Annotated in this window: 54 protein-coding genes and 1 pseudogene (2 of these 55 running past the window's edge); 9 read left to right on the top strand and 46 right to left on the bottom strand. The window is 69.6% G+C overall.

Annotated elements, in window-relative coordinates:
• The 5 genes from uvrC to KXD97_RS21090 all read right to left on the bottom strand — a co-directional run.
• A protein-coding gene (uvrC, locus tag KXD97_RS21110) for an excinuclease ABC subunit UvrC (protein ID WP_260752158.1) crosses the window boundary here: on the bottom strand, positions 1-187 show its 5' end (the start). Its footprint begins 1,889 nt before the window's first position; 187 of the gene's 2,076 nt are visible here — the first part of the coding sequence; the start codon lies at positions 185-187; its stop codon lies off the left edge, out of view.
• Positions 188-297: 110 nt separating this feature from the next.
• On the bottom strand, positions 298-780 hold the full coding sequence (locus tag KXD97_RS21105) for a PH domain-containing protein (RefSeq protein WP_260752157.1): 483 nt from the start codon (positions 778-780) through the stop codon (positions 298-300).
• Entirely contained in the window at positions 777-1,259 is a 483-nt protein-coding gene (gene ribH, locus KXD97_RS21100) for a 6,7-dimethyl-8-ribityllumazine synthase (protein WP_260752155.1), read from the bottom strand. The genes KXD97_RS21105 and ribH overlap by 4 nt, the downstream gene beginning before the upstream one ends.
• Positions 1,256-2,527, bottom strand: a complete 1,272-nt coding sequence (locus tag KXD97_RS21095; protein ID WP_260752154.1) for a bifunctional 3,4-dihydroxy-2-butanone-4-phosphate synthase/GTP cyclohydrolase II — start codon at positions 2,525-2,527, stop codon at positions 1,256-1,258. Before KXD97_RS21095 ends, ribH begins: the two co-directional genes overlap by 4 nt.
• A gap of 110 nt (positions 2,528-2,637) precedes the next feature.
• Positions 2,638-3,249 (bottom strand): riboflavin synthase, encoded by a 612-nt coding sequence (locus tag KXD97_RS21090; protein ID WP_260752153.1) that lies wholly within the window; start codon positions 3,247-3,249, stop codon positions 2,638-2,640.
• Between the two features lie 309 nt (positions 3,250-3,558).
• On the opposite strand from KXD97_RS21090, the gene KXD97_RS21085 reads away from it, so the two are divergent.
• The gene (locus KXD97_RS21085; RefSeq protein WP_260752151.1) at positions 3,559-4,263 is read left to right on the top strand and encodes an LppX_LprAFG lipoprotein; all 705 of its coding nucleotides are present in this window, start codon (positions 3,559-3,561) and stop codon (positions 4,261-4,263) included.
• Positions 4,263-5,849, top strand: coding sequence for an MFS transporter (locus KXD97_RS21080; RefSeq protein WP_260752147.1), 1,587 nt, complete (start codon positions 4,263-4,265; stop codon positions 5,847-5,849). The genes KXD97_RS21085 and KXD97_RS21080 overlap by 1 nt, the downstream gene beginning before the upstream one ends.
• Here KXD97_RS21080 and KXD97_RS21075 read toward each other — a convergent pair.
• The 9 genes from KXD97_RS21075 to KXD97_RS21035 form a co-directional block, all read right to left on the bottom strand.
• On the bottom strand, positions 5,816-5,962 hold the full coding sequence (locus KXD97_RS21075; RefSeq protein WP_260752142.1) for a hypothetical protein: 147 nt from the start codon (positions 5,960-5,962) through the stop codon (positions 5,816-5,818). The two genes, KXD97_RS21080 and KXD97_RS21075, sit on opposite strands and share 34 nt — an antisense overlap.
• Positions 5,963-6,140: 178 nt before the next feature.
• Positions 6,141-7,142, bottom strand: a complete 1,002-nt coding sequence (gene ribD / locus KXD97_RS21070; RefSeq protein ID WP_260752139.1) for a bifunctional diaminohydroxyphosphoribosylaminopyrimidine deaminase/5-amino-6-(5-phosphoribosylamino)uracil reductase RibD — start codon at positions 7,140-7,142, stop codon at positions 6,141-6,143.
• Positions 7,139-7,843 carry a ribulose-phosphate 3-epimerase gene (gene rpe, locus KXD97_RS21065; RefSeq protein ID WP_260752138.1) on the bottom strand — a complete coding sequence of 235 codons (705 nt, stop codon included), beginning with the start codon at positions 7,841-7,843 and terminating at the stop codon, positions 7,139-7,141. The genes ribD and rpe overlap by 4 nt, the downstream gene beginning before the upstream one ends.
• A gap of 20 nt (positions 7,844-7,863) precedes the next feature.
• The gene (locus tag KXD97_RS21060; RefSeq protein WP_260752137.1) at positions 7,864-9,213 is read right to left on the bottom strand and encodes an RsmB/NOP family class I SAM-dependent RNA methyltransferase; all 1,350 of its coding nucleotides are present in this window, start codon (positions 9,211-9,213) and stop codon (positions 7,864-7,866) included.
• A complete protein-coding gene (fmt, locus tag KXD97_RS21055; protein ID WP_260752136.1) occupies positions 9,210-10,142 on the bottom strand; it encodes a methionyl-tRNA formyltransferase in 933 nt (310 codons plus the stop codon). Before fmt ends, KXD97_RS21060 begins: the two co-directional genes overlap by 4 nt.
• A gap of 19 nt (positions 10,143-10,161) precedes the next feature.
• Positions 10,162-10,704, bottom strand: coding sequence for a LemA family protein (locus tag KXD97_RS21050; RefSeq protein ID WP_260752135.1), 543 nt, complete (start codon positions 10,702-10,704; stop codon positions 10,162-10,164).
• Positions 10,698-12,521: a DUF2207 domain-containing protein gene (locus KXD97_RS21045; RefSeq protein ID WP_260752134.1), complete on the bottom strand. Its 1,824-nt coding sequence runs from the start codon at positions 12,519-12,521 to the stop codon at positions 10,698-10,700. The genes KXD97_RS21050 and KXD97_RS21045 overlap by 7 nt, the downstream gene beginning before the upstream one ends.
• 5 nt (positions 12,522-12,526) lie before the next feature.
• Complete coding sequence (locus KXD97_RS21040; protein WP_396885487.1) at positions 12,527-14,473, bottom strand: primosomal protein N'; 1,947 nt, start codon at positions 14,471-14,473, stop codon at positions 12,527-12,529.
• Positions 14,474-14,523: 50 nt separating this feature from the next.
• Positions 14,524-15,234 (bottom strand): lysoplasmalogenase, encoded by a 711-nt coding sequence (locus tag KXD97_RS21035; protein ID WP_260752130.1) that lies wholly within the window; start codon positions 15,232-15,234, stop codon positions 14,524-14,526.
• Between the two features lie 24 nt (positions 15,235-15,258).
• On the opposite strand from KXD97_RS21035, the gene KXD97_RS21030 reads away from it, so the two are divergent.
• Positions 15,259-16,506, top strand: a complete 1,248-nt coding sequence (locus KXD97_RS21030; RefSeq protein WP_260752128.1) for a hypothetical protein — start codon at positions 15,259-15,261, stop codon at positions 16,504-16,506.
• Between the two features lie 4 nt (positions 16,507-16,510).
• On the opposite strand, the gene KXD97_RS21025 is transcribed toward KXD97_RS21030, so the two are convergent.
• Genes KXD97_RS21025 through KXD97_RS21000 form a run of 6 tightly spaced genes read right to left on the bottom strand, consistent with a single transcriptional unit; the run spans position 16,511 to position 23,261 of the window.
• Entirely contained in the window at positions 16,511-18,685 is a 2,175-nt protein-coding gene (locus tag KXD97_RS21025; RefSeq protein ID WP_260752126.1) for a hypothetical protein, read from the bottom strand.
• 17 nt (positions 18,686-18,702) lie between these two features.
• On the bottom strand, positions 18,703-19,986 hold the full coding sequence (locus KXD97_RS21020) for a glycosyltransferase family 2 protein (protein ID WP_260752122.1): 1,284 nt from the start codon (positions 19,984-19,986) through the stop codon (positions 18,703-18,705).
• Complete coding sequence (locus KXD97_RS21015; RefSeq protein ID WP_260752120.1) at positions 19,983-20,780, bottom strand: glycoside hydrolase family 16 protein; 798 nt, start codon at positions 20,778-20,780, stop codon at positions 19,983-19,985. The genes KXD97_RS21020 and KXD97_RS21015 overlap by 4 nt, the downstream gene beginning before the upstream one ends.
• 23 nt (positions 20,781-20,803) lie before the next feature.
• Entirely contained in the window at positions 20,804-21,478 is a 675-nt protein-coding gene (locus tag KXD97_RS21010; RefSeq protein ID WP_260752119.1) for a hypothetical protein, read from the bottom strand.
• Positions 21,478-22,434: a glycosyltransferase family 2 protein gene (locus KXD97_RS21005; protein WP_260752118.1), complete on the bottom strand. Its 957-nt coding sequence runs from the start codon at positions 22,432-22,434 to the stop codon at positions 21,478-21,480. The genes KXD97_RS21010 and KXD97_RS21005 overlap by 1 nt, the downstream gene beginning before the upstream one ends.
• The gene (locus tag KXD97_RS21000) at positions 22,431-23,261 is read right to left on the bottom strand and encodes a glycosyltransferase family 2 protein (RefSeq protein ID WP_260752117.1); all 831 of its coding nucleotides are present in this window, start codon (positions 23,259-23,261) and stop codon (positions 22,431-22,433) included. The genes KXD97_RS21005 and KXD97_RS21000 overlap by 4 nt, the downstream gene beginning before the upstream one ends.
• 281 nt (positions 23,262-23,542) lie before the next feature.
• On the opposite strand from KXD97_RS21000, the gene KXD97_RS20995 reads away from it, so the two are divergent.
• Complete coding sequence (locus KXD97_RS20995; RefSeq protein WP_260752115.1) at positions 23,543-27,376, top strand: alpha/beta fold hydrolase; 3,834 nt, start codon at positions 23,543-23,545, stop codon at positions 27,374-27,376.
• 79 nt (positions 27,377-27,455) lie between these two features.
• Here the strand turns inward: KXD97_RS20995 and KXD97_RS20990 are convergent, their stop codons facing one another.
• The gene (locus KXD97_RS20990; RefSeq protein WP_260752114.1) at positions 27,456-28,322 is read right to left on the bottom strand and encodes a sugar phosphate isomerase/epimerase; all 867 of its coding nucleotides are present in this window, start codon (positions 28,320-28,322) and stop codon (positions 27,456-27,458) included.
• A gap of 94 nt (positions 28,323-28,416) precedes the next feature.
• Here KXD97_RS20990 and KXD97_RS20985 point away from each other — a divergent pair, with 94 nt between their 5' ends.
• Both KXD97_RS20985 and KXD97_RS20980 read left to right on the top strand, forming a co-directional pair.
• On the top strand, positions 28,417-29,334 hold the full coding sequence (locus KXD97_RS20985) for an alpha/beta hydrolase (RefSeq protein ID WP_260752113.1): 918 nt from the start codon (positions 28,417-28,419) through the stop codon (positions 29,332-29,334).
• A gap of 60 nt (positions 29,335-29,394) precedes the next feature.
• Positions 29,395-30,885, top strand: coding sequence for an NAD(P)/FAD-dependent oxidoreductase (locus KXD97_RS20980; RefSeq protein WP_260752112.1), 1,491 nt, complete (start codon positions 29,395-29,397; stop codon positions 30,883-30,885).
• Positions 30,886-30,961: 76 nt separating this feature from the next.
• Here KXD97_RS20980 and metK read toward each other — a convergent pair whose 3' ends face one another.
• From metK to pyrR, 12 genes are all read right to left on the bottom strand, one after another.
• Positions 30,962-32,170, bottom strand: a complete 1,209-nt coding sequence (gene metK, locus KXD97_RS20975; protein WP_260752111.1) for a methionine adenosyltransferase — start codon at positions 32,168-32,170, stop codon at positions 30,962-30,964.
• A 159-nt stretch (positions 32,171-32,329) separates the two neighbouring features.
• Positions 32,330-33,577 carry a bifunctional phosphopantothenoylcysteine decarboxylase/phosphopantothenate--cysteine ligase CoaBC gene (gene coaBC / locus KXD97_RS20970; RefSeq protein ID WP_260752110.1) on the bottom strand — a complete coding sequence of 416 codons (1,248 nt, stop codon included), beginning with the start codon at positions 33,575-33,577 and terminating at the stop codon, positions 32,330-32,332.
• A gap of 18 nt (positions 33,578-33,595) precedes the next feature.
• Complete coding sequence (gene rpoZ, locus KXD97_RS20965) at positions 33,596-33,907, bottom strand: DNA-directed RNA polymerase subunit omega (protein ID WP_396885485.1); 312 nt, start codon at positions 33,905-33,907, stop codon at positions 33,596-33,598.
• A 25-nt stretch (positions 33,908-33,932) separates the two neighbouring features.
• Positions 33,933-34,538 carry a guanylate kinase gene (gene gmk / locus KXD97_RS20960; RefSeq protein ID WP_260752108.1) on the bottom strand — a complete coding sequence of 202 codons (606 nt, stop codon included), beginning with the start codon at positions 34,536-34,538 and terminating at the stop codon, positions 33,933-33,935.
• Between the two features lie 6 nt (positions 34,539-34,544).
• Positions 34,545-34,862, bottom strand: coding sequence for an integration host factor, actinobacterial type (gene mihF / locus KXD97_RS20955; RefSeq protein WP_003932123.1), 318 nt, complete (start codon positions 34,860-34,862; stop codon positions 34,545-34,547).
• A 382-nt stretch (positions 34,863-35,244) separates the two neighbouring features.
• Entirely contained in the window at positions 35,245-36,066 is an 822-nt protein-coding gene (gene pyrF / locus KXD97_RS20950; protein ID WP_260752094.1) for an orotidine-5'-phosphate decarboxylase, read from the bottom strand.
• The gene (gene carB / locus KXD97_RS20945) at positions 36,063-39,401 is read right to left on the bottom strand and encodes a carbamoyl-phosphate synthase large subunit (RefSeq protein ID WP_260752093.1); all 3,339 of its coding nucleotides are present in this window, start codon (positions 39,399-39,401) and stop codon (positions 36,063-36,065) included. The genes pyrF and carB overlap by 4 nt, the downstream gene beginning before the upstream one ends.
• Positions 39,402-39,508: 107 nt before the next feature.
• Positions 39,509-40,633, bottom strand: coding sequence for a glutamine-hydrolyzing carbamoyl-phosphate synthase small subunit (gene carA / locus KXD97_RS20940; protein WP_260752090.1), 1,125 nt, complete (start codon positions 40,631-40,633; stop codon positions 39,509-39,511).
• Positions 40,630-41,172, bottom strand: a complete 543-nt coding sequence (locus KXD97_RS20935) for a transporter (protein WP_260752088.1) — start codon at positions 41,170-41,172, stop codon at positions 40,630-40,632. The genes carA and KXD97_RS20935 overlap by 4 nt, the downstream gene beginning before the upstream one ends.
• Positions 41,169-42,458 (bottom strand): dihydroorotase, encoded by a 1,290-nt coding sequence (locus KXD97_RS20930; RefSeq protein WP_260752087.1) that lies wholly within the window; start codon positions 42,456-42,458, stop codon positions 41,169-41,171. Before KXD97_RS20930 ends, KXD97_RS20935 begins: the two co-directional genes overlap by 4 nt.
• Positions 42,455-43,411, bottom strand: a complete 957-nt coding sequence (locus KXD97_RS20925) for an aspartate carbamoyltransferase catalytic subunit (protein ID WP_260752086.1) — start codon at positions 43,409-43,411, stop codon at positions 42,455-42,457. The genes KXD97_RS20930 and KXD97_RS20925 overlap by 4 nt, the downstream gene beginning before the upstream one ends.
• Entirely contained in the window at positions 43,408-43,989 is a 582-nt protein-coding gene (gene pyrR, locus KXD97_RS20920) for a bifunctional pyr operon transcriptional regulator/uracil phosphoribosyltransferase PyrR (RefSeq protein WP_396884537.1), read from the bottom strand. The genes KXD97_RS20925 and pyrR overlap by 4 nt, the downstream gene beginning before the upstream one ends.
• 117 nt (positions 43,990-44,106) lie before the next feature.
• Here pyrR and KXD97_RS20915 point away from each other — a divergent pair, with 117 nt between their 5' ends.
• Positions 44,107-45,312 carry a serine hydrolase gene (locus KXD97_RS20915; RefSeq protein WP_260752084.1) on the top strand — a complete coding sequence of 402 codons (1,206 nt, stop codon included), beginning with the start codon at positions 44,107-44,109 and terminating at the stop codon, positions 45,310-45,312.
• 50 nt (positions 45,313-45,362) lie between these two features.
• Positions 45,363-46,658 carry an HNH endonuclease signature motif containing protein gene (locus KXD97_RS20910; RefSeq protein ID WP_260752083.1) on the top strand — a complete coding sequence of 432 codons (1,296 nt, stop codon included), beginning with the start codon at positions 45,363-45,365 and terminating at the stop codon, positions 46,656-46,658.
• A 12-nt stretch (positions 46,659-46,670) separates the two neighbouring features.
• On the opposite strand, the gene KXD97_RS20905 is transcribed toward KXD97_RS20910, so the two are convergent.
• The 5 genes from KXD97_RS20905 to KXD97_RS20885 all read right to left on the bottom strand — a co-directional run bounded on the left by KXD97_RS20905 (position 46,671) and on the right by KXD97_RS20885 (position 50,218).
• Positions 46,671-47,417, bottom strand: a complete 747-nt coding sequence (locus KXD97_RS20905) for a CoA ester lyase (RefSeq protein ID WP_260752082.1) — start codon at positions 47,415-47,417, stop codon at positions 46,671-46,673.
• Positions 47,418-47,484: 67 nt separating this feature from the next.
• Complete coding sequence (locus tag KXD97_RS20900) at positions 47,485-48,030, bottom strand: hypothetical protein (RefSeq protein ID WP_260752081.1); 546 nt, start codon at positions 48,028-48,030, stop codon at positions 47,485-47,487.
• Complete coding sequence (gene nusB, locus KXD97_RS20895) at positions 48,031-48,522, bottom strand: transcription antitermination factor NusB (protein WP_260752080.1); 492 nt, start codon at positions 48,520-48,522, stop codon at positions 48,031-48,033.
• Positions 48,523-48,551: 29 nt separating this feature from the next.
• Complete coding sequence (efp, locus tag KXD97_RS20890; RefSeq protein ID WP_260752079.1) at positions 48,552-49,115, bottom strand: elongation factor P; 564 nt, start codon at positions 49,113-49,115, stop codon at positions 48,552-48,554.
• Between the two features lie 20 nt (positions 49,116-49,135).
• Positions 49,136-50,218 carry a Xaa-Pro peptidase family protein gene (locus KXD97_RS20885; protein WP_260752077.1) on the bottom strand — a complete coding sequence of 361 codons (1,083 nt, stop codon included), beginning with the start codon at positions 50,216-50,218 and terminating at the stop codon, positions 49,136-49,138.
• A gap of 33 nt (positions 50,219-50,251) precedes the next feature.
• Here KXD97_RS20885 and KXD97_RS20880 point away from each other — a divergent pair, with 33 nt between their 5' ends.
• Positions 50,252-50,848, top strand: coding sequence for a B-4DMT family transporter (locus tag KXD97_RS20880; RefSeq protein WP_260752076.1), 597 nt, complete (start codon positions 50,252-50,254; stop codon positions 50,846-50,848).
• Here KXD97_RS20880 and aroB read toward each other — a convergent pair.
• The 8 genes and pseudogenes from aroB to alaS all read right to left on the bottom strand — a co-directional run.
• On the bottom strand, positions 50,845-51,924 hold the full coding sequence (gene aroB / locus KXD97_RS20875) for a 3-dehydroquinate synthase (RefSeq protein ID WP_260752075.1): 1,080 nt from the start codon (positions 51,922-51,924) through the stop codon (positions 50,845-50,847). The two genes, KXD97_RS20880 and aroB, sit on opposite strands and share 4 nt — an antisense overlap.
• Before the next feature lie 149 nt (positions 51,925-52,073).
• Positions 52,074-52,583, bottom strand: a pseudogene (locus tag KXD97_RS20870) (shikimate kinase); the annotation flags it as partial.
• Positions 52,583-53,797, bottom strand: coding sequence for a chorismate synthase (aroC, locus tag KXD97_RS20865; protein WP_260752074.1), 1,215 nt, complete (start codon positions 53,795-53,797; stop codon positions 52,583-52,585). The gene aroC and the pseudogene KXD97_RS20870, both read right to left, overlap by 1 nt.
• A gap of 82 nt (positions 53,798-53,879) precedes the next feature.
• A complete protein-coding gene (locus KXD97_RS20860; RefSeq protein ID WP_260752073.1) occupies positions 53,880-54,332 on the bottom strand; it encodes an A24 family peptidase in 453 nt (150 codons plus the stop codon).
• Between the two features lie 9 nt (positions 54,333-54,341).
• Positions 54,342-55,151: a shikimate dehydrogenase gene (locus KXD97_RS20855; RefSeq protein ID WP_260752072.1), complete on the bottom strand. Its 810-nt coding sequence runs from the start codon at positions 55,149-55,151 to the stop codon at positions 54,342-54,344.
• Positions 55,152-55,155: 4 nt separating this feature from the next.
• On the bottom strand, positions 55,156-56,403 hold the full coding sequence (gene mltG / locus KXD97_RS20850) for an endolytic transglycosylase MltG (protein ID WP_260752070.1): 1,248 nt from the start codon (positions 56,401-56,403) through the stop codon (positions 55,156-55,158).
• Complete coding sequence (gene ruvX, locus KXD97_RS20845; protein ID WP_260752069.1) at positions 56,396-56,923, bottom strand: Holliday junction resolvase RuvX; 528 nt, start codon at positions 56,921-56,923, stop codon at positions 56,396-56,398. Before ruvX ends, mltG begins: the two co-directional genes overlap by 8 nt.
• Positions 56,924-56,927: 4 nt before the next feature.
• Positions 56,928-57,192 carry the end of an alanine--tRNA ligase gene (gene alaS, locus KXD97_RS20840; RefSeq protein ID WP_260752068.1) on the bottom strand. It continues 2,432 nt past the right edge of the window, so the window shows 265 of its 2,697 coding nt (coding positions 2,433-2,697); its start codon lies beyond the right edge, outside the window — the gene reads right to left on this strand; the stop codon is at positions 56,928-56,930.

Raw genomic sequence — 57,192 nt, 5'->3', positions numbered from 1 at the left:
TCATCACCATCTGCCGGGTCCGCGGAGCCAGGCTCGACAGATCGGCGAAGTAGGAGTTCAGGCGGCTGCGCAGGCTCTTGGCCTTGCCGACATAGATGACCCGGCCGCGCGGGTCGCGAAATCGGTAAACCCCCGGTTCGTCAGGTATCGACCCGGGAGCGGGTCGGTACGTCGCTGGATCGGGCACGCCCCCAGGTTACTGCCGGGCCCTGACGCGTCGACGCCACCACCATGGCCGGAACCGCGGCTGCCTGCCGCTGCCCTGCGGCACCGTGACCGACGGCACAGGCGGCGCCGTCACGCGCGGTGGGTGTCGATGCCGGGTTGCCGACTCTGGTAGCGCCGCAGCAGCGTGCGCACCCGGTCCATGGCCTCGACCGCCCGTCCCTTGTCCACCGCCTGGATCGCCATCACGGGCACGTACTCGTCGTCGGGCAGGTCCAGCCGTGCCCAGCGGGCTCCCTGGTGGAACGACACGTCGACCACCTGATCCCACGAAAACAGCCGATACCCGAACAGGTTTCGCACCGCCACGCCGGCCGGGCCGACGCGCAGCCGGGGTCGCGCGAACAGAGACACGAAGCAGGCGATGACGACGCCGACCATCGCGATCGCGACCTGGTCGTAGGTGCGGAAGAACACCCCCGTGGACCCGACCTTGAGCAGCGCGCCGACCACGATGTGCGCGGCGACGATCACCGCTGCCGCACCGTAGGCGAAATACGGGGTCAGATGGGGCTTGACGACCAGGTCCCAGCGATCGCCGCCGTGGGTGTTCATGAACCCGGTCTCAGCTGACGCAGCGTCAGCGCGGTCGACAATGCGGCGGCGGCCGCCTGGGCGCCCTTGTCCTCGGCAGAGTCCGGCAACCCGGCCCGGTCCAGCGCCTGGTGTTCGGTGTTGGTGGTGAGCACCCCGTTGGCGACGGGGGTGCAGGTGTCCAGCGAGACCCGGGTCAGGCCCTGGGTCACCGCATCACAGACGTAGTCGAAATGCGGTGTCTCGCCGCGGATCACCACACCCAGCGCGACCACCGCGTCGTGGTCGCGGGCCAGCGCCTGCGCTACCACCGGGATCTCGATCGCGCCGAGCACCCGGACCACGGTCGGGTTGTCGATCCCTGCGTCGGCGGCCACCTTGCGGGCGCCGTCGAGCAGCGCGTCGCAGATCGTCTCGTGCCAGGTGCTCGCGACGATGCCGAGCTTGACGTCCTTGGCGTCGAGCGCGGGCATGTCGGGGACGCCGTGGGCCGGACTCATACCGCGCCGCCGAACTCGCCGGGGACGGCCTCGTCGAAGTCCTCCAGGCCCACCAGGTCGTGACCCATCCGGTCACGTTTGGTCATCAGGTAGCGGATGTTCTCGGCATTCGCGCGGACCGGCAGCGGCACCCGCTCGATGATGTGCAGGCCGTACCCGTCCAGCCCGACGCGCTTGGCCGGGTTGTTGGTCAGCAACCGCATCGACCGGACGCCGAGATCGACCAGGATCTGCGCGCCGGTGCCGTAGTCGCGGGCGTCTGCGGGCAGACCGAGCTTGAGGTTGGCGTCGACCGTGTCGTCGCCGGCGTCCTGCAGCTGGTACGCCTGCAGCTTGTGCATCAGGCCGATGCCGCGGCCCTCGTGCCCGCGCATGTACAGCACCACGCCCCGGCCCTCACGGGCGACCATCGCCAGCGCGGCGTCGAGCTGCGGGCCGCAGTCGCACCGCCGGGACCCGAACACGTCACCGGTGAGGCACTCGGAGTGCACCCGCACCAGCACGTCGTGGCCGTCGCTGTGCGGGCCGGAGATCTCTCCCTTGACCAGCGCGACGTGTTCGACATCCTCGTAGATGCTGGTGTAGCCGACGGCGCGGAACTCACCGTGCCGGGTCGGGATTCGGGCCTCGGCGACGCGCTCGATGTGCTTCTCGTGCTTACGCCGCCACTCGATCAGGTCCGCGATGGAGATCAGCGCCAGGTCGTGCTCATCGGCGAAGATGCGCAACTCGTCGGTCTGCGCCATCGCGCCTTCGTCCTTCTGGCTGACGATCTCACAGATCGCGCCCGCGGGCTGCAGACCGGCCAGCCGGGCCAGGTCGACGGCGGCCTCGGTGTGTCCGGGCCTGCGCAGCACCCCACCGTCCTTGGCGCGCAGCGGGACGACGTGGCCGGGTTTGGTGAAATCCTCGGCGACGGCGTCCGGATCGGCCAGCAGGCGCATGGTCGTGGCCCGGTCCATCGCCGAGATGCCGGTCCCCACACCCTTTTTCGCATCGACGGTAACGGTGTAGGCGGTGCCGTGCTTGTCCTGGTTGACCGCGTACATGGGCAGCAGTCCGAGCCGATCGCAGATCTCGCCGTCGAGGGGAACGCACAGATAGCCGGACGTGTAGCGGACCATGAACGCCACCAGTTCCGGAGTCGCCTTCTCGGCGGCGAAGATCAGGTCACCTTCGTTCTCACGGTCCTCGTCGTCGATGACGACCACGGCCTTGCCCGCTGCGATGTCGGCCACCGCGCGCTCGACCGAATCCAGCCTCGTCATCCTCACCACCCTTGCCGGTTCCCAGGTCGGAACCACGTGCCGTTGCCTCTCAGTATGAACCACCGGGCGGCGCCGGTTATTGCCCGCCGGTCCACCGGGCGGGACACCCGTCATTCGCCGGTGGGCGCGTCCTTCTTCTCCAGCAGCCGCTCCACGTATTTGGCGATGACATCGACCTCGAGGTTCACGTGTGCGCCGACCTCGGCGTGACCCAGTGTGGTCATGCCGAGCGTGGTGGGGATCAGGGATACCTCGAACCAGTCGTGGCCCAGGCCGGACACCGTCAGCGACACCCCGTCGACGGTGATGGAACCCTTGTGCACGACATAGCGGGCCAGCGCGGCCGGCAGCGCGATCCGCACCACCGTCCAGTGTTCGGACGGTGTCCGGGAGATGATGTGGCCGGTGCCGTCGACGTGGCCCTGGACGATGTGGCCACCGAGCCTGCTACTCACCGCCGCGGCCCGCTCCAGGTTGACCTTCGCGCCCACGTCGGCGGCGCGCAGGCTCGACCGCTGCAGTGTCTCGTCCATCACATCGGCGGTGAACGAACCGTCGGCGAGCACGTCGACGACCGTCAGACACACCCCGTTGACCGCGATCGAGTCGCCGTGCCCGGCATCCGATGTCACGACGGGGCCGCGGATGACCAGGCGGGCGGAATCGCCCAGGTCTTCTTTACCGACGATCTCGCCCAGTTCTTCGACGATTCCGGTGAACATTCCGACCAGCCTAGACCCGGCCCGCAGGGGTGCTCCGCGGCGTGACCGACGGTCGGCCGTCCCTCGGGCTCCCGTCTGGTGGACCTGCTCGACGATCGCTGAGAGTTTCGCCCTCGATCACCGCGGACGTATCGAGATGCAGCTCGGCCCCTACGGATACCGGTGGCTGCAGGTACTACGCCCCGGTGAACCACCGATCATCTGAGCTTGCTCATTCTTTGCCGAAAACCCAGCTCAAGGACCAGTTTCGGCCAGTGCTCCCAGCAGCGGGTCGCGCGTTCGCATCGGCGGACCCTCTACGATGCAGGCATGCAGACCCGCCTGTTGGCGATCTTCGCCGCCCTTTTCGCCGCCGTCGCACTGCTCGCCGGGTGTTCCGGATCGTCCTCGCAGGACTCCGGTAAGGAACTGCCCGACGCGGCGACCCTGCTGGAACAGTCGAGCGAGACAACCAAGAGTCAGTCCAGCGCCCACCTGAAGCTGAGCGTGCAGGGTCAGATCCCCGATCTGCCGGTCGAGTCGCTCGACGGCGAGCTCACGCAGTCCCCCGCGGTCGCGGCGAAGGGCACGGCGAACATCATCTTCCTGGGCCAGCGGCTCAACGACGTCGAGTTCGTCGTCTCCGACGGTGACCTCTACGCCGCGATCACCGCCGGCGGGGCGCTGTCGAACTTCGGTCCGGCTTCCGACATCTACGACGTGGCCGCCATCCTGAACCCCGATGTCGGCCTGGCCAACGTGCTGAGCAACTTCTCCAACCCCACCTCCGACGGCCGCGAGACGGTCGAGGGCGTGCAGACCATCCGGGTCACCGGAGAGGTCAGCGCCGACGCGGTCAACAAGATCGCACCTCAGATCGCGGCCACCGGGCCCGTGCCGGGCACCGCGTGGATCACCGAGGACGGCGACCACGAGCTGATGCAGGCCCGGCTGGAGCCCAGTCCCGGCAACAGCGTCACGATGACGCTGTCGAACTGGGGTGAGCCGGTGACCGTCGACAAACCCGCGGTGTGATGCATCGCACCCCCGCCGCGGAGACCGATACGCGCCCGGCAGCCCCGGGAGCCACCAACCGCGGCATCGCGATCAGCGCGGGCAGCCTCGCGGTCGTCCTCGGTGCGCTCGACACCTATGTGGTCGTCACGATCATGGTCGACATCATGCGTGATGTCGGCATCGGCGTGAACGAGATCCAGCGCGTCACCCCGATCATCACCGGCTACCTGCTCGGTTACATCGCTGCCATGCCGCTGCTGGGCCGGGCCTCGGACCGGTTCGGCCGCAAGATCCTGATCCAGGCCAGCCTGGCCGGTTTCGCGCTGGGGTCGGTGGTCACCGCGATGTCGACCGATCTGGTGGTACTCGTGGTCGGTCGCGTGATCCAGGGCACCGCGAGCGGCGCGCTGCTGCCGGTCACCCTCGCGCTGGCCGCCGACCTGTGGGCCGCGCGCAACCGCGCGGCGGTGCTCGGCGGGGTCGGCGCGGCACAGGAACTCGGCAGTGTCCTGGGCCCGATCTACGGCATCTCGCTGGTGTGGCTGTTCAACCACTGGCAGGCGGTGTTCTGGGTCAATGTGCCGCTGGCGGCGGTCGCGATGGTGATGATCCACTTCAGCCTGCCGAGCCGGTCGGCGACCGAGGAACCGCAGAAAGTCGACGTGGTCGGCGGTCTGCTGCTGGCCGTCGCGCTGGGCCTGGCGGTGATCGGGCTCTACAACCCCAAGCCGGACGGCAAAGAGGTGCTTCCTAGCTGGGGCGCGCCGGTGCTGATCGCTGCGGCGTTGGCGGCCGTGGCCTTCTTCGTGTGGGAGAAGTTCGCCCGCACCCGGCTGCTGGATCCCCGTGGTGTCCGGTTCCGGCCGTTCCTCGCCGCGCTGGGCGCCTCGCTGGCCGCCGGGGCCGCGCTGATGGTGACGCTGGTCAACGTCGAGCTGTTCGGCCAGGGCGTGCTGGGGCAGGACCAGAACCAGGCCGCATTCCTGTTGTTGCGGTTCCTGATCGCGCTGCCCATCGGTGCGCTGCTGGGCGGATGGCTGGCCACCCGCATCGGCGACCGGATCATCGCGTTCGCCGGTCTGCTCATCGCCGCCGGTGGCTACCTGTTGATTTCGAAATGGCCCGCAAACCTGCTGGCCGCCCGACATGATCTCGGCTTCGTCGACCTGCCGGTGCTGGACACCGACCTGGCGATCGCCGGGCTTGGCCTCGGCCTGGTCATCGGGCCGCTGACCTCGGCGACCCTACGGGTGGTTCCGGCCGCCCAGCACGGCATCGCCTCGGCGGCCGTGGTGGTGGCCCGGATGATCGGCATGCTGATCGGGATCGCGGCACTGTCGGCGTGGGGCCTGTACCGCTTCAACCAGCACCTCGCCGGGCTGCCTGCCAGCACCGGCGGCAACTCGCTGGCCGAGCGGCTGGCCGCCGAGGCCAACCGGGTGCGGGAAGCCTACGTGCTGCAGTACGGCGAGATCTTCACCATCACCGCGGTGGTGTGCGTGGTTGGCGCCGTCCTGGGCTTACTCATCGCGGCCAAAGACGAACATGCCGTGGAGCCGGCGGACGAGGCTCAGCAGCGCTCGAGTCCGGGGCCCATCAGCTGAGGCTCGTCCGCCTGTTCGGCGTCACCGGAGGTCAGGCCCCGCCAGGCATCACGGAGGACGCAGGTGAGGGTGTCGACAGGGTTGGTGGTGAGCCAGTCCTGCAGTGCAGTCATGGTCGTTTCCTTTGCTCGTGCTTTCATGCGCAACTCATCGGTGAAAGCGCGAATTCCCGGCCCAGTCTACCGAGGCGCAGCGGATGCGGGCCGCTCCCGCACCCGCGCGGCGTGTGAGGCCGGGCACGGAAACACCGCGTGAACGAATGCACACGATCGGATAACGGGGCTTGCGGCGTTACACCGGGATGAGGCTCAGCAACACGTCGGGCCCCACCGCGGTCATCCCGTCGAACCGCCAGCGCTGCGCCTGGGCGATGCTCAGCACGCCGACGTCGTCGACCGCGGTGACCGGGCCGCCGAGCAGGATCGGCGCCACATACGCCAGGATCCGGTCGATCACGCCGGCGCGCAGGAACGCCCCGGCCAGCGTGGGGCCGCCCTCGACGAGCACGTCGGTGCGATCGGACAACGCCTTGATCACCTCGTGCGGGTCACGGGTACGGATCACCATCGTCCGCGAATCATCGTTGAGAACTGTTGCATCGGGCGATATCTCACGCTCCCCCACGACGACGCGCAGGGGCTGGTGGTCGGCCAGACTGCCATCGGGCAACCGGGCGGTCAGCGCCGGATCGTCGACGAACACCGTGCCGGTTCCGACCACGATCGCGTCGGCAGCGGCGCGGCGGCGGTGCACATCCGCGCGCGCGGCCTCGCTGGTGATCCACTGGCTGGTGCCATCGGCGGCAGCGCTGCGCCCGTCCACGCTGGTTGCGAACTTCCATGTCACATGGGGCAATCCGGTGCGCTGCTTGTGCAACCACTCCCGCAGCGGTCCACCGGCGACGGCGGCGGACGACACCCCCGCGCTGACCCGCACCCCGGCCTCGGCGAGGCGGGCCGCACCGCCGGCGGCCACCGGATTCGGGTCGGCGACGGCGAAGGCGACCTCGGCGACCCCGGCCTCCAGAAGCGCGTCGACGCACGGCGGGGTGCGGCCGAGGTGATTGCAGGGTTCCAGCGTGACCACTGCGACACCGCCCGCGGCCCGTTGCCCCGCCCTGCGCAGCGCGACCACCTCGGCGTGCGGGCCGCCCGGCGGCGCGGTCGCGCCGACTCCGGCGATCGCCCCGTCGCGATCCAGAATGACCGCTCCCACAGGAGGATTCGGGTAGGTCCGGCCCTTGACCCGCTCGGACTGCTCGATGGCCGCGGCCATCGCGGCGTCGAGGTTCACAGCGTCAGATGTTTGGACGCCGACGCGGCCTGCCTGCGCAGCGCCCGGACCGCGGCCGCGGGATCCTCGGCGCTGTAGACCGCCGACCCCGCCACGAAGCAGTCCACACCGGCCTCCGCGGCGGCCTCGATGGTGTCGGCGTTGATGCCGCCGTCGATCTCGACCAGGACGGTCAGCTCCCCCGCGTCGACCAGCCGTCGCGCGGTGCCGACCTTCGGCAGCACCTCGGCGATGAACTTCTGCCCACCGAAGCCCGGTTCGACCGACATCACCAGCAGCGTGTCGAAGTCACGCAGAATCTCCAGGTACGGTTCCAGCGACGTACCCGGCTTGATCGCCAGTCCCGCCTTGGCGCCCGCGGCGCGGATATCGCGGGCCACGGCGACCGGATCGTGAGTGGCCTCGGCGTGGATCGTGACGTTGTAGGCGCCGGCCTCGGCGTACGGCGGGGCCCAGCGCTGCGGGTTCTCGATCATCAAATGACAGTCCATCGGGATGCCGGTGACTTTGAGAAGGGACTCCACCACCGGCAGGCCGAGTGTCAGATTCGGCACGAAGTGGTTGTCCATCACGTCGACGTGCAGCCAGTCCGCGCCCTCGACGGCGGCGATCTCGTCGGCCAGCCGGGCGAAATCCGCGGAGAGGATCGACGGTGCGATGAGCGGCGACTTCGTGGCTTCTCGGGCGCGCGGTCCAGACATGAGGTGAAGCCTATCGGTGCTCAGTCGACCCGCAGCGCCGCGGCGAACATCGCGTCGGTGCCGTGCCGGTGCGGCCACAGCTGCACCGACTGACCGTCCCCGGTGTCGTCGGCGGGCTCGAACAGCTCCCGGGTGTTCAGCGCGCTCACCGGATGCCTGCGCAGCGCGTCGGCGACCACCCCGGCTGTCTCGGCCAGGTGCGGCGAGCAGGTCGCGTAGAGCACCACACCGCCTGGCCTGGTCAATCTGATCGCCGAGGCCAGCAGCTCGCGCTGCAGTTTGGCCAGCGGCGGAACGTCACCGGTCTTGCGCCGCCAGCGCGCCTCGGGCCTACGCCGCAGCGCGCCGAGACCGGTGCACGGGGCGTCGACCAGCACCCGGTCGAAACCCGGCGCCAGTCCCGGCTCACGACCGTCGGCGCGGACGACCTCCACCGGCAGGCCTGCGGTGTTCTGCTCGACCAGCTCGGCCCGTCGCGGCGCCGGCTCCACCGCGGTGACCGTCGCCCCGTCCGGCGCACCGAGTGCGGCCAGCAGCGCGGTCTTACCGCCCGGACCGGAACACAGGTCCAGCCAGCGTCCGCCGTCGGCGCCTTCCAGCGGCGCTATGGTCAGTGCCCGGGCCACCAGCTGGCTGCCCTCGTCCTGCACCAGTGCGCGGCCCTCGCGCATCGCCGCGATCTGGCCCGGATCGCCGTCGCCGAGGTAAACCGCGTACGGCGAGTACTTCCCGACCGTCCCGCCGACCTGCTCGGCGAGGTCGGCAGCGGTCAGCTCCCCCGGGCGCACGGCCAGATGCACCGCCGGGCGGGCGTCGTCGCTGGCGAGCAGCGCAGCCAGCTCGCCGGCGCGGGCGCCGAGGGCGTCGGCGAACGCCTGCGCGATCCACCGCGGGTGGGCGTGCACGAACGCCAGGTGCCCGACGGGATCGCTCGTCGCCGACGGGGCGAGTTCCTCGACCCAGGACGCTTCGTCGCACCGCGCGATGGTCCGGAGCACGCCGTTGACGAATCCTGCTCGCGCAGAATCGAATTCGATACCCGCTTGATCCACCGTGGTCGACACCGCGGCGTGGTCGTCGACCCGGGTGCGCAGCAGCTGATAGCTGCCCAGGCGCAGCAGGTCCAGCAGCACCGGATCGATCTTGTCCACCGGGCGGCCCGCCGCGGCGGCGATGACGGCGTCGAGCAGGCCGCGGGTGCGGCAGGTCCCGTAGGCCAGCTCGGTGGCGAACGCCGCGTCTCGCCCCGTGATCGCACGGTCACGCAGGATGGCAGGCAGTGCCAGGTTGGCGTAGGCGTCGCGCTCGGAGACCGCGCGCAAGACGTCGAACGCGGCCCGCCGGGCGGGATCGAGAGGAGTGCGCTTCATCGGGCCCAGCCGTTCTCGTCGAGCCGGGCCCCGCGGGCCCAGTCGGCCGCGATCATCGGTTTCTTACCGGGCGGTTGCACCGTCCCGAGCAGCACCGGCACCGAACCGGTTCCGATGTACACGTGTTTCTTGTCGGCGCGGATCTGCCCCGGCGCAAGACCTTCTGGCCCGTCCGCGGGGACGGTCACCGGACCGACCTTGACGCGCTGCTCACCGATCATGGTCCACGCGCCCGGGTTCGGGGTGACCGAACGGATTCGCCGGTCGACGACGTGTGCGGGCAGCTCCCAGCGGATCCGGGCGTCCTCGACGGTGACCTTGGGCGCGACGCTGACGCCGTCGGCGGGCTGCGGCACGGCGGTCAGGGTGCCGTCCTCGATGCCGTCCATGGTCGCCTCGAGCAGCCCGGCGCCGGACTCGGCGAGCCGCCCGAGGAGGTCCCCGGCGGTGTCGGTGGACCGGATCGTCTCGGTGACCACGCCGAACACCGGACCGGAATCCAGGCTCTTCTCGATCTGGAACGTCGTCGCGCCGGTCACCTCGTCGCCGGCGGCGAGCGCGGCCTGCACCGGCGCGGCCCCTCGCCATGCCGGCAACACCGAGAAGTGCAGGTTGACCCAGCCGTGCGCGGGGACCGCGAGCAGCGCGTCGCCCAGCATCGCGCCGTAGGCCACCACCGCAGCGCAGTCCGGGGACAGCGCGGCGAGTTCGGTGACGAACTCCTCGGAATTCGGTCGGGCGGGCTTGAGCACCGGGATGCCGTACTCGGCGGCCCGCACCGCCACGGGTGACGGTGCCGGGCGGCCGCGGCGTCCGGCGGCTGCGTCCGGCCGGGTCACCACGGCGATCACCTCGTGCCGCGGCGAGTCGATGAGCCGCTGCAGGGACGGCAGGGCGGGTTCCGGTGTGCCGGCGAAGACGAGACGCACCGCGCCAGTCTAGGGAGGCTCAGACGGGGCGCGGCGTCTGGTAGTACTCCTTCTCGGTCACTCCCGCCAGCGGCGCCACGAACATCCACGGGATCGTGGTGAGCTGCCTGTTGAGGGTCGCGACGGCGTCGTTGTAGTACTGCCGTGCGAACGCCAGTTTGTCCTCGGTGTCGGCGAGGTTGCGCTGCAGATCCAGGAAGTTGTTCGAGGAGTTCAGTTGCGGATGATCGCGCCCCAGCGCCAGCAGCGGCGCCAGCGCGGAGTCCAGTCGGGTCTCGGCGGCGCTGCGCTCGGCGACCGAGGTCCCGTCGGTGGCCGAGGTCAGCGCGGCCCTGGCGTCGGTGACGTGATCGAGGATCGCCTTCTCGTGCGCGGCGAAGGTCTGCACGGTGTGCACCAGGCCCGGGATCAGCGAGGCCCGCCTGGTCAATTCGACGTCGATGCCGGCGAGCGCTTCGGCAACCCGGACATCCGCGGAACGAATCCTGTTGTATCCCATCACGAACCCGGCCAGTACCAGTAGCGCGAGCACCAGCACGATGACCAGCAGCACGCTCACCATGAACCCCCTCCTCCTCCACCACCACCGCCGCCACCGCCGCCACTGCTGCTGGAGCCGCCCCCGCCCGAGGAGGACGAGGACGACGCCTGCGAGGCGGTGTACGCGCCGATCGACGACGACAACGCCGACTCGAAGCTGTCGAAATGCGCTCCGTCGCCCCCACTGTGCCCCGAGCCGCTCGACGAGGACGTCGTCACGTACCAATCGGGTTGCGGGGCGATCGATCCCGTGTACGCCTGGTACTTCTTGGCCCATAGCGCGGCGACGCCGGCGGCGACCGCGAACGGGACGTAGGCGAGGTAGAGGCCCTTGCGCGCGGCGAAGTCGAAGCGCGTCTCGGCCGAGTCGGTGGCCAGCATCCGGTAGAAACCTCCGACGCGCGACCACAGTTCGCGTCCGGCGGCGGTGCGTCGGGTACCGACACCGTCGCGCCAGGACGCCACCGAGAACAGGAAGAACGCCGCGAACGGCAGCGCCCACATGGTCGCGGGGAATCCCCAGCGGAAGAACCCGCAGACCATCAGGATGAAGGCCGCGGCGTTGGCCGCGCGTAACCACAACTCTTTCTTGCGGGCCACGAGCAGCCCCGACTCAAGCGCCCACTTCTCCACCGCCTTGGCCATGTCGGCCTTGGCCTTGTCGAGCCGCTTGCCGGCGGATGCGGTCTTGGCGGCCTTGAACGTGGATCCGCGGTTGCGCACCTTGAGCCGGGTGGCTACCGCGAGGCTCACCGGGTCGATGCCGGCCCACTGGCGCGGCTCGCCGACACTCCGGATGGTCCACTCCTTGTCACCGACCTGCTCCAGGCTGATCACGCCGCGCTCGGCGAGATGCAACAGCGTGGCGGTCAGCCCGCTCTTCGGGACTGATTCGGTGCGGATGTACTCGGCCTGGACCGGACCCAACCCGGGCGGCGGGGCGTACTGCAACGGGAATCCGGGAGGCTTCTCCATTACTGAGCGCAGCCAGATCAGCGCGGCGGCGCCGAGCAGCGCGGTGAAGCCGGCCGTCCACAGCACTCCGGCCACCGACTGGCCCAGCACCCGGTCCCACGTGTACGGCCACGGCAGGGCGGCCCTGGGCGGGGTCGGTACGTCGACCCCGGCGCGCACGGTGACCGGCGTGCGCGGGGGCAGCGATTCGGCCGTCATGCGCACCCGGTTGCCGTCGACGGTCAGCGCGTCACAGGCCCTGCCGACCCCGAACCCGACCGAGCACTGCGCTGTTCCGACGTCGCCGGGCAGGGTGACGGTGATGTCGGCGCGGTCGATGCGGTTGTTCCAGGCGGGGGCGACGACGTTCCAGAAAAAAACAGAGGGCGAGTTTGCGGAGCGTCCGGCCGAGCCGGCGAATTGCCGGCCGGCGCCGACATCGCCGGGGTCGAGCACCCCGGCGATGGTGTAGCGGATCTCGAAAACGTGGGTGCCGTCGCTGAGATAGCGGTCGGGGTCGCCGATCTTGGCGACCCGGAACCGTCCGGCGTCCTCCCAGAGCATCTGGTAGGGCACCGGTCGGCCGTCCAGCAGCACCGAGGTGACCTCGGGTTTCTGGCGCAGATGCGGGTCGTTCTGGTTGGCCACGTCCCAGTACCGGAAGATGCCGTGGCGGTCGGTGCTGTAGAACTCGGTGGTCAGGGTCTCGACGGCGGTCATGTCACCGGCGGCGTCGACCACGATGTCGACGTCGTAGTCGGCGATCACCACGGGGTCGTCGATTTCGGAGGCGCCCGAGCCGCCGTGGAACAGCACCGGCCACAGCACGCCGAACGCGATCAAGATCAACGGGATCAGCGCTTTGCCCAGGCGACCCGCTGACATGGGCATCACCCTATGTGCAATGGATCGATCTGGACGCGAACCGGCTCATGATCGTGGCGGGCGCTTTGCACCACGGTGGCGCGGCGCAGCGCGGCCGCCAGCGCAAGACCGCTGTCGCGGGGCACCCGCACCAGCATCCTGCTCACCGTCGCGTCGAGGGCCAGGCCGGCGGGGCGACGCGCACCCAGGGGCAGGTCGACCGGGCCGAGGACCTCGGCGGTATCGGGCAGCGTCGCGGCTTCGAGCAGCGCGGACACCGCCCGCGGATCTCCGTCGAGGGCGGCCATATGGGTGGCCGGAGGCAGTCCGACCTCGGTGCGAGAGTCCAGCTCGGACTCGGCATGGCCCACCGGATCCCACCGGATCAGCGCCTGCACGGTGGGGATCGCCGATTCGGCGACGACGGCCACCACCCCGCCGTCGGAGCGGCACCGCACGAGCGCGGCGGCGGCCATCCAGCGGCGCAGCGTGTCCTCGGCGGCGCGCAGGTCCTGACGGCCGAGCAGTGCCCAGCTGTCGAGCAGGAGCGCGGCGCCGTACCCGCCGTCGGCGATGGGTTCGACGCCGGGAGTCGCGACGACGACGGCGGCGCGGCCCTGCACCGCCGCCACGGTGTCGTCGCCGCCGGAGGTGACGACGGGCGCCCCGGGGAATGCGCGGCCGAGTTCCTCGGCGGTGCGGCGGGCACCGACGACGACGGCGCGCACCGCGTCGGAACCGCACCGTGTGCAGCGCAACGCCGGCTCCTCCCGGCCACACCACCGGCACATCGCGCCGGGAGCATCCCGGCCGGGCAGCGACAGCGGTCCGGTGCAGTGCCGGCACCGTGCCACGGCGCGGCAGCGCGCGCACGCCACCGCGGGCACGTAGCCGCGGCGGGGCACCTGCACCAGCACGGGGGCATCGGCGGACAGCGCTGTGCGCGCCGCGTCCAGCGCCACGGTGGGCAGCCGGGCGGTGCGCGCGGCGGGATCGCGTTCGTGGGCGTAGGCACTGTCCTCCAGAGCGATCACGCGAGGGGCGTGCGCCCGCAGGGTCTGCCGGGTCGCGGTCAGGTCGTGCGCCCAGCCGCTGCGCACCAGCGCCTGCGCCTCGGCGGTGCGGGCGTGGCCGCCGATCATCGCCGCACAGCGCACCTGGTGGGCGCGCAGCATCGCGACCTCGCGGGCATGGGGGTACGGGGCACGCGGCTCAGCGAGCGAATCGTCACCGTCGTCCCAGAGCATGACCAGGCCCAGGTCGGCGACCGGGGCGAAAACCGCGCTGCGCGTGCCGATCACGAAGCGCGCATCGCCGCGCAGCACCGACAGCCACCGGCGGTACCGCTCGGCGGGGCCCAGGCCCGCCGACAGCGCCACCACCCTGGTGTCGTCGACGCGCTCGACCGCGGCGCCGTACAGCCGGTCGACGTCGCGCTGGTCCGGCACCACCGCGAGCACCCCGCGCCCGGCGTTGACCGTGACCGCGGCCGCCTCGGCCAGCCGGTGCGGCCAGGATTCGCCGGGCAGCGCCTGCCACACCGCTCGGGCGGCACGGCCGTGGCCGAGTGCCGCCAGGAATTGCTCGCCGCCGCTGTACGCCTGCCAGGCGGTGGTATCGACAGGCCTGGGTGAGAGGGGTTCGAGCGGTTCCCGGACTCGCTTCTCGGCGTTGGCGTGCCGTGGCGGAACGGCCAGCCGGAGCACGTCGGCGCGGGTGCCCGCATACCGGGCGGCGACCGCGTCGACCAGCCGGCGCACGTCATGGGTCAGCACGCATTCGGCCGACACCACCTTCTCGAGCCAGCCCAGCTTCCCGACATGGTCGGTGTCGGAACGCCTTTCGAGTACGAAGGCATCGACGAGCCTGCCGTGGAAACGGACCCGGACGCGCACCCCCGGCTGGGCGTCGTCGGACTGCTCGCCCGCCACCAGGTAGTCGAACTCGCGATCGAGGTGGGGCACCGTGAGCATCGGCAGAACACGAGCCACCGGCTCGTGTTCGGCGGCCTGCCGGACGGTGCTCACCCCGCAGGTGTAGCAGAGGGCACCGACGCGCGGCCGAACAGCAGTCCCGCGGTGATCAACACCAGCGACGCGGCATACACCCACCAGATCGGCACCGCCAGCGCCTCGGAGCCGAGCACGAACTTGTCGATGCCGATCATCGCGTCGGACACCGCAAAACACACCGCGCCCAGCGCCGTCCACGGGGTGGGCAGATCGGCCAGCAGCGCGGCGCACACCATCGCGCCGAGGACGGCGATGTACACCACCACGGGCACCGCCATTCCCTGTTCGAGTAGCCGCGGCCAGAACCACACCAGCAGCGCCGCGCAGGCCACCGCGACGACAGCGACGCCGGCCATCCTGCGGCGTGACGGATGCCGCAGCGGCCACAGTGCTGCCAGGAAGCACAGGTGGGCGATCAGGAACGCGGCCAGCCCGAGCACGAATGACGGTTCCCACCAGGGCATCGCGAGCAGGTAGTCCCCCGCGGCCGAGAACAGCAGGGCACCGACCAGCAGGCGCCTCTCCCGCCCGACCGGGTGGGTCAGCGCCGCACCGGCGAGCAACACCGCGGCCAGCGCTTTCACCGCGGGCTGCAGGCCGAACTGTCCGGTCAGCTCGGCCCCCGCGGCCACGCGGGTGGACGTGACGATGAGGAACACCCCGTAACCGGCCGCCACCGCGACGGCGGCCACCCACAGCGCGTGTGCGCGAGTCCTCGGCATGCGGAGAACCTACTATCTGACGCGATGGGCAGAATTCGGCGCCGCGTGCTACCAGCCAGTGTTCGCGTCGCAGCGCTCGATGTCGCACACAGTCGGCGACGGTCGGCGGTGGTGCTGGGGCCGGTGGCGCTCCCGTCGGCCGACGACCTCACCGCGCGACTTCTGGCGATGGCCGAAGCCGGTCCGGCGTCCAGGATCGGGTTGCTTCCGGACACCGCGGGCACCCGCTGGCGGTTCTGCCCGGACTCGCTGCGGCAGGCGGTCTCGACGACGGTCCGCGACCCGGTATCGGATCCGGTCGAGTTGCTGAGCACACTTCGGCAGGCGCACGGGGACGCGCTGCGGATCCTGGCCGCCGGTGACTACCTCGCGATCGACTTCAGCCACGGGCTCGGCGAGGTGCCGCTGCTCGACATCCTGGTCGCCGTGCTCCTCGGCGCTGTGGATCCCGGCGACGACGCGGTGTGGAATCCGTACCGCGGCGCGCTGTCGCCGTTGGTGCTGGCCGCGGTGCGCGCAGTCGGTCTGGCTCCCGGCCGTCTCGTGCCGCTGTGGCGTCAGCACCGGCGCAACGTCGCCGCGCCTGCCCCGCCGGCACCGCCGGATGCGCCGCCGGTGGCCCCGTCAGCGACCACCCGGGTCACCCTAATCGATGCGGAAACGGTGAAAGAGCTTCGGCGGCACCGTGATCGCGTCCTTCCAGGTGTCAGCATGTTCGCCGTCCAGACCTGCGCGCTGGCCGAGGCGTTCACCGCGGCCGGCTTCGACGTGGATCCGACGGTCACCGCGCCGTTCGACGTCCGGCGCTACCTGCCCCGGACACGCAGCACGCTGGCCTCGTTCTCGGCCGGACTGGATTTCACACTCGACCGGTCGGCCGGGCCGCGCGGTCTGCACGCCGAGATGACCGCGGCGGCGCAGATGGCGCGCCCTGTCGCCAACCTGGTCGCGGGCACGGTGAAGACGCGAATGGCGATGCGGGCGGGTCATCAGCAGGAGTGGGAGGTCCCCGCCCGCCCGCGGCTGCGTCTGCTGCATTCGAGCATCGGCACCGTACCCGGGCACCCGTGGTCGTTCAGCGATCCTGCCGACGCCCGGATCCTGGTCGCGAGCGACCCCGTGAGTCCGTGCGGGGTGACCGTCACCTCGGCGACGGTGATGGGGTCGCTGTGGCTGACCGCGGAGTTCCACGGCACCGTCTTCGATCCCGAGCGGATCGGCGCCGCTCTGGCTTCGGTGCCCGATCACGCGCGCGCCCTGCTCGGCCGATGAGCGGCTACTCGTAACCGTTGTCGTTGCCGGGAGCGTAGTACGGGTTCACGCTGCGGAAGACCACGGTCTGGCCTTGCTCGTACACCGTGCTCCACTTCGGGGATCGGCGCAGTGCGTCCTGGACGATGTCGACGGCTTCTGGGCGGAAGTCGCCGTAATAGCGGATCGCCTTGTTGGACTGCTCGCTGAAGATCACGTAGGCCATGTAGACGCCGTTGGTCACGTCGTCGCTGAGGGTCTTCAGATCCTCCTCGGTCGGGAACGACGCCTTCAGTTCGGCCAGCCGCGGATCCCGGCCGTCCCACAGGTCGTAGCTGACCGGCTCGTCGTAGTACGGGTTGAACTGGGTGAGCTCGGCGTAGTCGGCGTTGAGCCGGGTCGGCATGCCGCCGAGGCGCATCATCACGAACCGGGTGCGTTTGTCGGCGCCGGTGGTGATCGACTGCATCACGTCGACCTGCGCCCTGGTCTCGAAGATGAAGGGCCACAACGCGACATAGCCGTGCAGTCCGGCCAGGGCCGCCGTGGTGGCCGCTGCCACGGCCACCGTTTGCACGGCCCCTCGGCGCAGTCGTGTCCCGGTCGCGCCGACCGCCCCGACCACCGCCGGGGCGATCAGGATCGCGCAGCCGAGAAGCGAGTACAGGTACACCCGGAAGATCGCCTCGCCGCCGTAACTCTGTCCCAGCAGCAGACCGAACGAGCTGAACGCGACGATGCCCAGTGCGAGCACCGGACGTCGGTGGCGGCGCATCCAGACGGCGGTCGCCAGCGCGGTCAGCACCACGATCACCGACAGGCCGCGCACCACGGCGGAGGTGAAGTCCTTCGCGGGCAGCCCGGAACTCTGAACGTTGCTGCCGGCGTTGTCAAGTGGGCTGCCGCCGGACAGCAGACCGTAGGGCAGCACGGCCTCGAGGTTCAACAGCAGATAGCTCACGGCGATCGACACCATCGCGACCGAGATCCACCACGGCCGGGCCCTGCCGAACACGCAGAGCAGACATGCCGCGGCGACGGCCCAGAACGGGGTGAGCTGGTGGGTGGGCACCATCGCGGCGAACACCACGATGGCGAGCACCCCGCACCCCCGGCTGCCCGGCGACGCGAGCAGCAGGGTCATCATGCCGAAGGCCAGCACCACCGACCACGCCTGCGGCGAGAAATAGTCCTGGCCAACCCAGTTCGCGATCTCGACGATGAACGCCGCGGTGACGGCGGTGCGCCGGGAACGTCCGAGCACCCGGGCGGCGGTGTAGGCCGTCAATGCGATCAGGACGTGCATGACGGGGGCGAACACGTGGGCCACGGACAGCGCCGGTATCCCCGTGACCTCACAGAACCACGCCCAGGTGGTGAAGAACGCGGTCCACTGCGCGTAGATGTCGGTGCCGTCGGGGGCGATGCGTCCGTTGACCATGATGTAGTCGACGACGGCGAGGTGCTTGTAGGTCCAGTCGTAGAGCGGCACCTCTGTGGCCACCACCGTGGTCACCCGGGACACGACGATCGCCGACGCGACGGCGACCGCCGCGGGCAGCAGCTGCCGGTCGCGCACCGCCAGCAGCAGGGCCCAGGCGCACAGCACGATGCTCACCGCCAGCAGCGGTCCGGACCCGGAGAACAGCAGACCGTAGTACCCGGCGTCGGCCCCGGGCAGACCGGGCACCGCGACCGCCCACACCACCAGTGCGGCGACGCTGAGCAGTAGGGAGAGATGGCGCCGCACGACGTTTCCGCGCGGCGCCGCTGCCGTCACGCCGCGCCGGCGCCATCCGCGGGCCGCTTCCAGCACCGAGGTGTGGTTGCGCCGGTACCAGTACGCGCTGCTGCTCGCGACGACCAGGACCTGCACCCACAGGATGCCGGCCGGGTCCCACCGGTAGGACCACATCGCCGTGATCGCCGCCAACGTCGCGATCGCCATGCCGAGCACGGGCACCGTGGACGGCAGCGCGCGCCGCGGAATCCGAACCCAAGTCAGCACGGCCGCGCCGGGGCCGATCGCGATGAACACCGCGAGCGCGATCGCTCGCAGCGGGCTCGGCAGGTCGGTCAAAGCGACCGCTCCCGCAACCGCGCCGACCGCGGCGAGGTCGGCCATCCGTATCGGCGTCACGGGGATGCGCCGCAGCACAGGCGTTTCGGAGTTCCGCACGAAGGTGGTGGGTGCTGTCACGGGTTCGAGTGTGGCGGTCATCGGCGGCCTGCCGTCGCGGTGTTGCGGGTCTGTTGACGTCTTCCCTGCCAGAGGGCCCGGGGTCCGCCAAGCACCGACAGCACCTCGATACGCCCCACCGAAGAGGGCACGGCGTCGGCGATCCCGTCGGACATCCGTGCCGGCGAGGTCATGATGGCGCTGTAGTCGGCGCCGGCACGCAGCGACGACCGGAAGCGTCGGCGCAGCACCTGCACCGCCAGGCGCCGGTGCGAGGCGTCCAGGCCCACCTTGGTCAGCCACGCGCCCAGCCCGAGGCCGTATCCGCGGGCCTGTTCGAGCAGGGCTTCGTTGTCGCTGCGATGCCGGTGCCACACGATCGCGGCAGGTTCGGTGGCCAGCGCATCACCGGCGGTGAGCACCCGGAAGAACAGGTCGAGGTCTTCACCGCCCTGTGACGCGGTGCCCGCGCCGAGCGCCTCGTCGAAACCGCCGAGTTCGAGCACCCTGTCCCGCTGCACGGCGAAGTTCGCACCCGTGCCGAATCGACCGACCTGGAACGGAAACAGCGGCTGGTCGGCCGGCGGCTCGGCCATGCTGAACACCCGCGGCTCCAGCGATCCGGCCCAGGTGACCCGCTGGTCGAAGTAGGCCTGGGCGGCGGTGCGCAATTCTCCGCTGGGCACCAGACCCGACACGCAGGAGACCTTCGGCGACCGCGCGAACCCGGCGGCGAGAGCGCGCAGCCAATACGGGTCCACGACGACGTCGTCGTCGGTGTAGGCGACCACCAGATGGTGCGCCCGGCGCAGTCCGGTGTTCCTGGCCACCGACAGTCCGGGAACGGGCTCCTCGACGTAACGCACCCGCGGATGACCGTTCCGTTCGACCACTCGCGCGGTGGCATCGGTACGCGGCGCGTTGTCGACGACCACCACCTCGAAATCCGGATAGTCGACGGCCAGAACAGAATCCAGTGCGTCTGCGAGCTGGTCGGGACGTTCCCGGGTGCACAGCACCACCGAGACCGCCGGGAGGGCGGCGGCGGTACCGGGGTCCTGCGGGGACGGGCACTGCGGAACGGGCAGACGCACTACGCCGTCGTCGATGGGGGCTTCGACGAAAGCGACCGGCCGGTTACGGTGCCGTACCAGCACCCGCGCCACGTGATAGCCGTCCGCGTGGTCGGGGGCGAACTTCACCGTGCCATCGTCGGCGGGTGTCAGCTCGTCGACATCGAGCATGCCCACCCATCGGGCCTGCGGCCACACCCGAGCGCCTTGCGGTGGCATCGCGGGTTGGAGTGTTCGCGGCGCGGTCATGGCACTGTCACCCGGACCCAGTCCACGAGCATGGTCGACGGATTGGGCGTGGAGGTGTCCGGCGGTCCGGGCCAGTCACCGCCGACGGCGACGTTGAGCAGCAGGAAGAACGGCGCATCGAACACCCACCGACTGCCTTCGGCCAGGTCGGTGGGTGTGACGCTGAACAGCGTGACGTCGTCGACGCCGGTGACGATGCGGCCGGGGGTGCGCTCCACCCAGTAGGTGTGGAACTCGCCGGCCATTGGGAACGGGACCGGCCCGGAGGCCGAAATCTGTTCGCCGCGAGCATGTCCGGCGCGCGGCAGGTGTACGCCGGTGTGGAATTCGGCGGCGTGGTTGAGGGTTTCGATCACGTCGATCTCCCCCGCGTCGGGCCAGCCGATCCGGTCGACGTCGTGGCCGAGGAGCCAGAACGCCGGATGCAGCCCGGTGCCGGCGGGCAGCTTGATCCGCGCCTCGGCGCGGCCGGTCGCGAACTCGACGCTGCCCTGCGTGGTGATCCGTGCCGATGTGATCCGATCCAGCCCGTCCCCGCGGGCGGTGATGGCCAGATGTCCGGCGCCGTCGAGGCTGACGTTCGCAGGACTGTCGGTGTAGGTCTGCATCTCGTTGTTGCCCCAGCCTCCACCGCCGGTCTGGCAGCGCCACTGCGGAGACGGTTTCGAACCGGCGGGGCCGTCGAAATCGTCGGCGAAGATGACCCGTGGCCCGCTCGGCTCGGCGTTGCCGACGGGCGCGGATGCCGAACAGCCGGTGAGCACCATCGCACCCGCCGCGAGTGCACCGCTCATCACCCAGCGAGAAGTTCTGTGCCTCACGCTGTTTCCTCGACCAGGTCGCAGACTTGCGGGTCCGTCGAACTGCTGGGCGGTGATCCTGCGAATCCCGTGGTGCCGACCGCGACCACCGCGACCAGGATGCCGTAGACGGCCATGCGCTGGGCACCACCGGAACCGAAGAACGAGTGCCCACCCATGTAGGTGACGTAGCCGACGACGCTGACCACACCCGAGAGCGCGGCGACCGCACGGCGTTCGAGCGAGAGCTCCGACGTGGAGCCGAGCGCGATGAACAGCGCGCTGACCGAGCCCAGCGTCATGAAGAGCACGATGAACGTCAGGTTCCACGCATAGTCCACGCGGTAGGTCACCACGCCGGAGGCCGCCATCCCCCACCCGGCGACGGCCAGCAGCAGTGCCGGGCCGCGATCGGCCACCCGTTGCACGAGCAGGCTCGCCGCGACGAACAGCACACCCAGGCCGGTCACCACCAGGCCGACGTTCATCGCCCGGTAGAGCTCACTGCACGGCCACTCCCCCGCCGGCCCACAGAACGCGACCCCGAGCGGTCCCAACGTGTCGTCGCGGTAGCCATAGTTGCCCCGCCACGTCGCGGACACCACCCATTCGGCGGCGAAGTACACCAGCGGCGCGAGCGCCACCCACGCCGTAATTCGCGAATTCCCCAGCCATGCACTGACTTTTGGCATCATTCCCCCTTCTGCGGTCCCACCGTCGCGGCCAGCCCCACGAGATAGCCCACTGAGGTGATCAGCAGGCCGGCGGCCAACGCCAACACCCGGGTGGGCTGCCGCCGGGCCCTCCACAACCCGGAGGGAAGTGTCTTGGTGGTGTACGCGCGCTCGCTGCGCAGCGCCGGGCCACGGCCGCAGAGCCGGCTCAGCGTCGCCTTGCTGCGCCCCTCATGAAAACAGCGCCGCGCGAAGTACCTCGCGGTGGCGCGGTCGGCGGGCACAGCATGCGAGACGGCGAACCCGGTGCGGCGGACGATGCGGGCCAGCGGATCTCGACGGACCAGTTCGATGCCCATCATTGTCTCTTCGCAGCCGGCGGGCACCGCACCGATGCGCCCGAGCCTGTCGGAGAAGCCGCCGATCCCGGTCAGTTCCGTCTTCCGGACGGCCATCGCCGCGCCGATGGGATTGCGGATCGCGGCCCCGTCGGGCGGCAATCCGCGGTAGTCGCATCCGACGACCCAGTCGAACTCCGGCGGGAACCACTGCGGCCGGCCTGCCTGCCAACTCGGATGCACCGCGCCTCCGAGCGCGGTGACCGTGGGATCGACGAAGGCCGAGCGCACCTCCTCCAGGGCGTCGTCGTGCAGGACGGCGTCGTCGTCGAGGAACACCACGATCTCTGCGGAGGCCGCGTGCATTCCGGTGTTCCTGGCACCCGACAGACCCTGCCGGAACTCGTTGGCCAGCACGAGAACCCGCGTGCCGTATGTGTCGTGCAGATCGCGATGCAGTACGTCGTTGCCGTCGACCACCAGGATCAGCTCGTCGTCACGGCGGAGCTGCCGCAGCGCCGCGGCGACCGCATGGTCGAGCAACCTCCTGCGGGCGCTGGTGTAGCAGCAGATGACCACGCTCATCGAGATCCGCTCCGGAAGTGCGTCTTCCAGCGGCAGGGGCTGTGCGGTCACCGCGACCAGCCGGGGACCGCCGCGACCCGGGCCGCGCGGTGTTCCCGACGCTCACGATTGATGGTGCGAAGCACGCGCAGGCCGTCGGTGACCGCGTTGAGGTTGCTGCGCCCGTGAATTCGCCTGCCCTCGAAGCTTCCCACCTCGTGGATGAGCCAGCCACTGCGCGCGGCCCGGACGTTGATCACGGTCTCGATCTCGAAGCCGTCGCCCCACTGCGGTTCGGTGGTGTCTGTCGCCGGCAGATCCAGGCAGTTCAGGTTGCGGCGCCAGAAGGCGTTGTAGCCGTAGCACAGATCGCTGAACTCGGTCTTGAACAGCCGGTTCACCAGCCAATTGAGCGCCTTGTTCCCCATCCGCCGGATCTGGGTGATGTCGTCGCTGCCGCCACCGCCGGAGAACCGGCTGCCCTTGGCGAGGTCGGCGCCGGCCATGAGCGCGTCAACGAAGCGCGGGATCTCGGCCGGATCTGTCGAACCGTCACCGTCGATCATCACCACGATGTCACCGGTGGCGGCTTGGAAACCACACGCCAGGGCGTTGCCCTTGCCGGCGCGGGTCTGCTCGATAACCGTGGCGTTCGGCCACAGCGCACGGGCGACGTCGGCGGTGCCGTCCTCGGACCCGCCGTCGATGACCACGATCTCGTCGACCGGCGGCATCCGCCGCGCGACGTAGGAGAGATTGCGCGCCTCGTTCCGCACGGGCAGGACCACGGTGACGGTAGGCTGCGCAGGTTCCGGGGTCGGCGTTGAAGGAATGTTTGCCAGAAATCGACGCAACTGAGCGTAAACACGCGTGTCTGACTCCGGAACGATTTCCGTCACTTTTTCGAAACTCCTTGTAGAGCCGTCTTTTCGGCGCATACCGCACCGGAGCGCACCTGAGGAAACGGGCCAGTGAGAGCACGGGTCTGTCAATTAACTGTGAGCCACCTTAGCGAAAATGCATGCAAATGTGGCCGCCCCCTCCCCGGGTATGACCAGCATCACAACTTTGGGTAGCCTAAGCAAACTTCGACCGCTTTAGTATCCTCACCGACAGCGAGTCTCCGACACCCTTCCGTCCCCGTTGACTCCCCTCTCTCCGACATACCTAGGACCCGACGATGCCGATGACCGGCCGTTTCCTCTCCCCCGGCCTCGGCATCGACATCGCCGCGGTGATGACCTCAAGCGCGGCCACGGGCGTACTCGGTTTCGTGTTCTGGACCGTGGCCGCCCGGGGATACGACGCCGCCGAGGTCGGGCGCGCGTCGGCCATCATCTCGTCGGCGACCCTGATCGCCATCCTGGCCAACTTCAGCCTCGGCAGTCTCTATGAGCGCTTCCTGCCACTGGCCGGCGGTCACACCCAGCAGGTGGTGCGCCGCGGCATCATGTTCGTCTCGTGCACCGGCCTGCTGTTCGGCACGGTGTTCGTCCTGGTCGGCCCCCGTGCCGCACTTTTCCCGAATTGGCCTGAGGCCGTGCTCTTCCCGGCGTTCGTTGTGGTGCTCGCGGTGTACGCGCTGCAGGACCAGATCCTGATCGGACTCAGCCGCGCCCGGATGATCGCGACCAAGAACATCGGACAGTCAACCGCGAAACTCGTCGTAGTGGCGGCGCTCATCCCGCTGGCGACCGGCGCGGCCATCGTGTGGTCGTGGGTGCTGCCGGCAGCGGCGATCACCGCGATCATCGCGCTGGTGGTGATCCGGCGCGAGACCGCGCAACGCCGAGGGACAGCCGCCCTGCCCCCGCGCCGCGAACTGATCCAGTTCTTCGCGAGCTCATATGCGATCAACGCGGTGGGCGTGACCGTTCCGCTGTTGGTGCCGCTGATCGTCGTCGCGCAGCTCGGCACCGAGATGAACGCGTACTTCTCGATGTGCTGGCTGGTGGTCAACACCCTCGGTGTGCTCGTCGGCGCGACCGCGGCACCGTTCATCGCCGCCGCCTCGACGCCGGGAGCCGACCTGCGCTCGTGCACACAGCGATTCGTCCTGATGTGCGGTGGCGCCGCGCTGGCCGGTTGTGCCGCGCTGCTGGTCGCCGCCCCGTTCATCCTCGGCATCCTGGGCCCGCAGTACGCCGAACACGGCACCACACTGATCCGGATGATGGCGCTCACCCTGCCGTCGGTGGCGTTGATGACCGTCTACACCGCGCTCGCGCGGCTTCAGCGCCGACTCCGTCTCGCCGTGGCCGCCCAGCTGCTACTCGGCATCGTGGTGGTCAGTGGGGTCATCCTGACCACCGGGCGGTGGGGCATCGACGCCGTCGGCTACACCTATCTCGCCGCCGAGCTGCTGAACACGCTGATCCTGCTGGTCCCCACATTGCTGCTGTTGCGCAAGGTCGCCGCCACCCCGCGCGGACAGGCTCTCGATCACGTCAGCCCGACCGCCCCACGCCCCGACCTCACCGAGTACGGCGCCATCGAACACGACTCGGTGGCCGCACGTTTCGCCGAGATCGCCGCGCAGAAGCGGGACGCCGTCGCTTTGCGCAGCGACAGCGGCGCCGTCAGCTATGGCGAACTGCACGCAGCGGCCGCCGCATGGACCGCGCAGCTGCGGGGGCGCGCCGACCCGGAGTCCGCGGTCGCACTGGTCGGTGACCTCACCCCCCAGACCGTCGCCGTCGTCATGGGCGGCTTCGCGTCGGGAGCGCCGCTGGTGCCCCTCGACACCGGCCTGCCGGTCGACCGGATGACCCACATCTTCGACACGCTCGAAAAGCAGGGCCTGCGTCCGGGCACCGTGGTGATCAAGGACGGGCATCCGCTCAAACAACAGCTCGACGGCAACTTCTCAGTGTGGTCGACCGACCCGCCGACCGATCCGGCACCGGCCCCGACCGGGGTGCCGCACCTGGGCTTGCAGACCGTGACCAGCATCCAGTTCACCTCAGGCTCTTCCGGTGAGCCCAAGGCGGTGCTCCACGTCAACGGCACCTGGCTGAGCGACTGGGTGCTGCACCGGGATCGGTTCGGCATCGTCGACGGCGCCCGGGTCGCGCTGTGCATGCCGGTCAGTTTCGCCGCCGGTCTCAATGTGCTGATCGGGTCGCTGCTGTCGGGCGCCGAGGTGATCGCGATCGATCCGCGCAGCTGCACACCCGAGGCGGCGGCCGATCGCCTCGCCGACGCCGACATCGTCATGTGCACACCGTCTTTCCTGCAGTCGGTGGTCGAGATCGGCGGCACCCGCACCCTGGATCGCGTGCGCCGCATCGTCACCACCGGCGAACCGGTGTACGGCAACGTCATCCGGCGCGCCCGAGAGCTGGCGCCGAATGCGGTACTGACCAACTGGGCAGGCTCCTCGGAGACGCTCGGCATCGCGCACTTCGACATGTGGCCCGGCGATCCCATACCGGCCGGGGTGATCCCTGCCGGGGTCGCGGTACCGCACAAAAAGCTCGCCATCGACGATCAGGGCCGGCTGACCGTCACCTCGCAATATCTGGCAGCCGGCTATCTGGCACCGGCGAGCGCGACCACCACCTTCGTCGAAAACCCGGACTCCACCCGCACTTTCGTCACCAATGATCGTGCCCGCATCGACGACTCCGGGGTTCTGGTGGTGCTCGGCCGGATGGACGCGGCCCTCAAGATCCGCGGCTACCTGGTCGAACCGGCCGAGGTCGAGGCCGCGCTGCTGGACTGTCCCGGTATCCGGGAGGCACTGGTGCTGGCCGACACCACCTCCCAGACACCGACGTTGACGGCCTATGTCGCGCCGGCCCCGGGCACCCGCACCCCCGCGGTCGCCGACGTTCGGGCGCAGCTTCACGAGCGACTGCCGGCGTGGATGGTGCCCAGTCATGTGGTGATGCTGGAATCGCTGCCCCGCAACGAGCGTGGCAAGGTCGACCGCCGGTCGCTGCCGAGACCGGAGCGTGGACCGATCGTCCCCGCGACCCCGGGCCTGGAGACCGGCATCGCGGCCACCTGGGCCCATGTGCTGCGCCTGGACCAGGTCGGCCGCGACGAGAACTTCTACGCGCTGGGCGGAGATTCACTCAACGTCGCGCAGGTCATCGCCGCGGTCGGCGAGCGGAACGGGGTGCGGCTGACGGCCTCCGATCTGGCCGGCGCGCCGACGGTCGCGCAGTTCGCCGACATCGTGGCCGCACGGCGCGCGGGTCTACCGACCTCGGGCGCGAGCACACTCGCGCCGACCACGGTGCTGTTGCGCCCGCCGGGCGAGAACACTCAAGAGACGTTGTTCTGCTTCGCCGGGGCCGGCGCCTCGGCTCTGACGTTCGCGCCGCTGGCCGATCGCGTGGACCGCGAGACCGCCGTGGTGGCTTTCCAGGCTCAGGGTCTGGAGAACCGCGCGTTCCCCGACTGGACGGTGGGACGAGCGGCACGCCGCCATCTCGGCGACCTGCTCGCGCTCCAGCCCCAAGGTCCGTACCGGCTGGTCGGTCATTCGCTCGGAGCGTTCATCGCCATCGAGGTGGCCGACCGGTTGCGCGCGCTCGGTCATGAGGTCGAGCTGGTCACGATGCTCGATCCGTTCCTGCCGCCGCGCACCGTGCGCGCGGCCCGCAAGCACCTGCCCGGGGTGCGATCCACCCTGCTCGAACAGACACCGGCCGACCGGTCGGTGCTGTGGCGGCACCGGTTGTGGCTGCCGCTGGCCGGCATCGTCGAGGGCACCGCCGAACAGAAGGTCGTTGCGCTTCGCGAAGTCGGCGTCCGGGTCGGCCGGCTCCACCGGCCCAAGCCGTACACCGGGCGAACTCTGCTGGTACTCAGCACCTTCAACCTTGACGACGACCGCGTCTGGGCGCAATTGCTCACCGGCGAGCTGACCGTCGAACGTGTCCACTGCGACCACGATTCGGTGGTCCGCGACCCACACGTGGCGCGCGTCGTCGACCTGATCTCGGCCGCGAAGGCTCAGAGTGCCGGGGCCGAAGCCAGTTCCACATCGCCCGTCACGCCGTGATGGGCGGATCCGGGTAGGTCGACGCGGCGCAGCGACAACGCAATCGCGCCCCGGCGCGGGCCGGACCTCATGCCCGTGGTCACGCCGACAGCGGGGTCCGTTCCGCATCCGCCAGGGCCACCACCGCGCGCGCCGTGCGCAACGCGGCACGGGCACGCACACCGGCGGGCGCGTTCCACTGCACAGGTGCCTCGACGCTGACCGGCACCGCCGGCAGCGCTCTCAACATCCCGACCACGTCGATGCAGCCCTCCCCGGGGAACAGCCGCGCGGTGCGGCCCTGGTGGCGCAGCTCGTCGATGGTGTCCGGCCGGGGCAGCGCCGCATCGCAGATCTGCACGTAGCGGATCCACCCGTCGGGCACCTTGCGGAGATCCTCCGGGGTGCTCAGCGCACGGTCATAGTGGATCGCGTCGATGAGCAGACCAGCGCCGCTGCCCGCGCCGCGGCGGACGATCATCACGGCTTCGTCGAGATCACGGACCTCTGTCCACGGCATCGGCTCCAGGTTCGGCGTGAGACCGAATTCCCCTGCGAACACGCTTAATTCGGCAAGATTATCGGCCGTGCGACCGCGGTCGGGATCGTTACCGGTGACCAGCACCTGCGTCGCGCCGAGGTGGGCGCCGGTCTCGAGGAAGGCTCCGAAGTCATCGCGGACCCTTGTGTCGGGGCGCAGCCGGAGCACTTCGACGTCGAGGACGAACAGGCCGCTGTCGTCGAGCCGGCGCCGGGTCTCGCGGATCAGCGGGGTGATGCCCACGGTCGGGCGGATCGGTTCCTGCTCGGTGGCGCGGATCAGGCGCAATCCGACACCGTCGTAGCCCGCCTCGGCGGCACAGGTAACCAGATCCGGTGGACTCAGTTCCAGCACGGTCAGCGGGGCGAGACAGACGGCCCTGGCCTGACCGGCGACCGGTTTACGACGGCTCGGCAAGAATTTCACGCACACTCCTCGCTTCCTGTGATCGCCCCATTCTCGGTGAGAAAGCGCGCCCGCGGGCGGCTACCCCAACCGGCTGCCGCGTACGGTGTCAGCCATGGCTGACCTGGATCCCGTGCTGCAGAAGGTGCTGGAGGCTGTGCCCTTCCAGCTGTCGACCGAGGGCGGCCCGGAACCGGCTCGGCAACGGTTCCGGGAACTGCCGCGTAGCCCGATCCTGCCAGAGGTCACCACACACGACCGCACCGTCGAGGGTCCCGCCGGGCCGATCCCGGTGCGCGTCTACCGTCCGCCGGCTGAGGACACCCCGCTGCCGGCGGTGGTGTTCATCCACGGCGGCGGATGGACGGTGGGCGACCTGGACACCTACGACGGACAGGCCCGGATGCACGCCGTGGGCGCAGGAGCGGTGGTGGTGTCGGTCGACTACCGGCTGGCGCCCGAACACCCGTATCCGGCGGCGGTCGACGACGCCTGGGCCGTGACCCGGTGGGTGGCCGAGAACGCCGGCGATCTGGACGCCGATCCGGCCCGGCTCGCGGTGGCCGGCGACTCCGCGGGCGGCAACCTCGCCGCCGTGGTCGCCCAGGCGGCGCGCGACGCCGGCATCGCGTTGCGGTTCCAGCTGCTGTGGTATCCGTCGACGACGTTCGACACCTCACTTCCGTCCTTCACCGAGAACGCCGAGGCGCCGATCCTCGACCTGGCGGCCTGCAAGGGGTTCACCCGGTGGTACATCGGTGACACCGACCTGTCGGAGCCCCCGGTCACTCTGGTGCCCGCCCGTGGCGAACTCGCCGGTCTGCCACCGGCTTACATCGCCGTCGCCGGCCTCGATCCGTTACGCGACGACGGGATGCGGTACGCCGAGCTCCTCACCGCCGCGGGGGTGGCGGTCGAGTTGGACCACGCGGAGTCACTGGTACACGGCTACCTGGGTTACGCGGGAATCGTCCCGGCCGCGACCGAGGCCACCGATCGCGGATTGGCCGCGCTGCGGGCGGCGCTGGGATAAAGCTCACCGAAGCGAACAGCCGCCTGCCCGTCCGGCGTTATGGTCGGCGCGGAGGTCATGATGACGACACCTGACTGTGAAACCGTGATCGTCGGGGCCGGATTCTCCGGCATCGGGACGGCGATCCGGCTGGACCGCTCCGGCATGCCCGACTACCTCGTCGTCGAGGCCGGCGACGAGCCCGGCGGCACGTGGTATTGGAACACCTATCCCGGCATCGCGGTCGACATCCCGTCGTTCTCCTACCAGTTCTCGTTCGAGCAGAGCACGGACTGGTCGCGCACCTACGCACCGGGTCACGAGCTCCAGGCCTACGCCGAGCACTGCGTCGACAAGTACGGGCTACGTCCCAAGATGCGCTTCGGCACGACGGTCCGCAGCGCGGATTTCGATGACGCCGAAGGGTTCTGGCGCCTCAGTCTGCTTTCGGCCGACGGGCCGGGCACCCTGACCGCCCGGTATCTGGTCAACGCCGCAGGCGCGTTGACCGTCCCGAATCTGCCCGACATTCCCGGCGTCGACACATTCGACGGCGTGACCATGCACACCGCGCGCTGGGACCACGATCAGGACCTGCGCGGTAAACGCGTCGCCGTCATCGGGACCGGCGCCTCGGCCGTGCAGGTGATCCCCGAGATCGCCCCGATCGTCGAGCAGCTCACCGTGTTTCAGCGCACCCCGATCTGGTGTTTCCCGAAGTTCGACGTCCCGTTGTCGAGGACGGCCAGGCTCATGATGCGGCTGCCGCTGGGCAGGACGGTGCAGCGGCTGCTCAGCCAGACCTACGTCGAGCTGACGTTCCCGCTCGCCGCGCAGTACTTCACGGTCAACCCGATGGCCAAGAGGATGGGCGCGGTGGGCGAGGCGTATCTGCGCAAGCAGGTCCACGACCCCGTCGTACGCGACAAACTCACGCCCCGCTACGCGGTCGGCTGCAAAAGGCCGGGCTTCCACAACACCTACCTCTCGACGTTCAACCGCGACAACGTCGAGCTGGTGACCGAGCCCATCGACAAGATCACCGGCTCGGGGGTCGCAACCACCGACGGCACGTCATACGACGTCGACGTGCAGATCCTGGCCACGGGGTTCAAGGTGCTCGACATCGACAACATTCCGCCCTATTCGGTGACCGGTCCGAATGGACGGTCGCTGGCCCGGTTCTGGGACGAGAACCGGCTGCAGGCCTACGAAGGCGTCACCGTTCCGGGCTTCCCGAACTTCTTCACCGTGTTCGGCCCCTACGGCTACGTCGGCTCGTCCTACTTCGCACTGATCGAGGCCCAAACCCGCCACATCGTGCGATGCCTGGACACCGCGCGGCGCCGGGGCGCCACGCGGGTCGAGGTGCGCCGCGAAGCCAACGACCGGTACTTCGCGGAGATGATGCGCAAACGGCACCGCCAGATCTTCTGGCAGGACACCTGCCGATTGGCCAACAGCTACTACTTCGACTCCCACGGCGATGTGCCGTTGCGGCCGGCCAGCACGCTCGAAGCGTACTGGCGCAGTCGACGATTCCCGATCGACGACTACGAATTCGCCTCCTGAGGCACGACAAACCGGACGTCTCAACAGAAAATCCCACACCCGTTGCGGGCCTGGGGTTTTCGTCGCTTGATCGTCGTCAGACGGCGTTCTTGAGGTCGTCGACCTTGTTGAGCTGCTCCCACGGCAACTCGATGTCGGTACGGCCGAAGTGCCCGTACGCCGCAGTCGGTGCGTAGATCGGGCGCAACAGGTCGAGGTCGCGGACGATAGCGCCGGGACGCAGATCGAACACCTCGCCGATGGCCTTCTCGATCTTGACCGGGTCGACGGTCTCCGAGCCGAACGTCTCGACGAACAGACCCACGGGTGCGGCCTTGCCGATCGCGTAGGCGACCTGGACCTCGACACGCTCGGCCAGGCCCGCGGCGACGACGTTCTTGGCCACCCAGCGCATCGCGTACGCGGCCGAGCGGTCCACCTTCGACGGATCCTTGCCGGAGAACGCGCCGCCACCGTGACGGGCCCAGCCGCCATAGGTGTCGACGATGATCTTGCGGCCGGTCAAGCCGGCGTCGCCCATCGGGCCGCCGAGCACGAACTTGCCGGTCGGGTTGACCAGAATGCGCGGATTCGAGGTGTCCAGCGTGTCGTGGCCCAGTTCGGTCAGCACCGCCTCGATGACGTGCTGCTTGATCTCTGGAGCCAGCTGGCTCTCCAGATCGATGCCGTCGGCGTGCTGGGTGGACAGCACGACGGTGTCCAGGCGCACCGGGGTGGTGCCGTCGTATTGCACGGTGACCTGGGTCTTGCCGTCGGGACGCAGGTAGCCCAGGGTGCCGTTCTTGCGAACCTCGGTGAGCTTGCGCGACAACCGGTGCGCCAGCGCGATCGGCAGCGGCATCAGCTCGGGAGTGTCGGCGATCGCGTAGCCGAACATCAGTCCCTGGTCGCCGGCGCCCTGCGCGTCCAGCGGATCAGCGGCACCCTCCACCCGGGTCTCGTGGGCGGTGTCGACGCCCTGGGCGATGTCCGGAGACTGTGCACCGATACCGATGTTGACACCGCAGGTGAGGCCGTCGAAACCCTTGTCGGAATGGTCGTAACCGATCTCGAGGATCCGCGACCGCACGGTGTTGGTGATGTGGGCGAACGCTTCCTTGGCGTTGGTCGTCACCTCGCCCACGACGTGGACCTGACCGGTTGTCACCAGCGTCTCCACCGCGACGCGGGACTTCGGATCGTCGGCGAGCAGCGCGTCGAGCACCGAGTCGCTGATGGCGTCGCAGATCTTGTCGGGGTGTCCCTCGGTCACCGACTCACTGGTAAACAGCCGAGCTTCACTCACGTCCGATTCCTTCCACTCAAGCGAACCTGAGATAGTTAGTCAGTCAACTTACCCGCGAGGGTCGCACCGCTCCGGGCGCCCCTAGCACCCAAGCGTGTCCCCCCGCTGCGCGCAACCTTTACACGCACGCTGACTGGTCTTACCAAAGCTTGTACGGCGTCACCCGCCACCGGAGTGCAGGACAGCCGCGATCGCGTCCACAATACGGCTCGCCATGACGGTCTTCGAACCGTGCTCCAGCGCTGTCTCGGTTCCGTCGGCGGACAGCAGCCAACCATCGTTGTGGTCGACCTCGAAGGCCCGGTTCTCGCCGACCGCGTTGACGACCAGCAGATCGCAGCCCTTGCGCGCGAGTTTGGCGCGCGCATGGAACAGCACGTCGCCGTTCGCGTCGCCGGTCTCGGCGGCGAACCCGACGATGGCGGCCATGTTCGGCAGCTGCCCATCACGGCGGGAGCGGACCGCTCCGGCGAGCACGTCGTCGTTGCGGACCAGCTCGATGGCCGGGTCGCCCTCCTCAGAGGGGCCCTTCTTGATCTTGGTGGCGACCGGGTTGGCGGGCCGGAAGTCGGCGACCGCGGCGGCCATCACCAGCACGTTGGCGTCGGGGGCGTGCTTGGACACCGCGTCCCGCAGTTGGGTCGCCGACCCGATGTGCATCACGTGCACCCCGGCCGGGTCGATGAGCCCGGCGGTGTTTCCCGCGATCAGCGTCACCTCCGCGCCGCGCTGGGCCATCACCCGAGCCACGGCGTAGCCCTGCTTGCCGGAGCTGCGGTTGCCGATGAAGCGCACGGGATCGATCGGCTCTCTGGTGCCGCCGGCGGTGACCAGCACCTTCACGCCGGCCAGGTCATAGGGCAGCGCGTCGCCGCGGGCCAGCAGCAGCTGGGCCAGCGTGCTGATTTCCTCAGCCTCGGGAAGGCGGCCGGGGCCGGTGTCGGCGCCGGTGAGACGCCCGGAGGCGGGTTCCATCACGATCGCCCCGCGGCGGCGCAGCGTCGCGACGTTCTCGACAGTCGCCGGGTGCAGCCACATCTCGGTGTGCATCGCCGGCGCGAACAGCACCGGACATCGCGCGGTGAGCAGCGTCGCGGTCAGCAGGTCGTCAGCGCGTCCGATCGCTGCGCGGGCGAGCAGGTCGGCAGTCGCCGGGGCCACAATGACGAGATCGGCGTCCTGACCGAAGCGGACGTGCGGCACCTCGTGGACGTCCTCGAACACCCCGGTGTGCACCGGGTTGCCGGAGAGTGCTTCGAAGGTGGCGGCACCGACGAAGCGCAGCGCCGATTCCGTGGGGACGACCCGGACACTGTGACCGGCCTCGGTGAGCTGACGGACCAGCGTGGCCGCCTTGTAAGCGGCGATGCCACCGGCTACGCCGACGATGATCCGCTTGCGCTCCACTACGAAAGGCCCGCCCGGTTACTCGCCCTCGGTGTGTTCGAGGAGGTCACCGTGGATCTCGCGCAGTGCGATCGACAGCGGCTTCTCCTGCAGGCCGGGCTCGACCAGCGGTCCGACGTACTCAAGGATGCCGTCGCCGAGCTGGTTGTAGTAGTCGTTGATCTGGCGCGCCCGCTTGGCTGCGTAGATCACCAGCGCGTACTTGCTCGACGCGCGGTCGAGCAATTCGTCGATGGGCGGGTTGGTGATGCCCAGGGGTGTGTCGTAGGCGCTGGCTGCCGACGGATCGATGTCGACCGCGGCGGACTGCGGGGTGCTCACGTAGAGGATCTCCTCAAAGTCTGGATGTCAGGGCCTAATCACGCCGTACCGGAGTGTGGGCCACCAGCAAGGATACCAATTCGGCGCATGCAGACTCCAATTGACTGTTCACGACGACCGCGTCGAAGTCGCCCTGCGCGGCCAGTTCATCTCTGGCGGTCTGCAACCGGCGCGCCCTCACCTCGGGTGTCTCGGTGCCGCGACCCACCAGCCGGCTCTCCAGCACCTCCCAGCTAGGGGGCGCCAGGAATACCGTGACGGCCTCGGGCAGCGCCTGCTTGACCGCGCGCGCACCGGCGAGGTCGACCTCGATCAACACGGGCCGACCCGCAGCCGTGGCCTCGCGCACCGGTCCGGCAGGGGTGCCCGAGCGGTGCAGCCCGCCGTGGATCTCGGCCCATTCGAGAAGGGCACCCTCGTCGATGAGCTGCGCAAACTGCTCTGCCGTCACGAAGAAGTAGTCCACGCCCTCGACTTCACCGGGCCGCGGGGCCCGCGTGGTGACCGAGACGCTGAAGTACAGGTCCACGACCCGCTCACGCAGGCAGCGCACGATCGTGGACTTTCCGACGGCAGACGGGCCGGACAACACCAGGACCGTCGCCCTGGACGCGCTGTCCGGCCCTCCGCCCTCGCTCACAGCCTGTTAGGAGAAGTCGAACTTTTCCAGCAGGGCCTTGCGCTGACGGTCACCCAGCCCGCGCAGCCGGCGCGTCGGGGCGATCTCGAGTTCGGTCATGATCTCCTGCGCCTTGACCTTGCCCACCTTGGGCAAAGCCTCCAGCAGCGCCGAAACCTTCATCTTGCCCAGGACTTCGTCGGTCTCTGCGTCCTTGAGCACCTGCTTGAGGTTGGTGCCGCCGCGCTTGAGCCGGTCTTTGAGCTCGGCTCGTGCTCGACGTGCGGCAGCAGCCTTCTCCAACGCTGCCGCGCGCTGTTCGTCGGTCAACTGGGGAAGGGCCACGGGTTTCCTCCGTATCGTCCATCAACTGATTTGTCTGGGCCGGTGGTGGTGTGAACCAGAACCAGCCAGCGTGGACGACCGTACCCACGCCGACAGACGAAAGCTAACCCCACCCCCGGCTTGTCGCATCAAAACCCCAGCGTGTAGGGCGCTATTGGGCAGTCACCACCGGACTGCCGGGACGCTCGTCACGTACCCCCGAGTCACCCTTACCGCACCAAACGACCTGCATATGGCCGGTATTTGCAGTCTCAGGCTGTTTGCCGACAGAAGTTCGTCACGGGCACCCGGCGGTGACGCGGCGTCCAGGCGCGAAACTCTGAGAATTTCGCTGGTCATCGCGTGTCGGGCGTGTCGCAGGGACTCTTGGCGAGAAGGCTCGCTATTTCGCCAGGTAGGCGACGGCGTCGCGCATCCGCGCGGCGGCATCGCGCAGGCCTGTGATGTCCGGACCCGCCCGCAGCACCTCCCGCGAGACGGCGGGCAGCAGCTGGCCGGGAAGGGCGCCTCCCAGGCCGCCCAGCGCCTCGGGACGCCCGCCCTGGGCGCCGACGCCCGGCACGAGCACCGGACCGTCGAGCGCACCCACATCGGGCGGTTCGGCCAGCGTCGCGCCGACCACCACTCCGACGGTGCCCGGGCCGGCCGTGCGATTGACCTCGGCGGCCGCGTCGACGATCGACTGCGCGACGGTGCGCCCGCCGGCGTCCGCGCGCTGCACGCTCGCGCCCTCGGGATTGGACGTGGCGGCCAGCACGAAGACCCCGCGGCCGTGGGCGCGGGCGGTGTCCAACAGCGGCTGCAGGGAGCCGAAGCCCAGATACGGCGATGCCGTGACCGCATCGGCGGCCAGAGGTGAGTCGCCGGCCCATGCGGCCGCGTACGCAGCCATGGTCGAGCCGATGTCGCCGCGCTTGGCGTCGGCGAGCACCAGCACGCCGGACCGGCGTAGCGCCGCGATCGTGGCCTCCAGCACGGCGTATCCGGCCGAGCCGTACGCCTCGAAGAACGCCACTTGCGGCTTGACCACCGCGAAGCCCTCGAACGCGGCCACGCACGTCTCGCTGAACGCCGCCAGCCCCGCGGCGTCGGTGGTCAGGCCCCAGGATCGGAGCAGCTCCGGATGCGGGTCGATGCCGAGGCACAGCGGTCCGCGGCGCGCCACCGCGGCCCTCAGGCGGTCACCGAACCCGCCCGCGGTCACGAGCCCAGCACCGAGTGCAACTCCTGCAACGACATCACGCCGATGTCCCCGCGGATCGCCGCCTCGATGCCTTGGACCGCGGCCGAGGCGCCCTGCACCGTCGTGACACACGGGATGTTCATCGACACCGCCGCCGAACGGATCTCGTAGCCGTCCACGCGGGGCCCGGAATTGCCGTACGGGGTGTTGATCACCATGTCGACCTCCCCGGCCCTGATCGCGTCGACCGCAGACCGCGCGGGCCGGTCCGGAGTCGGCTCCTCGAAGTGCTTGCGCACCTCGTCGCACGGAATCCCGTTGCGCCGCAACATCTCCGCAGTTCCCTCGGTGGCCAGAATGTGGAAGCCGAGGTCGGCCAGACGTTTGACCGGGAACACCAGTGAGCGCTTGTCGCGGTTGGCCACCGACACGAACACGGTGCCCTGCACCGGCAGCGAGCCGTACGCGGCGGTCTGACTCTTGGCGAACGCGCTGCCGAAGTCGTGGGCGATGCCCATCACCTCCCCGGTGGACTTCATCTCCGGGCCGAGCAGCGAATCGATCTGTGCACCGTCGGCTTTGCGGAACCGGTGGAACGGCAGCACGGCCTCTTTCACCGCCACCGGCGCGCTGCGCGTGGTGGTCGCGCCGTCGCCGGTGCGGGTCAGCACACCTTCCTCCCTCAACTCGGCGATGGTGGCGCCGAGCATCACCCGTGCGCACGCCTTGGCCAGCGGGACTGCGGTGGCCTTGGACACGAAGGGCACGGTGCGGCTCGCCCTGGGGTTGGCCTCCAGCACATAGAGCACGTCGTCCTTGAGCGCGTACTGCACGTTGAGCAGGCCCACCACGCCGATCCCGAACGCGATCGCCTCGGTGGCACGCCGGACCGCCTCGATGTCGCTGCGCCCCAGGGTCACCGGCGGCAACGCACAGGCAGAGTCGCCGGAGTGGATACCGGCCTCCTCGATGTGCTCCATCACCCCGCCGATGTACACCTCGGTGCCGTCGCAGAGCGCGTCCACGTCGATCTCGATGGCGTCTTCGAGGAAGCGGTCGACCAACACCGGGTGCTCGGGAGAGAGCTGGGTGGCCCGGGTGATGTAACCCTCCAGTGTCTTCTCGTCGTAGACGATCTCCATGCCGCGGCCGCCGAGAACATAGGACGGCCGGACCAGTACCGGATAGCCGATCTCGGCGGCGATGCGGCGGGCCTGATCGAAGCTGGTGGCCATGCCGAACCGCGGCGCGGGCAGTCCCGCGGTGGTCAGCACCTCTCCGAAGCGGCCACGGTCCTCGGCGAGGTCGATGGCCTCGGGCGGGGTGCCCACGATCGGGACCCCAGCCTTCTCCAGGCGTTCGGCGAGCCCGAGCGGAGTCTGCCCGCCAAGTTGGACTATCACTCCGGCCACTCCGGGCCCGCCGACGCCGGATTTCTGCTCGGCGTGGTAGATCTCCAGCACGTCCTCGAATGTCAGCGGTTCGAAGTAGAGCCGGTCCGCGGTGTCGTAGTCGGTGGACACCGTCTCCGGGTTGCAGTTGATCATCACGGTCTCAAAGCCCGCATCGCTGAGCGTGGTCGCCGCGTGCACGCAGCTGTAGTCGAATTCGATGCCCTGCCCGATGCGGTTGGGCCCGGAGCCGAGGATGAGCACCTTCGGCCGGTCGGTCTGCGGGGCGACCTCGGTCTCGGCGGCCGGGTCCAGCTCGTAACTGCTGTAGTGATACGGCGTCTTGGCCTCGAATTCGGCGGCGCAGGTGTCGACGGTCTTGTACACGGGGTGGATCCCGAGGCGTTGCCGCAGCGCGCGCACCCCCATCTCCCCTGCCAGTTCCGGACGCAGCGCGGCGATCTGGCGGTCCGACAGGCCGTGATGCTTGCTGCGGCGCAGCAGCTCGGCGCCCAGCACCGGCGCGTCGATCAGTTCGGCGCGCAGGCGCACCAGCCCGCTGATCTGGTCGACGAACCACGGATCCACCCCGGACGCGGCGGCGACCTGCTCGACGGTGGCGCCCAGCCGCAGCGCGTACTCGATGTCGTACAGTCGGCCGTCGGTCGGGGTGCGCAGCCGCTGAAGAACCGCGTCGACGTCGCCCTCGGGGTCGGGACCTGTCCAGAAGCCGGTGCGGGTGCTCTCCAGCGAGCGCATCACCTTGCCGAGCGCCTCGATGAAGTTGCGGCCCAGCGACATCGCCTCACCGACCGATTTCATCGTGGTGGTCAGGGTGGCGTCGGCGCCGGGGAACTTCTCGAACGCGAACCGGGGCGCCTTGACCACGACGTAGTCGAGCGTCGGCTCGAAGGAGGCCGGCGTCTCCTTGGTGATGTCGTTGACGATCTCGTCGAGCGTGTAGCCGATCGCGAGCTTGGCCGCGATCTTGGCGATCGGGAACCCGGTCGCCTTGGAAGCCAGCGCCGACGACCGCGACACCCGCGGGTTCATCTCGATGACGATGAGGCGGCCGTCTTGCGGGTTCACCGCGAACTGGATGTTGCAGCCGCCGGTGTCCACGCCGACCTCGCGCAGGATCTCGATGCCGAGCGTGCGCATGGTCTGGTATTCGCGATCGGTCAACGTCATGGCCGGCGCGACGGTCACCGAGTCCCCGGTGTGCACGCCCATCGGGTCGAAGTTCTCGATCGAGCACACCACCACGACGTTGTCGTGGCTGTCGCGCATCAGCTCGAGTTCGTATTCCTTCCATCCATAGATGGACTCTTCGATCAGCACGTTCGCTGACGGCGACGCGGCCAGGCCGTCACCGGCCATCCGCTCGACCTCCTCGGCCGAGTAGGCCATGCCCGAGCCCAGGCCGCCCATCGTGAAGCTGGGCCGCACCACCACGGGCAGGCCGAGCTCGGCGACCGTTTCGCGCACCTCGTCCATGGTGAAACAGACGCGGCTGCGGGCGGATTCACCGCCGACCTTGGTGACGATGTCCTTGAACTTCTGCCGGTCCTCGCCGCGCTGGATCGCGTCGAAGTTGGCACCGATGAGCTCGACGCCGTAGCGGTCCAGCGCGCCGCTCTCGTACAGCTTCACCGCGGTGTTCAGCGCGGTCTGCCCGCCGAGAGTGGGCAGCAGCGCGTCGATCTTGTTGCCGCGCTCGGCCTGCTGGGCGATCACCTTCTCGACGAACTCGGCGGTGATCGGCTCCACGTAGGTGTGGTCGGCGTACTCGGGGTCGGTCATGATCGTGGCCGGGTTCGAGTTGATCAGCGTGACCTGCAGGCCTTCGGCCCGCAGCACCCGGCACGCCTGTGTGCCGGAGTAGTCGAACTCGGCGGCCTGGCCGATCAGAATCGGGCCCGACCCGATGACCAGGACATGGTTGAGGTCGCAGCGACGCGGCATCTGTTACTTCTCCTCTTCGGCGCCGCGAGCGTGCGTGTCTGCACACGACACACCGCGGAAACTCGGACAAAAGCGCGCGCTCGCGCGCGTCGACAGCGCGGTATCTGTCACTGGTTCTCCGCCATGAGGTCGATGAACTGGTCGAACAGGTACTCCGCGTCGCGCGGGCCCGCGGCGGCCTCGGGGTGGTATTGGACGGAGAAGGCGCGGCCGTCGCGCAACCGGACTCCCTCCACCACACCGTCGTTGGCGCAGGTGTGGCTGACCTCGGCCTGACCGAACGGGGTGTCGAAGGTCTGGCCCGCTTCGCCTTCCAGCGCGAAGCCGTGGTTCTGGGCGGTGATCGACACCCGTCCGGTGGCATGGTCCATCACCGGGATGTTGATGCCGCGGTGGCCGAACACCATCTTGTAGGTGCCCAATCCGAGCGCCCGGCCCAGGATCTGGTTGCCGAAGCAGATGCCGAACAGCGGGATCCCGGCGTCGAGCACGTCGCGCGTGACGGCGACGACGTGGTCGGCGGTCGCCGGGTCACCGGGGCCGTTGGACAGGAAGACACCGTCGGGCTCGAGTTCGGCGATGCGCTCGAAGGTGGTCGAGGACGGAAGCACCACACTGCGGATTCCGCGCTTGGCGAAGTTGCGCGGGGTGTTGGTCTTGATTCCCAGGTCCAGCGCGGCGACGGTGAACCGTTGCGGCACTTCCGGTTCGACCACGTAGTCGGCGGCGGTGCTGACCTCACCGGCGAGGTCGGCGCCGAGCATGGCCTCCTGCCCGCGGACCCGGGCCACCAGTTCGTCGACCGGAGCCTCGGCGGCGACACCGCTGAAGATCCCCGCCTTCATCGAGCCGCGGCTGCGCAGATGGCGCACCACCGCACGGGTGTCGATACCGCCGATCCCCACGATGCCCTGGCGCGTCAGTTCCTCGTCGAGGGTGCCGGTGGCGCGCCAGTTCGACGCCCGCGGCGACGGGTCGCGCACGGCGTATCCGGCCACCCAGATCTTGTCGCCGCGGCTTTCGCTGTCATCGTGGTTCCAGCCGGTGTTGCCGATCTGCGGTGCGGTGGCGACCACGATCTGGCGGTGGTAGCTCGGGTCGGTCAGGGTTTCCTGGTAACCCGACATGCCGGTCGAGAACACGGCTTCACCGAGCGTCTCGCCGACCGCGCCGAAGGTCGTGCCGGTGAACACCCGACCGTCCTCCAGCACCAGTAGGGCCTTGTTCGTCATGCATTCTCCTCGGGACACCATTTGGCGTAGTCACTGCGGTTGTCGGCGCGGAAGCCGGTGTCGATCTCGGTCCCCGACGGCAGTCGCCACCGGATCGCCAGGATGGCGTCGTGGGACTGGGCCTCCCCCCCGGTCGCCCCGCTCCTTCCCCCGAGGATCACCTTGCCGGCGAGGTTCTTCACCGTGCGGATCTCCGAGATCGCGTCGTCAGGCATCCAGATCGGCCCGGCGCCGGTGCGCTGCAACATGATTCCCTCGGGGTAGCGGGTGAGCACGGCCTTGGCGCGGAACCCGAGGTCGCCGGCGGCGACCCGGTCGTTCCAGTGCGGGGCCAGCGTGCTGCCGATGTAGAGGCCCTTGGTGGCCGGCACGAGTGCCGGGCCGACGGTCTCAGGCAGCGGCGGCAGGGTGCCGATCATCTCGGCCTGACGCTGCACGCGGCGCCGCCACCCGCGCATCATCGCCTGGATGAGCACCGCGATCAGCAACGCCAGGATCGCCGCCATCACCAGCGAGGCGACCAGCGTCGGGGTGTTCATCCGTTCACCTTCCCGTCGCGGGCGGTGATCTTGCCCCGCAGCAACGTCGCCGTGACCACTGCGGGCAGCTCCATGTCCTGGTAGGGCGTGTTGTCCGACCGGCTGGCCAGATCCGGACCCTTGACCGTCCACCTCGCCGCGGGGTCGACCACGGTCAGGTTGGCCGGCTCCCCTACCTCCAACGGCCTGCCCTGATCCGGCAGCCCGACGATCCGGGCCGGCGCCTCACTCATCACCCGGGCCACGTCACGCCAGGTGATCAGACCGGGGTCGACCATCGTCTCGACGACGACGGACAGCGCGGTCTGCAGGCCGAGCATGCCGGGCCGCGCGTTGGCGAACTCGCACATCTTCTCGTGTTCGGCGTGGGGCGCGTGATCGGTTGCCACACAGTCGATCACCCCCTCGGCGAGGGCCTGACGCAGCGCGACCGCGTCACTGGCCTCACGCAGCGGCGGGTTCACCCGGTTGCGGCCGTCGTAGGTCTGCAGCCGCGTGTCGTCGAGCAGCAGATGGTGCGGGGTGACCTCGGCGGTGATCGCGATGCCCTGTTCTTTGGCCCACCGCACCAGCTCCACGCTGCCCGCCGTGGACGCGTGGCAGATGTGCACCCGGGCGCCGGCGTCGCGGGCGAGCAGCGCGTCACGGGCCACGATCGATTCCTCGGCCGCGCGCGGCCAGCCGGCCAGCCCCAGCCGGGCGGCGTTGGGACCCTCATGGGCGACGGCGCCGACGGTCAGGCGCGGCTCTTCGGCGTGCTGGGCGATCAGCACGCCCAGACCCGACGCGTACTCCAGCGCGCGCCGCATCACCAGCGGATCGTCGACACACACACCGTCGTCGGAGAACATCCGCACCCCTCCGGCGCCGGCGGCCATCAGCCCCATCTCGGTGAGCTGCTTGCCACCCAGGCCGACGGTGACCGCGCCCACCGGGTGCACGTCGACCAGACCGACCTGCTGGCCGCGGTGCCACACGTGGTCGGTGACCACCACCGAGTCGGCCACCGGATCGGTGTTGGCCATCGCGAACACCGCGGTGTATCCCCCGAGAGCCGCTGCGGCCGAACCGGTTTCGATGTCCTCGGCGTACTCGCGGCCGGGTTCACGCAGGTGGGTGTGCAGGTCTACGAAGCCCGGCAGCAGGATCTGCCCGTCGCAGTCGATGAGTTCGTCGGCGGTCAGGTCCTGACCGATGTCCGCGATCTGCCCGTCGCGCACCAGCACGTCGACCGGCTCACCCTCGCCGTAGAGACGCACCGACTTGAGTACCACCGGCGGAGTCATGCGCTGATCGCTTCCTGCTCGGATCCGACGAGCAGGTGGAACAGCACCGCCATCCGGACGTGGACACCATTGGAAACCTGTTGCAGCACCGCCGATTGCGACGAGTCCGCCACCGAGTACGCGATCTCCATACCGCGCAGCATCGGCCCGGGGTGCAGCACGACGGCGTGCCCGGCCAGCCGGGACTGCCGCTTCTCGGACAAGCCGTAGCGCACCGAGTACTCCCGCGAGGAGGGGAAGAAAGCGCCGTTCATCCGCTCGGCCTGCACCCGGAGCATCAGCACGGCGTCGGCCAGGGGCAGCTCGGCGTCGAGGTCATGGGACACCGTCACCGGCCAGTCGGCGACGCCCACCGGCAGCAGGGTCGGCGGCGCGACGAGCACGACCTCGGCGCCGAGGGTGTGCAGCAGCGCCACATTGGACCGGGCGACGCGGCTGTGCAGCACATCCCCGACGATCACGACCCGCCGGCCTTCGACGGAGCCGAGCCGCTGCCGGATGGTCAGCGCATCCAGCAGCGCCTGGGTGGGGTGTTCGTGAGTTCCGTCACCGGCATTGATGATGGAGGGGCTCTCCGAGGGGTCGTCCGCCACCAGCGTCCAGGCGGCCAGTTGCTGGGCCGCGCCCGAGGCGGGGTGACGGATGATCAGCGCGTCGGCGCCGGCGGCGCGCAGGGTCAGCGCGGTGTCGCGCAGCGATTCCCCTTTGGCCACAGACGATCCCGAGGCGCTGACGTTGATCACGTCCGCGCTCATCCACTTGCCCGCGACCTCGAACGACACTCTGGTGCGGGTGGAGTTCTCGTAGAACATCGTGATGATGGTGCGGCCCCGCAGGGTGGGCAGCTTCTTGACCTCGCGCCCCACCAGCGCTTCGGCGAACCGGTCGGCGTTGTCGAGGATCGCGGTCGCGTCGTCGCGGCTCAGATCGGCCGCGGTCAGCAGGTGCTTCACCTGGCAGGCCCTCCATAGGGTGCGATGCGGACGCCGTCGTGTCCGTCGTCCTCGGTGAGGCGGACCTTGACGTTCTCGGCGCGCGATGTCGGAACGTTCTTGCCGACGTAGTCGGCGCGGATCGGCAGCTCGCGGTGACCACGGTCGACGAGCACCGCCAGCTGGACCGATTTGGGCCGGCCCAGGTCGCGCAGCGCGTCGAGCGCCGAGCGCACCGACCGACCGGAGTACAGCACGTCATCGACGAGCACCACCAGCGCTCCGTCGATCCCGCCGTCGGGGATGGAGGTCTCCGCGAGCGCGCGGGGCGGCTTGGTCATCAGATCGTCGCGGTAGAGCGTGATGTCGAGCGCCCCGTGTGCCACCTCGACGCCACTGAACTCGGCGATGTTGCGGGCCAGCCGGGTGGCGAGAGTCACACCGCGGGTCGGGATCCCGAGGAGAACGACCCGCGGGCCGTCGGGACCGTCGAGCGCGGTCTTCTCGATGATCTGGTGGGCGATACGGGCAATGGTGCGGCTGACGTCCGCTGCGGACATCAGCTCCCGGTCGTGACCGGAATGGTCGGGTGCGCCCACGAGGAGCCGGACCTCCTTCTCCGCCTCACGGGACGGATCGTTAAAGGATGTCAGAAACTTCGGCGAGCTTAGCACCGACGGAAGGTGGCGACGTATTCGGCAGGTAGCCTCGGCCGGATGAATCTCGACCGCAACAAGGCCTCCATCGTCGATGCGATCGACGCAGGACTGCTGGCGGGCGCAGTCACGCTCGTGTGGCACGCCGGCGAGGTGCGCCAGGTAAACGAGCTGGGTTACCGAGACGTCGAGGCCCGGCTACCGATGCAGCGCGACACGATCTTTCGCATCGCGTCGATGACGAAGCCAGTGACGGTGGCCGCCGCGATGTCGATGATCGAAGAAGGCAAGCTGCGGCTCACCGACCGGGTCGCGACGTGGCTGCCGGAGCTCGCCGACATGCGGGCGCTCGTCGAGCCCCGCGGACGCCTCGACCGCACCGTGCCCGCGCAGCGCCACATCACCGTCGAGGACCTGATGACCCACCGCAGTGGGCTCGCGTACATGTTCTCAGTGCTCGGCCCGCTGTCGGACGCGTACCGCAAGCTGCCGACCCGCCAGGATCAAGACCGCTGGCTGGCCGAACTTTCGGCGCTGCCGCTGGCGCACCAGCCCGGCGAGCGCCTGACCTACAGCCACGCCACCGACGTGCTGGGCATCGCGCTGTCGCGGATCGAGGGCAAACCGCTCAGCGAGGTACTCACCGAACGGATCCTGGGCCCATTGGGCATGTCGGACACCGGTTTTCACGTCGGCACTACCGGCAGGCGCCGTGCGGCCACGATGTACCAACTGGACAACGACAACACGCTGCGCCACGACGTGATGGGGCCGCCGCCGATCGTGGATCCCCCGTTCTGCACGGGCGGCGCCGGGCTGTTCTCAACCGTGGACGACTACCTGCGCTTCGCCAGGATGCTGCTCGCCGGCGGGGAGCTCGACGGGGTCCGGGTGCTGTCCGAGGAGTCGGTCGAGTTGATGCGCACCGACCGGCTGACCGACGAGCAGAAGCGCCAGGACTTCCTCGGTGCGCCGTTCTGGATCGGCCGCGGCTTCGGGTTGAACCTCTCGGTGGTGACCGACCCCGCAAGGTCACGGCAGTTGTTCGGCCCCGGCGGCCTCGGCGCGTTCTCCTGGCCCGGCGCCTACGGCACGTGGTGGCAGGCCGATCCGTCGGCGGATGTGATCCTGATCTATCTGATCCAGAACATGCCGAATCTGACCGCGGACGCGGCCGCTGCGGTCGCCGGGAACACCTCGCTGGCGAAGCTGCAGAGCGCACAGCCGAAGTTCGTACGCAGCACGTACCAAGCGCTGGGCCTCTGAGCGAGCCTCTCCAACGCTAAATGTCGGTGGGTGGTTGTAGCGTCGGGTTTATGTTCGAAAGTGTGTTCGATGTCGATTTCGATGTTGATGAGGGGGCGTCGCAGGCCGAGTTGCGGGCGGTGGTCGAGCGGTGTGAAGCGCTGAAGTCGGCCGCGGCCGCCGCCCAGGCCCGCGCGACCGCGTTGTGGGCGGCCAAACGCCGCGCCGCCGAGGACGCCGCCGGGATCCGCGCCGATCGGCGCGGGAAAGGGTTGGCCTCCGAGATCGCGTTGGCCCGCCGTGATGCCCCGGTGTGCGGGGGCCGCCATCTCGGGTTCGCCCAGGCCCTGGTCGAGGAGATGCCCTACACGTTGGCCGCGCTGGCGTGCGGGGCGCTCTCGGAATGGCGGGCCACCCTGATCGTGCGGGAATCCGCCTGCCTGTCGGTGCAGCATCGCCGCCAACTCGATGAAGAACTGTGTGCCGATCCGTCGCGGTTGACGGGGTGGGGCAACAAGCGCGTGGAGGCCGAGGCCAAAAAGATCACCGCCCGCCTGGACGCCGCCGCGGTGGTGGCACGGATCAACAGCAGCGCCGCCGATTGTGCGGTGTCCTGCCGGCCCGCCCCCAACACCATGGTCTACGTCACGGTGCGGCTGCCGCTGGCCCAGGGCGTCGGGCTGTATGCGGCCTGCCGGCGGGCCGCCGACACCAGCGGTGACGGGCGCCCGCGCGGGCAGGTGATGGCCGAGACGATCTATGAACGCGTCACCGGGCATCCCGCTGCCGGGCCGGTGCCGATCGCACTGAATCTGGTGATGGCCGACACCACCCTGGCCGGTGATGACGACGAGCTGGGCTGGCTGGACGGGTACGGCCCGGTCCCGGCCGGGTTCTGCCGGGCCCTGACCGCCGATGCGGTTGCTGATGCCCAACCCAAAGCCACCCTGCGCCGGCTCTACCGCCATCCCGACAGTGGGCAGTTGGTGGCGATGGAATCGGCCGCCCGGATCTTCCCGAAAGGACTGGCGCAGCTGCTCGAGCGCCGCGACCGCACCTGCCGGACCCCGTACTGCAACGCCGTGATCCGCCACCACGACCACGCCACACCCGATCGAGCCGGCGGGCCGACCAGCGCACGCAACGGCCTCGGCATGTGCGAGGCCTGCAATTACGCCAAAGAAGCCCCCGGCTGGCAGGTCAACACCACCGACACCGACGGGGAGCACACCGCCGAATTCACCACCCCCACCGGGGCGATCTATCGCACCAGCGCACCCCAACTACCCGGCCCACCGGTCCGCCGCCGCCTCAGCCTCCTCGAAGGCAAACTCACCATCGACCTCATCACCTTCGACGCCGCCTGATCGTGTAAATCCCTAGGCGACACCGAGTTTCGCCGCGAGGTCCAGCACGGCCTCCGCTCGGGCGCGGGTGGGTCCCACGCTGCCGTCATACGGAGCGGTCGGCGCATCGAGGCGTTTCATGGTCGAACGGGCTTCGTCGATCTCCAATGCGGACGGACTGAGCAGTGCATTGATGGTCTTGGCATGACCGGCGTCCAGACAGAGCCGACCGGTCATCCCGGCAGCCTTCGCAACGTCGGTGTCGCGGGCGAGGTGCCGTGCCTGGTCACGCAGGGTGGGTCCGTCGATCGGGGCGGGCAGCCCTGCCGCCCGACTGGCGACAACCAACCGGACACGCGGATAAGCGAGCACCAGCGGGTCGCCGGACATCCCGGTGTCGCGCCGAAAGTCGCCGATTCCGAACGCGATTCGTGAACTGCGGCGTGCGATCCCGAGCGCCGACTCGATGCCGAGCGCGGATTCGATCAGAGCGACCAGCGGCACCCCGGCGGTCAACCGGGCAGCGGTGGCCGAGAGTTCGTCGGCCGATTCAGTCTTGGCGAGCATCACGCCGTCCAATCCGGGCGCCGATCCGACCGCAACGGCCTGCCGCCCGGAGCGCTTCTCGGCCGCCGGCAATCCGTCCTCAAGGTCGAGCACCACGACGTCTGCCGCGCCGGTCGTCTGATGTGCGACATCCGGCCCGCCCGGTTGCAGCAGCCACGTCCTGGCCAGAGACCAGTGCGGTCGGCGGACGCCCAAAGCGGAGGAAACCGTCATCCGATCACTGTCTGCCCGCGGCCGCCGCCGGGAAAGGTTGCGCACATTTTGTTCAGGCGCGGGCCGATCACAGCGACTGGGACAGCACCCGGCCGAACTGCAGCAGCCGCTGCATCTGCGCGAGCCCGCCATTGTCGACGGACTTCACGAAACGGAACGATTCGCAGTAGATGTCGGTCTCGGTGGCCGACTTCTGCCGCGACCTGGTAATCAGCTGCGTGTACAGCCGCAGCTTCACCTCTGCCAACCGTCGCGTGCCGTCGCCGAGCACCTCGTACTCGGTGGACAGCACCTGGTCGGTCAGCGTGGACAGCAGGATCGTGCGGACCGAGGACAGCAGGATGCGGCGCGGTTCGTCGCCGCTGTCGTGCGCGGCGGCATCGTCGTCGGCGCGCCACATGATGAGGCGGCGGCCGTCGGTGGCCAGCACCTCCTGCCAGAGCGCCTCACCCCACCTCTCCTCGGTGAAGCCTCGCGACATCACGAAAGACCTGATCGACGTCGGCTCGACGACGGACCGGATTTGATCCAGCGCCAAATCGGGGTCGCGCAGATACACCCGGGCCGCATCCTGCACGCTGGTGTACGGGGCCCAGTCCTGGGGCGCGCCCATCTACGTACCGCTACCGCCGTCGTGCCCGCCCTGCACCGCGGCCGCCGCGGCGCGGATCTGCGGTGTCACCAGCATCACCTGCCCGAGCACACCGTTGACAAAGCCGGGCGAGTCGTCGGTGGAGAGCTGCTTGGCCAGTTCCACCGCCTCGTCGACGGCCACCGGCTCCGGTACGTCCTCGGCATGCAGCAGTTCCCACACCGCCACCCGCAGGATGGCCCGGTCAACGGCCGGCAACCGGTCCAGCGTCCAGCCCTGCAGGTGCGACGAGATCAGGTCGTCGATGTGTGCGGCGTGCTCGGTGACCCCCCGGGCCACCGTGACGGTGTACGGGTTGAGCGGTGCGACGTCGTCGGTCTGCTTCTCGGCCAACGCATTTCGGGCCTCAGCAACCTCCGCTGCGGAGATGCCACGGGCCTCGGCCTCGAAGAGGAGATCGACGGCGCGTTTACGGGCCTGGTGCCGCCCCCGGTCGCCCCTTCGGTCAGGCATCCCGTCGCTCCGCTTCGCTCGCCCAGGTGTCAGGCATTGACCCTTCCCAGATAGCTACCGTCGCGCGAATCCACCTTGAGCTTGTCGCCGGTGTTGATGAACAACGGCACCTGGATCTCGGCGCCGGTCTCCAGCGTCGCCGGCTTGGTGCCGGCGCTGGACCGGTCGCCCTGCAGACCGGGCTCGGTGTGGGCGACCACGAGCTCGACCGTCACCGGCAGCTCCAAATACAGCGGCGTCCCGTCATGAAACGCGATCTGCACCGGCATGCTCTCCAGCAGGAATCCGGCAGCACGTCCGACCAGAGCCTCGGGCAGCGGGTGCTGCTCGTAGTCCTCGGAGTCCATGAACACGAAGTCCGAACCGTCGCGGTACAGGTAGGTGGCGTCGCGGCGGTCCACTGTCGCGGTCTCCACCTTGACCCCGGCGTTGTAGGTCTTGTCGACGACCTTGCCGGACACCACGTTCTTCAGCTTGGTGCGCACGAAGGCCGGGCCCTTACCCGGCTTGACATGCTGAAATTCGACGATCTGCCACAGCTGGCCGTCGATCTGAAGGACGAGCCCGTTCTTGAAGTCGGCGGTCGATGCCACGCGGTTGTACTCCTAGCTTTCTAGATGATCACCAGTTCCTTGGGGAACGTGGTGAGTAGTTCGGGGCGCTTGTTGACCACGAGCGTGTCCTCGATGCGGACACCGCCGCGGTCGGGCAGGTAGACGCCGGGCTCCACGGTCACCGCAGAGCCAGCAAGCAGTGTACCGGCGGCGGCGGCATTGATTCCCGGCGCTTCATGGATCTGCAGGCCCACCCCGTGGCCGAGGCCGTGACCGAAGTTCTCGCCATACCCGGCGTCGACGATGACCTGCCGCGATGCCGCGTCGACGTCCTTGAGGGCCACCCCAGGTTCCAACGCGTCCGTGCCGGCCCGCTGCGCGGCCGCGACGAGGTCGTAGACGTCGCGTTGCCAGTCCGCGACCGGTGCCAGCACGAAGGTGCGGGTCATGTCGGAGTGATAACCGGCCACCAGCGCACCGAAGTCGATCTTGACGAAATCCCCCGCGGCCAGCACCGCGTCGGTGGGCCGGTGATGCGGGACAGCTGAGTTCGCCCCGGTCGCGACGATGGTCTCGAACGACGCGCCGTCGGCGCCGTGCGAGAGCATCAGCGCCTCCAACTCGTTACGGACCTCCTTCTCGGTGCGGCCGGCGCGCAACCCGCCGCGGGCCAGCAGGTCGTGCAGCGCGGCGTCGGCCGCCTCGCATGCCAGCCGCAGCAGCGCGATCTCGCCGGCGTCCTTGACCTCCCGCAGACTCTCGACGGTGCCCGCCGCGCGGACGAACTCGCAGCCCTCCGCGGCCGCCTTGGTCAGTGCCGAGAACGCGTCGACGGTCACGACGTGACTCTCGAACCCGAGCCTGCGCACTCCCGCCGCGGCTGCCCGCGCCGCCAGATGAGGTCCGCAGGCCCGCTCGATGGCGACCTCGGCGTCGGGCGCCTGGTGCGCCGCCTGGGTTCGATACCGCCCGTCGGTGGCCAACACCGGCGTTTCGTCCTCGGCGAGCACCAGCAGGGCTGCATTGGAACCGGTGAAACCCGACAGGTAGCGCACGTTGACCAGGTCGGATACCAGCATGGCGTCCAGTCCGTCCTCGGCCAGGCGTCGACGCAGGCGGTCGCGGCGCTGAGAAATCGTCACAGCCGGTGACGCTACTCGCTAAGGTGAGGCCCCATGAGTAAGTGGTTGCTGCGCGGACTGGTGTTCGCGGCCCTGATGGTCATCGTCCGACTGCTGCAGGGTGCGTTGATCAACGCGTGGGAGACCAAGGCCGGTCTCATCAGCGCCGTCCTGGTCGCGGCGTACGCGATCGTGGTGCTGGTGTGGGGATACGCCGATGGCCGTAACGACGCCCGCAGGAATCCGGACCCGGACCGGCGTGCTGATCTGGCGATGACGTGGCTGCTGGCCGGTCTGTTCGCCGGTGTGGTCAGCGGCGCGGTGGCCTGGTTCATCGGGCTGTTCTACAAGACCCTGTACGTCGAGGGCCTGATCAACGAGCTGACCACATTCGCCGCGTTCACAGCGCTGCTGGTGTTCCTGTCGGCGATCATCGGGGTGTCGCTCGGTCGCTGGCTCGTCGACCGCAAGACACCCGACCAGCCCCGGCGCCGCGAAGGTGCCGATGACGACCGCGCCGACACCGACGTCTTCGCGGCGGTACGCGACGACCGCGACTACGAGACCCAGACGGCGGGCACCGAAACCGAGCAGCAGACCTCGCCGGTGGCGCTCGCCGAGGACGACTCCACCCGCCGCGAGCAGAACTAGCTGCGCGCCACCTCGGCGTACGCCGCGGCCAGCAGGGCCGGGTCGGGACCTTCCAGCCGTCCCGGCTTGCCCAGTCCGTCGAGCACCACGAACCGCAGCACACCGGCGCGGGTCTTCTTGTCGCCCAGCATCGACTCCATCAACTGCGGCAACGCGTCGGCGTCGTAGGTGACCGGCAGACCCAGCGAGGTCAGTATCGCGCGGTGCCGTTCGGCCGTGGCGTCGTCGAGCCGCCCGGCCAGCCGACCCAATTCGGCGGCGAACACCAGCCCAACCGACACGGCGGCGCCGTGGCGCCACTGGAAGCGCTCGCGACGCTCGATCGCGTGCGCGAGCGTGTGGCCGTAGTTCAGGATCTCGCGCAATTGCGATTCCTTCTCGTCGGCGGCCACCACCTCGGCCTTGACCACGACTGCCCGACGGATCAGCTCCGGCAGCACCGGTCCGGTCGGGTCGAGCGCCGCCTGCGGATCCGCCTCGATCAGGTCGAGGATCACCGGATCGGCGATGAATCCCGCCTTCACGATCTCGGCCATGCCGGCCACGATCTCGTTGCGGGGCAACGATTCCAGGGTGGCCAGGTCGATCAGCACAGCCGCCGGCTGGTGGAACGCGCCGACGAGGTTCTTGCCCGCGTCGGTGTTGATACCGGCCTTGCCACCCACGGCGGCATCGACCATGCCGAGCAACGTGGTCGGGATGTGCACGATGTCGATGCCGCGCAACCAGGTGGCCGCGGCGAAGCCGGCCACGTCGGTGGCCGCTCCCCCGCCCAGGCTCACGATCGCGTCCTTGCGGCCGACGCCGATCCTGCCGAGCACCTCCCAGATGAACCCGACGACGGGCAGTTCCTTGCCGCCCTCGGCATCCGGGAGCTCGATGCGGTGCGCGTCGATCCCCTTGTCGGCCAGGTGTGCCCGGACCACCTCGGCGGTCTGGGTGAGGGTGGGCTGATTCAGGATCGCCACCTTGTGCCGGCCGTCGAGGATCCGCTCCAGGTCGCCGAGCAGCCCGGTCCCGATGATCACCGGGTAGGGCGGGTCGGTCCGTACCTCGACCGTTACCGGCTCTGTCACTGATCGTCCTTTCGCGCGCACGGCGAACCCGTGCTCTTCTTGGCCGCGACCGCGGCGGGACTGGGCGGCGCCTGCGTCGACGGGGACGCCGTCAACGACAGCGGGGCCCGGCGCCACACCGACCGCCTGCGGCGCCGCTCCGGTTTGGCGTTCGGGTTCTCCAGCCGGGTGACGATGTGGCGCACCACGGCGCCCGGGTTGCGGTGGTTGGTGTTGACCCGCATGGTCGCGACCTGTCGGTACAGCGGAACCCGTTGCGCCATGAGCGCTTTGAACTTCTCGGCGCGATCGGGGCCGGCCAGCAGCGGACGGACGTTCGAGCCCCCGGTACGGCGCACGCCCTCGGCGGCGCTGATCTCCAGGTAGACCACGGTGTGACCGCGCAGCGCCTCACGGACGCCCGCGGTGGTCACAGCCCCGCCGCCCAGCGACAGCACCCCGTCGTGATCGGCCAGTGCGTCGCGGATCACCTTCTCCTCGATACGGCGGAACTCCGCCTCGCCGTCGGTGGCGAAGATGTCGGCGATGGTGCGGCCGGTGCTCTTCTCGATCGCGGCGTCGGTGTCGAGCAGCGGCACGTCCAACGCCTTGGCCAGCCGCCGCCCGATCGTGGACTTGCCCGAACCGGGCAAACCGACGAGCACCGCCTTCGGGGTCATCAGCCCGAGGCCCTTGCCCCGCCGGTCGACGGTTCGCGGGCCGCGACGGTGCGAAGGTAACTGTCGATGTTGGCCCTGGTCTCGGCCAGCGAGTCACCGCCGAACTTCTCCAGCGCGGCGCGGGCGAGCACCAGCGCGACCATCGTCTCGACGACGACACCTGCGGCCGGCACCGCGCACACATCGGAGCGCTGGTGGATCGCGACGGCCTCGTCTCCGGTCGTCATGTCGACGGTGGCCAGCGCCCGCGGCACGGTGGAGATCGGCTTCATCGCCGCCCTGACCCGCACCGGCAGCCCGTTCGTCATCCCGCCCTCGAGTCCGCCGGCCCGGTTGGTGGACCGCATCACGCCGTCGGGACCGGGATAGATCTCGTCGTGGGCGACGCTGCCGCGGCGACGGGCGGTCTCGAAGCCGTCACCGATCTCGACGCCCTTGATCGCCTGGATGCCCATCACCGCACCGGCGAGCTGGCTGTCGAGACGATTCTCGCCGCTGGTGAACGAGCCCAGGCCGACCGGCAGTCCGTGCGCCACCACCTCGACCACCCCGCCCAGGGTGTCGCCGTCGCGTTTGGCGGCCTCGATCTCCTCGATCATCAGCGCCTCGCTGGCCGGATCGAACGCACGCACCGGGCTGGCGTCCACCGCGGCCAGATCGGCGGCCTGCGGGGGCGGGCCGTCGTAGGGCTTCGACGCCCCGATCGAGATGACGTGCGAAACGATCTCGACACCGAGCGCCTGCTGCAGGAACGCGCGGGCGACGGTACCCGCGGCCACCCGGGCCGCGGTCTCACGTGCGCTGGCGCGTTCGAGCACCGGGCGGGCGTCGTCGAAGCCGTATTTGAGCATGCCCGCGTAGTCGGCATGGCCCGGACGCGGCCGGGTCAGCGGAGCGTTCCGCGCAGCGCTGTCGGCCAGCACCTCGGGGTCGACCGGGTCGGCGGCCATGACGGCCTCCCACTTCGGCCACTCCGTGTTGCCGATCTCGATGGCGATCGGACCGCCCAGCGTGACACCGTGACGCAGCCCGGCCAGCATGGTGACCTGATCCTGTTCGAACTTCATCCGGGCCCCGCGGCCGTAGCCGAGGCGGCGGCGGGCGAGCTGGCCCGAGATGTCCCCGGAAGTCACCTGGACGCCGGCGACCATACCTTCGACCATGGCCACCAGCGCGCGGCCGTGGGATTCACCTGCAGTCGTCCATCGCAACACGCGGCCCATTTTCGCATGACGGACCCTCAGTCCCGAAAACCGGCGAGGAAGCGGTCGATCTCATCCTCGGCCCGCGCCGGCGTCATATACCCGGGGTATGTAAAGCGACGGTCAGCACTGCCCCGGTGGCCAGGCACATCGATGGCCCGTGCGGCACCGTGGGCGCACTACCCGCCAGCCGCAGACACATCGCCGCCATCGCGGTCAGCAGTGACGCGCCGACGGCGGCCAGCACCCACACGTCGGCGCCGAACGCGCCGGTCAGTGCGCCCAGGCCGGCCGCGAGCTTGACGTCCCCGGCGCCCATGGCCGCAGGCGCGACCAGGTGCACGCCCGCGTAGACGCTGAACAGCGCGGCCGCACCGAGCGTCGCGGCCGCACCGTGTCCGGTCACCACCGCCGCCACCAGGATCACCGCGGCCCCCGGAACGGTCAGCAGGTTCGGCAAGCGGTGATATCGAAAGTCGAACGCGCTCAGCGCAATCAGCCAGACCGATACCGCCACCGCGGCGGCCGTCGACCACAACTCCCCCATCACCTCAGGCTAGGGCCGGGAAAGCGCCGCTCTCATCGCCTCTTTAGGAGCCGGCAGACCCGTGAACTGCTCCACCTGGGTGAAGGCCTGGTTCAGCAGCATCTCCAGTCCGCCGATGATCTGCCCGCCCGCGGCCTGCACGGCCGCCGCCAGCGGGGTGGGCCACGGGTCATAGATCGCGTCCAGCAGCACGGGTGCGGTCGCGAACGCTTCGGCGTACGGCGCGACCGCGTCGGCCGGCACCGTGTTCACCACCACCTCGACTCCGGGCACCGCGCCGCTGAGCAGGTGGCGGTCCAGGTCGACCCACTCGGCGCTCGCACCGCAGCGCTGCGCGAGTTCGACCAGCGCGGCGGCCTTCTCGGCGTTGCGCGCCACCACCGACACCGACCGGGCGCCCAGCGTCACGAGCCCGACGACCGCCGCGGGGGCGGTGCCGCCCGAGCCGATCACCATCGCGCGATCCGGGACGTCGACACCGGTCAGCGCGCCGACCACCCCGTCCACGTCGGTGTTGTCGGCACGCCAGCCGTCCGCGGTGCGCACCAGCGTGTTCGCCGAGCCGACGAGCCTGGCCCGGTCGGAAGCGTGATCGGCGAAGCGCAGCGCCGCGAACTTGCCGGGCATCGTCACCGACACCCCGACCCAGTCGGGGCCGAACCCGGCCACCAGAGCGGGCAGTTGCTCGCCCGTGCACTCGATGCGGTCGTAGGTCCAGTCTGTCAGGCCCAGCGCACGGTAGGCCGCCAGATGCAGCTGCGGGGAACGCGAATGCGCGATGGGCGACCCGAGCACGGCCGCACGTCGGGCACCGCTCACAACGTCACCTTGCCGAGTCGAGGACGCCGTTGCGCTGCGCGATCTCGATGTTGGCCAGGTGCTGCTCGTACTCACGGGTGAACAGCGTGGTGCCGCGCATGTCGACGGTTACGAAGTACAGCCAGTCCCCCGGCTCGGGCCGCTCGGCGGCCTGCAGCGCAGGTAGACCGGGCGAGCAGATCGGGGTGGCCGGCAGACCGGGCCGCACATAGGTGTTCCAGTCGGTGGCCTGGGCACGGTCGGCGTCGGTGGTGGCGACCTCGATGCGGTCCAGCGGATAGTTCACCGTGGAGTCGAACTCCAGTGTGCGGTTCACGTCGAGCCGGTTGTAGATCACCCGCGCCACCTTGGAGAAGTCCTCCGGGGTGGCCTCCCGCTGCACCAGCGAACCGACCGTCAGCACCTCATAGGGCGACAGGTTCGCCGCGGCGGCGGCGTCGAGAAGACCGCCCGCCTCGTACTGGGCGGTGCTCGCCGTGATCAGCGTCGCCAGGATGTCCTGCGGCTGCGCCGACGGATCGATGTTCCAGGAACCGGGCGCGATCAGGCCTTCCAGCCTGCGGTGATCCGAGCCGAGCGCGTCGACGACACGGGTCGCCCACTGCGGCACCCCGAGTTCGGTGGGGCCGGCGCCGCCGGCGACGTTCTTCAGTTCGTCGGCGGACACGCAGCGGCGGTCGCCGTCGAGGTTCACGCAGGACGCCTTGGCGATCAGCGTGAGGATGCCTTCGGTGACCGCGTTGGTCTTCACGTCGCGCACGTCGTCGAGCTGACGGCCCTCCGGGATCACCAGCTTGCCGACGCGGTTGCCCGGGTCGGCCAGCCGCGCCACGGCGTCGGCGGCCGGTATCTCGGTGCGCACCTTGTAGAACCCGGGCTGGATCGCCGAGATCGCCGCGTTCCCGTCGGCGGCCTCGACGAAGACCTTCACGTTGGCCACGACGTTGTTGTCATGCAGCGTCTGCCCGATCGCGGTGGTGGAGTCTCCGTCGTGCACCTCGATGACGACGTCGTTGACGCCGCCCCCGGCGAAGTCGTCGCCGGCGCCGCCGAACATCGAGTGCCACATCCGCGAGCCGAGGAACACTGCGGCGACCACGATGAGCACGAGCATCGTCAGCGCGGAGACGACGGCCACCCGCCGCCTGCGCTTGAGGCGCTCCTGACGGGCCCGTTCTCGCCGCGTCATCCGCTGCCGGGGCGGTCCCACCGCCAGCGGCTCGGCTCGATCACTCCGCCAGTCGTCAGTCATCCGAGACCTCTCCGTGTGCAGGCAACGCTGCCCGCCGCTGGTCCAGCCAGTTCTGAAGGATCCCCACCGCCGCGGCCTGATCGATCACCGATCGCTGGCCGCGGGCACGAACACCTGCCTCCCGCAGGGCACGCTGCGCCGTCACCGTTGTGAAACGCTCGTCGCTCAGCCGCACCGGGACCGGCACGACACGCCCGGCCAGCGCGTCGGCGACCGCCACGGCGTCCTGCGCCGAGGAACCGGCCCGGTCGGCCAGCGTGCGCGGCAGACCGACAACGACCTCGACGATCTGATACTCGTCGACCAGCGCCGCCAACCGGCGCAGATGCCGGGTGCCGCGCTTGTCGCGGGGAACGGTCTCGACGGGTGTGGCCAGGATCGCGTCCGGGTCGCTGACCGCGACCCCGATCCGGACCGTGCCGACGTCGATCCCGAGCCGACGCCCCCGCCCCGGATCCGCAGCAGTGCTCGGATCCCCCGGCCGGTCGGGCGTGCGGCTGGTCGAGTCGGTGTCGGGCACGGGGTCAGCTCCGGCCGATCTCCGCGCGAATCGCCGCCAGCGCCGCGTCGATGCCCGCCGCCCCCTTACCGGAGCCCTGGGCCAGTTCGGCCTTGCCGCCGCCGCGGCCGTCGACCACGCCCGCGATGACCTTGACCAGCTCGTCGGCGCGCAGCCCCTTGTCCTGGGCCGCGGGGTTGACCGCCACCACGAACGGCACCGTTTCGTTCTCCCCCTCGGCGATCAGCGTGATCACCGCGGCGTCGCCGCCCAGCTTGCCGCGGATGTCG

This window comes from Mycobacterium sp. SMC-8, assembly GCF_025263565.1.
GTDB lineage: Bacteria > Actinomycetota > Actinomycetes > Mycobacteriales > Mycobacteriaceae > Mycobacterium.
Note: the sequence above shows the minus strand (reverse complement) of the source record. Positions and strands in the feature narration are given on the sequence as shown.

What these genes read in the sequence shown, in the direction of transcription:
- KXD97_RS21060 (WP_260752137.1), bottom strand. Translation starts at nt 9,213, where the DNA reads ATGAAGCGCACTCCTCTCGATCCCGCCCGGCGGGCCGCGTTCGACGTC.
- KXD97_RS20985 (WP_260752113.1), top strand. Translation starts at nt 28,417, where the DNA reads ATGGCTGACCTGGATCCCGTGCTGCAGAAGGTGCTGGAGGCTGTGCCC.
- KXD97_RS21105 (WP_260752157.1), bottom strand. Translation starts at nt 780, where the DNA reads ATGAACACCCACGGCGGCGATCGCTGGGACCTGGTCGTCAAGCCCCAT.
- KXD97_RS20915 (WP_260752084.1), top strand. Translation starts at nt 44,107, where the DNA reads ATGAATCTCGACCGCAACAAGGCCTCCATCGTCGATGCGATCGACGCA.
- KXD97_RS21040 (WP_396885487.1), bottom strand. Translation starts at nt 14,473, where the DNA reads ATGCTCACGGTGCCCCACCTCGATCGCGAGTTCGACTACCTGGTGGCG.
- mltG (WP_260752070.1), bottom strand. Translation starts at nt 56,403, where the DNA reads ATGACTGACGACTGGCGGAGTGATCGAGCCGAGCCGCTGGCGGTGGGA.
- KXD97_RS21095 (WP_260752154.1), bottom strand. Translation starts at nt 2,527, where the DNA reads ATGACGAGGCTGGATTCGGTCGAGCGCGCGGTGGCCGACATCGCAGCG.
- KXD97_RS21085 (WP_260752151.1), top strand. Translation starts at nt 3,559, where the DNA reads ATGCAGACCCGCCTGTTGGCGATCTTCGCCGCCCTTTTCGCCGCCGTC.
- ribH (WP_260752155.1), bottom strand. Translation starts at nt 1,259, where the DNA reads ATGAGTCCGGCCCACGGCGTCCCCGACATGCCCGCGCTCGACGCCAAG.
- KXD97_RS20910 (WP_260752083.1), top strand. Translation starts at nt 45,363, where the DNA reads ATGTTCGAAAGTGTGTTCGATGTCGATTTCGATGTTGATGAGGGGGCG.
- carA (WP_260752090.1), bottom strand. Translation starts at nt 40,633, where the DNA reads ATGACGAACAAGGCCCTACTGGTGCTGGAGGACGGTCGGGTGTTCACC.
- KXD97_RS20935 (WP_260752088.1), bottom strand. Translation starts at nt 41,172, where the DNA reads ATGAACACCCCGACGCTGGTCGCCTCGCTGGTGATGGCGGCGATCCTG.
- KXD97_RS21030 (WP_260752128.1), top strand. Translation starts at nt 15,259, where the DNA reads ATGGGCAGAATTCGGCGCCGCGTGCTACCAGCCAGTGTTCGCGTCGCA.
- KXD97_RS21045 (WP_260752134.1), bottom strand. Translation starts at nt 12,521, where the DNA reads ATGTCAGCGGGTCGCCTGGGCAAAGCGCTGATCCCGTTGATCTTGATC.
- KXD97_RS21050 (WP_260752135.1), bottom strand. Translation starts at nt 10,704, where the DNA reads ATGGTGAGCGTGCTGCTGGTCATCGTGCTGGTGCTCGCGCTACTGGTA.
- KXD97_RS21075 (WP_260752142.1), bottom strand. Translation starts at nt 5,962, where the DNA reads ATGACTGCACTGCAGGACTGGCTCACCACCAACCCTGTCGACACCCTC.
- nusB (WP_260752080.1), bottom strand. Translation starts at nt 48,522, where the DNA reads ATGCCTGACCGAAGGGGCGACCGGGGGCGGCACCAGGCCCGTAAACGC.
- KXD97_RS20905 (WP_260752082.1), bottom strand. Translation starts at nt 47,417, where the DNA reads ATGACGGTTTCCTCCGCTTTGGGCGTCCGCCGACCGCACTGGTCTCTG.
- KXD97_RS21080 (WP_260752147.1), top strand. Translation starts at nt 4,263, where the DNA reads ATGCATCGCACCCCCGCCGCGGAGACCGATACGCGCCCGGCAGCCCCG.
- carB (WP_260752093.1), bottom strand. Translation starts at nt 39,401, where the DNA reads ATGCCGCGTCGCTGCGACCTCAACCATGTCCTGGTCATCGGGTCGGGC.
- KXD97_RS21020 (WP_260752122.1), bottom strand. Translation starts at nt 19,986, where the DNA reads ATGACCGCGCCGCGAACACTCCAACCCGCGATGCCACCGCAAGGCGCT.
- KXD97_RS21035 (WP_260752130.1), bottom strand. Translation starts at nt 15,234, where the DNA reads ATGCCGAGGACTCGCGCACACGCGCTGTGGGTGGCCGCCGTCGCGGTG.
- KXD97_RS21090 (WP_260752153.1), bottom strand. Translation starts at nt 3,249, where the DNA reads ATGTTCACCGGAATCGTCGAAGAACTGGGCGAGATCGTCGGTAAAGAA.
- rpe (WP_260752138.1), bottom strand. Translation starts at nt 7,843, where the DNA reads ATGTCTGGACCGCGCGCCCGAGAAGCCACGAAGTCGCCGCTCATCGCA.
- KXD97_RS20900 (WP_260752081.1), bottom strand. Translation starts at nt 48,030, where the DNA reads ATGGGCGCGCCCCAGGACTGGGCCCCGTACACCAGCGTGCAGGATGCG.
- KXD97_RS20880 (WP_260752076.1), top strand. Translation starts at nt 50,252, where the DNA reads ATGAGTAAGTGGTTGCTGCGCGGACTGGTGTTCGCGGCCCTGATGGTC.
- KXD97_RS21010 (WP_260752119.1), bottom strand. Translation starts at nt 21,478, where the DNA reads ATGCCAAAAGTCAGTGCATGGCTGGGGAATTCGCGAATTACGGCGTGG.
- KXD97_RS20995 (WP_260752115.1), top strand. Translation starts at nt 23,543, where the DNA reads ATGCCGATGACCGGCCGTTTCCTCTCCCCCGGCCTCGGCATCGACATC.
- KXD97_RS21015 (WP_260752120.1), bottom strand. Translation starts at nt 20,780, where the DNA reads ATGAGCGGTGCACTCGCGGCGGGTGCGATGGTGCTCACCGGCTGTTCG.
- KXD97_RS20980 (WP_260752112.1), top strand. Translation starts at nt 29,395, where the DNA reads ATGACGACACCTGACTGTGAAACCGTGATCGTCGGGGCCGGATTCTCC.
- KXD97_RS20860 (WP_260752073.1), bottom strand. Translation starts at nt 54,332, where the DNA reads ATGGGGGAGTTGTGGTCGACGGCCGCCGCGGTGGCGGTATCGGTCTGG.
- KXD97_RS20930 (WP_260752087.1), bottom strand. Translation starts at nt 42,458, where the DNA reads ATGACTCCGCCGGTGGTACTCAAGTCGGTGCGTCTCTACGGCGAGGGT.